56 protein-coding genes and 1 tRNA gene (1 of these 57 cut by a window edge) are annotated in these 57,671 nt (G+C 42.3%); 14 read left to right on the forward strand and 43 right to left on the reverse strand.

What is annotated here, in order from left to right; all coding sequences use genetic code 11:
* Positions 1-11: 11 nt before the first annotated feature.
* The 9 genes from ACSFXN_RS12040 to fadH form a co-directional block, all read right to left on the reverse strand.
* Positions 12-854, reverse strand: coding sequence for an ABC transporter permease (locus ACSFXN_RS12040; protein ID WP_437150349.1), 843 nt, complete (start codon positions 852-854; stop codon positions 12-14).
* Positions 851-1,786 carry an ATP-binding cassette domain-containing protein gene (locus ACSFXN_RS12045; RefSeq protein ID WP_437150350.1) on the reverse strand — a complete coding sequence of 312 codons (936 nt, stop codon included), beginning with the start codon at positions 1,784-1,786 and terminating at the stop codon, positions 851-853. The genes ACSFXN_RS12040 and ACSFXN_RS12045 overlap by 4 nt, the downstream gene beginning before the upstream one ends.
* Positions 1,783-4,140 (reverse strand): hypothetical protein, encoded by a 2,358-nt coding sequence (locus ACSFXN_RS12050; RefSeq protein WP_437150352.1) that lies wholly within the window; start codon positions 4,138-4,140, stop codon positions 1,783-1,785. Before ACSFXN_RS12050 ends, ACSFXN_RS12045 begins: the two co-directional genes overlap by 4 nt.
* A gap of 103 nt (positions 4,141-4,243) precedes the next feature.
* A complete protein-coding gene (locus tag ACSFXN_RS12055) occupies positions 4,244-5,359 on the reverse strand; it encodes an N-acetyldiaminopimelate deacetylase (protein WP_437150353.1) in 1,116 nt (371 codons plus the stop codon).
* A gap of 13 nt (positions 5,360-5,372) precedes the next feature.
* A complete protein-coding gene (gene dapD, locus ACSFXN_RS12060; RefSeq protein ID WP_437150355.1) occupies positions 5,373-6,086 on the reverse strand; it encodes a 2,3,4,5-tetrahydropyridine-2,6-dicarboxylate N-acetyltransferase in 714 nt (237 codons plus the stop codon).
* A gap of 66 nt (positions 6,087-6,152) precedes the next feature.
* A complete protein-coding gene (locus ACSFXN_RS12065; RefSeq protein WP_300989750.1) occupies positions 6,153-7,028 on the reverse strand; it encodes a LysR family transcriptional regulator in 876 nt (291 codons plus the stop codon).
* Positions 7,021-8,457, reverse strand: a complete 1,437-nt coding sequence (locus tag ACSFXN_RS12070) for an MDR family MFS transporter (RefSeq protein ID WP_437150478.1) — start codon at positions 8,455-8,457, stop codon at positions 7,021-7,023. The genes ACSFXN_RS12065 and ACSFXN_RS12070 overlap by 8 nt, the downstream gene beginning before the upstream one ends.
* 290 nt (positions 8,458-8,747) lie before the next feature.
* Positions 8,748-9,191 carry a cyclic-di-AMP-binding protein CbpB gene (gene cbpB / locus ACSFXN_RS12075; RefSeq protein ID WP_300989751.1) on the reverse strand — a complete coding sequence of 148 codons (444 nt, stop codon included), beginning with the start codon at positions 9,189-9,191 and terminating at the stop codon, positions 8,748-8,750.
* 101 nt (positions 9,192-9,292) lie between these two features.
* A complete protein-coding gene (fadH, locus tag ACSFXN_RS12080) occupies positions 9,293-10,060 on the reverse strand; it encodes a 2,4-dienoyl-CoA reductase (protein WP_301854770.1) in 768 nt (255 codons plus the stop codon).
* Between the two features lie 148 nt (positions 10,061-10,208).
* On the opposite strand from fadH, the gene ACSFXN_RS12085 reads away from it, so the two are divergent.
* Positions 10,209-10,670 carry a YkyB family protein gene (locus tag ACSFXN_RS12085; RefSeq protein WP_437150357.1) on the forward strand — a complete coding sequence of 154 codons (462 nt, stop codon included), beginning with the start codon at positions 10,209-10,211 and terminating at the stop codon, positions 10,668-10,670.
* Positions 10,671-10,709: 39 nt separating this feature from the next.
* Here ACSFXN_RS12085 and ACSFXN_RS12090 read toward each other — a convergent pair whose 3' ends face one another.
* Both ACSFXN_RS12090 and ACSFXN_RS12095 read right to left on the reverse strand, forming a co-directional pair.
* On the reverse strand, positions 10,710-11,567 hold the full coding sequence (locus tag ACSFXN_RS12090; RefSeq protein ID WP_437150358.1) for an NAD(P)-dependent oxidoreductase: 858 nt from the start codon (positions 11,565-11,567) through the stop codon (positions 10,710-10,712).
* 342 nt (positions 11,568-11,909) lie between these two features.
* On the reverse strand, positions 11,910-12,098 hold the full coding sequence (locus ACSFXN_RS12095) for a hypothetical protein (protein WP_437150360.1): 189 nt from the start codon (positions 12,096-12,098) through the stop codon (positions 11,910-11,912).
* A gap of 213 nt (positions 12,099-12,311) precedes the next feature.
* Between ACSFXN_RS12095 and ACSFXN_RS12100 the strand changes: the two genes are divergently transcribed.
* On the forward strand, positions 12,312-12,923 hold the full coding sequence (locus tag ACSFXN_RS12100) for a CPBP family intramembrane glutamic endopeptidase (protein WP_437150361.1): 612 nt from the start codon (positions 12,312-12,314) through the stop codon (positions 12,921-12,923).
* An 84-nt stretch (positions 12,924-13,007) separates the two neighbouring features.
* Here the strand turns inward: ACSFXN_RS12100 and ACSFXN_RS12105 are convergent, their stop codons facing one another.
* From ACSFXN_RS12105 to ACSFXN_RS12150, 10 genes are all read right to left on the reverse strand, one after another.
* A complete protein-coding gene (locus tag ACSFXN_RS12105) occupies positions 13,008-13,451 on the reverse strand; it encodes a MarR family winged helix-turn-helix transcriptional regulator (protein ID WP_437150362.1) in 444 nt (147 codons plus the stop codon).
* Positions 13,452-13,543: 92 nt separating this feature from the next.
* Positions 13,544-14,893 (reverse strand): TrkH family potassium uptake protein, encoded by a 1,350-nt coding sequence (locus tag ACSFXN_RS12110; protein ID WP_437150363.1) that lies wholly within the window; start codon positions 14,891-14,893, stop codon positions 13,544-13,546.
* A gap of 121 nt (positions 14,894-15,014) precedes the next feature.
* Positions 15,015-16,253, reverse strand: coding sequence for an anti-sigma-I factor RsgI family protein (locus ACSFXN_RS12115; protein WP_437150479.1), 1,239 nt, complete (start codon positions 16,251-16,253; stop codon positions 15,015-15,017).
* Positions 16,253-17,032: an RNA polymerase sigma-I factor gene (sigI, locus tag ACSFXN_RS12120; protein ID WP_437150364.1), complete on the reverse strand. Its 780-nt coding sequence runs from the start codon at positions 17,030-17,032 to the stop codon at positions 16,253-16,255. Before sigI ends, ACSFXN_RS12115 begins: the two co-directional genes overlap by 1 nt.
* Before the next feature lie 145 nt (positions 17,033-17,177).
* Complete coding sequence (locus tag ACSFXN_RS12125; protein WP_437150365.1) at positions 17,178-17,954, reverse strand: TerC family protein; 777 nt, start codon at positions 17,952-17,954, stop codon at positions 17,178-17,180.
* Positions 17,955-18,171: 217 nt separating this feature from the next.
* Positions 18,172-19,251 (reverse strand): SDR family oxidoreductase, encoded by a 1,080-nt coding sequence (locus ACSFXN_RS12130; protein ID WP_437150366.1) that lies wholly within the window; start codon positions 19,249-19,251, stop codon positions 18,172-18,174.
* Positions 19,252-19,434: 183 nt separating this feature from the next.
* Entirely contained in the window at positions 19,435-22,506 is a 3,072-nt protein-coding gene (locus tag ACSFXN_RS12135; protein WP_437150480.1) for an efflux RND transporter permease subunit, read from the reverse strand.
* A 178-nt stretch (positions 22,507-22,684) separates the two neighbouring features.
* The gene (locus ACSFXN_RS12140; RefSeq protein WP_437150367.1) at positions 22,685-24,253 is read right to left on the reverse strand and encodes a peptide chain release factor 3; all 1,569 of its coding nucleotides are present in this window, start codon (positions 24,251-24,253) and stop codon (positions 22,685-22,687) included.
* 108 nt (positions 24,254-24,361) lie between these two features.
* Positions 24,362-25,822: a UDP-N-acetylmuramoyl-L-alanyl-D-glutamate--2,6-diaminopimelate ligase gene (locus ACSFXN_RS12145; RefSeq protein ID WP_437150368.1), complete on the reverse strand. Its 1,461-nt coding sequence runs from the start codon at positions 25,820-25,822 to the stop codon at positions 24,362-24,364.
* 10 nt (positions 25,823-25,832) lie between these two features.
* Positions 25,833-26,888 (reverse strand): M42 family metallopeptidase, encoded by a 1,056-nt coding sequence (locus ACSFXN_RS12150; RefSeq protein WP_437150370.1) that lies wholly within the window; start codon positions 26,886-26,888, stop codon positions 25,833-25,835.
* Between the two features lie 102 nt (positions 26,889-26,990).
* On the opposite strand from ACSFXN_RS12150, the gene ACSFXN_RS12155 reads away from it, so the two are divergent.
* Positions 26,991-28,562 carry an ATP-binding protein gene (locus ACSFXN_RS12155; protein ID WP_437150372.1) on the forward strand — a complete coding sequence of 524 codons (1,572 nt, stop codon included), beginning with the start codon at positions 26,991-26,993 and terminating at the stop codon, positions 28,560-28,562.
* A gap of 57 nt (positions 28,563-28,619) precedes the next feature.
* On the opposite strand, the gene ACSFXN_RS12160 is transcribed toward ACSFXN_RS12155, so the two are convergent.
* The 6 genes from ACSFXN_RS12160 to ACSFXN_RS12185 form a co-directional block, all read right to left on the reverse strand.
* Entirely contained in the window at positions 28,620-29,225 is a 606-nt protein-coding gene (locus ACSFXN_RS12160) for a PepSY domain-containing protein (protein WP_437150374.1), read from the reverse strand.
* A gap of 110 nt (positions 29,226-29,335) precedes the next feature.
* Entirely contained in the window at positions 29,336-30,040 is a 705-nt protein-coding gene (locus ACSFXN_RS12165; RefSeq protein ID WP_437150376.1) for a PepSY domain-containing protein, read from the reverse strand.
* Complete coding sequence (locus tag ACSFXN_RS12170) at positions 30,040-31,410, reverse strand: sensor histidine kinase (protein WP_437150378.1); 1,371 nt, start codon at positions 31,408-31,410, stop codon at positions 30,040-30,042. Before ACSFXN_RS12170 ends, ACSFXN_RS12165 begins: the two co-directional genes overlap by 1 nt.
* Positions 31,394-32,092 (reverse strand): response regulator transcription factor, encoded by a 699-nt coding sequence (locus ACSFXN_RS12175; protein WP_437150380.1) that lies wholly within the window; start codon positions 32,090-32,092, stop codon positions 31,394-31,396. The genes ACSFXN_RS12170 and ACSFXN_RS12175 overlap by 17 nt, the downstream gene beginning before the upstream one ends.
* Positions 32,093-32,153: 61 nt before the next feature.
* The gene (locus ACSFXN_RS12180) at positions 32,154-33,542 is read right to left on the reverse strand and encodes an aldehyde dehydrogenase (RefSeq protein ID WP_437150382.1); all 1,389 of its coding nucleotides are present in this window, start codon (positions 33,540-33,542) and stop codon (positions 32,154-32,156) included.
* Positions 33,543-33,613: 71 nt separating this feature from the next.
* Positions 33,614-34,534: a Gfo/Idh/MocA family protein gene (locus tag ACSFXN_RS12185; protein ID WP_437150384.1), complete on the reverse strand. Its 921-nt coding sequence runs from the start codon at positions 34,532-34,534 to the stop codon at positions 33,614-33,616.
* Between the two features lie 119 nt (positions 34,535-34,653).
* Here ACSFXN_RS12185 and ACSFXN_RS12190 point away from each other — a divergent pair, with 119 nt between their 5' ends.
* The 4 genes from ACSFXN_RS12190 to ACSFXN_RS12205 all read left to right on the forward strand — a co-directional run bounded on the left by ACSFXN_RS12190 (position 34,654) and on the right by ACSFXN_RS12205 (position 36,401).
* On the forward strand, positions 34,654-34,797 hold the full coding sequence (locus ACSFXN_RS12190; RefSeq protein ID WP_437150386.1) for a hypothetical protein: 144 nt from the start codon (positions 34,654-34,656) through the stop codon (positions 34,795-34,797).
* 215 nt (positions 34,798-35,012) lie between these two features.
* The gene (locus ACSFXN_RS12195) at positions 35,013-35,738 is read left to right on the forward strand and encodes a thermonuclease family protein (protein WP_437150388.1); all 726 of its coding nucleotides are present in this window, start codon (positions 35,013-35,015) and stop codon (positions 35,736-35,738) included.
* Between the two features lie 15 nt (positions 35,739-35,753).
* Positions 35,754-36,275 carry a 2'-5' RNA ligase family protein gene (locus ACSFXN_RS12200; protein WP_437150389.1) on the forward strand — a complete coding sequence of 174 codons (522 nt, stop codon included), beginning with the start codon at positions 35,754-35,756 and terminating at the stop codon, positions 36,273-36,275.
* A 53-nt stretch (positions 36,276-36,328) separates the two neighbouring features.
* A tRNA-Val gene (locus tag ACSFXN_RS12205) sits at positions 36,329-36,401 on the forward strand.
* Between the two features lie 137 nt (positions 36,402-36,538).
* On the opposite strand, the gene ACSFXN_RS12210 is transcribed toward ACSFXN_RS12205, so the two are convergent.
* The 4 genes from ACSFXN_RS12210 to ACSFXN_RS12225 form a co-directional block, all read right to left on the reverse strand.
* Positions 36,539-38,572: a TRAP transporter permease gene (locus ACSFXN_RS12210; protein WP_437150390.1), complete on the reverse strand. Its 2,034-nt coding sequence runs from the start codon at positions 38,570-38,572 to the stop codon at positions 36,539-36,541.
* Complete coding sequence (locus tag ACSFXN_RS12215; RefSeq protein ID WP_437150391.1) at positions 38,562-39,083, reverse strand: DUF1850 domain-containing protein; 522 nt, start codon at positions 39,081-39,083, stop codon at positions 38,562-38,564. Before ACSFXN_RS12215 ends, ACSFXN_RS12210 begins: the two co-directional genes overlap by 11 nt.
* A 77-nt stretch (positions 39,084-39,160) precedes the next feature.
* Positions 39,161-40,150 carry a TAXI family TRAP transporter solute-binding subunit gene (locus ACSFXN_RS12220; protein ID WP_437150392.1) on the reverse strand — a complete coding sequence of 330 codons (990 nt, stop codon included), beginning with the start codon at positions 40,148-40,150 and terminating at the stop codon, positions 39,161-39,163.
* Positions 40,151-40,255: 105 nt separating this feature from the next.
* Positions 40,256-40,840, reverse strand: coding sequence for a phosphatidylglycerophosphatase A family protein (locus tag ACSFXN_RS12225; protein WP_437150393.1), 585 nt, complete (start codon positions 40,838-40,840; stop codon positions 40,256-40,258).
* A gap of 103 nt (positions 40,841-40,943) precedes the next feature.
* Here ACSFXN_RS12225 and ACSFXN_RS12230 point away from each other — a divergent pair, with 103 nt between their 5' ends.
* The 3 genes from ACSFXN_RS12230 (at position 40,944) to ACSFXN_RS12240 (ending at position 42,693) form a co-directional block, all read left to right on the forward strand.
* Positions 40,944-41,666 carry an alpha/beta hydrolase gene (locus ACSFXN_RS12230; protein ID WP_300989780.1) on the forward strand — a complete coding sequence of 241 codons (723 nt, stop codon included), beginning with the start codon at positions 40,944-40,946 and terminating at the stop codon, positions 41,664-41,666.
* A 76-nt stretch (positions 41,667-41,742) separates the two neighbouring features.
* Positions 41,743-42,261 (forward strand): YjcG family protein, encoded by a 519-nt coding sequence (locus tag ACSFXN_RS12235; protein WP_300989781.1) that lies wholly within the window; start codon positions 41,743-41,745, stop codon positions 42,259-42,261.
* Entirely contained in the window at positions 42,262-42,693 is a 432-nt protein-coding gene (locus tag ACSFXN_RS12240) for a GNAT family N-acetyltransferase (protein ID WP_437150394.1), read from the forward strand.
* Positions 42,694-42,740: 47 nt separating this feature from the next.
* Here ACSFXN_RS12240 and fabI read toward each other — a convergent pair whose 3' ends face one another.
* Both fabI and mgtE read right to left on the reverse strand, forming a co-directional pair.
* Positions 42,741-43,511 (reverse strand): enoyl-ACP reductase FabI, encoded by a 771-nt coding sequence (gene fabI, locus ACSFXN_RS12245; RefSeq protein ID WP_437150395.1) that lies wholly within the window; start codon positions 43,509-43,511, stop codon positions 42,741-42,743.
* Positions 43,512-43,592: 81 nt separating this feature from the next.
* On the reverse strand, positions 43,593-44,963 hold the full coding sequence (gene mgtE, locus ACSFXN_RS12250; RefSeq protein ID WP_300989784.1) for a magnesium transporter: 1,371 nt from the start codon (positions 44,961-44,963) through the stop codon (positions 43,593-43,595).
* A gap of 94 nt (positions 44,964-45,057) precedes the next feature.
* Between mgtE and prpE the strand changes: the two genes are divergently transcribed.
* Positions 45,058-45,795 carry a bis(5'-nucleosyl)-tetraphosphatase PrpE gene (gene prpE / locus ACSFXN_RS12255; RefSeq protein ID WP_437150396.1) on the forward strand — a complete coding sequence of 246 codons (738 nt, stop codon included), beginning with the start codon at positions 45,058-45,060 and terminating at the stop codon, positions 45,793-45,795.
* Here the strand turns inward: prpE and ACSFXN_RS12260 are convergent.
* The 4 genes from ACSFXN_RS12260 to ACSFXN_RS12275 are packed head-to-tail and all read right to left on the reverse strand — an operon-like array spanning position 45,780 to position 48,564.
* Entirely contained in the window at positions 45,780-46,676 is an 897-nt protein-coding gene (locus tag ACSFXN_RS12260) for an RluA family pseudouridine synthase (protein ID WP_437150397.1), read from the reverse strand. The two genes, prpE and ACSFXN_RS12260, sit on opposite strands and share 16 nt — an antisense overlap.
* A 2-nt stretch (positions 46,677-46,678) precedes the next feature.
* The gene (locus ACSFXN_RS12265; protein WP_437150398.1) at positions 46,679-47,479 is read right to left on the reverse strand and encodes an NAD kinase; all 801 of its coding nucleotides are present in this window, start codon (positions 47,477-47,479) and stop codon (positions 46,679-46,681) included.
* The gene (locus ACSFXN_RS12270; RefSeq protein WP_300989788.1) at positions 47,476-48,153 is read right to left on the reverse strand and encodes a GTP pyrophosphokinase; all 678 of its coding nucleotides are present in this window, start codon (positions 48,151-48,153) and stop codon (positions 47,476-47,478) included. Before ACSFXN_RS12270 ends, ACSFXN_RS12265 begins: the two co-directional genes overlap by 4 nt.
* A gap of 21 nt (positions 48,154-48,174) precedes the next feature.
* Complete coding sequence (locus ACSFXN_RS12275; RefSeq protein ID WP_437150399.1) at positions 48,175-48,564, reverse strand: hypothetical protein; 390 nt, start codon at positions 48,562-48,564, stop codon at positions 48,175-48,177.
* A gap of 111 nt (positions 48,565-48,675) precedes the next feature.
* Here ACSFXN_RS12275 and ACSFXN_RS12280 point away from each other — a divergent pair, with 111 nt between their 5' ends.
* The 3 genes from ACSFXN_RS12280 to ACSFXN_RS12290 all read left to right on the forward strand — a co-directional run bounded on the left by ACSFXN_RS12280 (position 48,676) and on the right by ACSFXN_RS12290 (position 50,572).
* Complete coding sequence (locus ACSFXN_RS12280) at positions 48,676-49,257, forward strand: CYTH domain-containing protein (RefSeq protein ID WP_437150400.1); 582 nt, start codon at positions 48,676-48,678, stop codon at positions 49,255-49,257.
* Positions 49,258-49,379: 122 nt separating this feature from the next.
* A complete protein-coding gene (locus ACSFXN_RS12285; RefSeq protein ID WP_300989791.1) occupies positions 49,380-49,778 on the forward strand; it encodes a globin in 399 nt (132 codons plus the stop codon).
* On the forward strand, positions 49,775-50,572 hold the full coding sequence (locus tag ACSFXN_RS12290; RefSeq protein WP_437150401.1) for a ClpXP adapter SpxH family protein: 798 nt from the start codon (positions 49,775-49,777) through the stop codon (positions 50,570-50,572). The genes ACSFXN_RS12285 and ACSFXN_RS12290 overlap by 4 nt, the downstream gene beginning before the upstream one ends.
* A gap of 540 nt (positions 50,573-51,112) precedes the next feature.
* Here ACSFXN_RS12290 and pepF read toward each other — a convergent pair.
* The 6 genes from pepF to ACSFXN_RS12320 form a co-directional block, all read right to left on the reverse strand.
* Positions 51,113-52,921 carry an oligoendopeptidase F gene (gene pepF, locus ACSFXN_RS12295; RefSeq protein ID WP_437150402.1) on the reverse strand — a complete coding sequence of 603 codons (1,809 nt, stop codon included), beginning with the start codon at positions 52,919-52,921 and terminating at the stop codon, positions 51,113-51,115.
* Between the two features lie 60 nt (positions 52,922-52,981).
* On the reverse strand, positions 52,982-54,241 hold the full coding sequence (locus ACSFXN_RS12300) for a competence protein CoiA (protein ID WP_437150403.1): 1,260 nt from the start codon (positions 54,239-54,241) through the stop codon (positions 52,982-52,984).
* Positions 54,242-54,268: 27 nt separating this feature from the next.
* Positions 54,269-54,925: an adaptor protein MecA gene (mecA, locus tag ACSFXN_RS12305; protein WP_437150404.1), complete on the reverse strand. Its 657-nt coding sequence runs from the start codon at positions 54,923-54,925 to the stop codon at positions 54,269-54,271.
* Positions 54,926-55,166: 241 nt separating this feature from the next.
* Positions 55,167-55,562 carry a transcriptional regulator SpxA gene (gene spxA, locus ACSFXN_RS12310; protein ID WP_175557103.1) on the reverse strand — a complete coding sequence of 132 codons (396 nt, stop codon included), beginning with the start codon at positions 55,560-55,562 and terminating at the stop codon, positions 55,167-55,169.
* 363 nt (positions 55,563-55,925) lie between these two features.
* Positions 55,926-57,140, reverse strand: a complete 1,215-nt coding sequence (locus ACSFXN_RS12315; protein WP_437150405.1) for a putative glycoside hydrolase — start codon at positions 57,138-57,140, stop codon at positions 55,926-55,928.
* Between the two features lie 99 nt (positions 57,141-57,239).
* Positions 57,240-57,671 carry the end of an ABC transporter ATP-binding protein gene (locus tag ACSFXN_RS12320; RefSeq protein WP_437150406.1) on the reverse strand. The gene runs 525 nt beyond the window's last position, so only the last 432 of its 957 coding nucleotides appear in the window; the start codon falls outside the window, past its right edge — the gene reads right to left on this strand; it ends in the stop codon at positions 57,240-57,242.

Raw genomic sequence — 57,671 nt, forward strand, 5'->3', positions numbered from 1 at the left:
AAAATTCCTCCTTATTTGTATTTATTCATATTGACGCGTAAACGTTTTACTGCCAAAAACAAGGCAAGTGCTGTAAACAGGGAGTAAAACACAATATACCCAACCCATAACGGCAGCTGTATGGCGGTCATAGTTTGGAGTTCCGTTGCATATGCCGGCTGCAGCAAAGTGAACAGCATCACTGCCGGATTAATGCTCGCCCAAAAATAAGTAAACGGTGAAAAAGTAGGCACCGTACTGCCAAATTGAGAAATCTGCATGGAAATAACCATGAAAAATCCGGTTGCTGCAGTCAAGAATAACATTGTACCGTATGTCGCGATCATCGAAACAATGGTTTTCCGGAGCAAAGTGGAATACATCACTCCAATGCTGCCAATTGTCAATAAAGTTAAAAAGTAGAACAGAAAGATGATGGCAAGCTGGCTTGGCGAAACACCTCCATACAGAAATACCAGACTATAGATGGGCAGTCCGGAAACGATCATCAACAGCAGGAAAGCGATCGACGAAGACATTTTCCCGAAGATAATCTGAAAAGAAGTCTGAGCCGTCGTCAGCAAAATGTTCAAAGTCTGTTTTTCCCGTTCCGTGCTGATTGCACCAGCGGTCAGCCCAGGCGTGATAAACAAAATCAGCCCCAGCTGTATATATGTCATCATAGTGAATAGCATAAAACTTTCATCCGGGCGGAAAAACCCGCTGCCTGTCAACGTCGTTGTTAAGAAGATAAAGCCGAAAACAAAAACGCTCATGGCGACCAAGTAAAACAAGATGCCGGTAAAACTTTTCAGATTGCGGAACCGCAATTTGATTTCCTTGATCAATACCGGATTGGCTAGGAGTGTTTTCATGGTGTTTCGGCTCCTTTCGTAATCGCCATAAAGACATCTTCCAAATCAGTTTCTTCTTCTGCAAATGATAAAATTGGCAGTTGCTGCATGATGGCTTTATGCAATAAAACCATCTGGTCTTCTTCGCTGCCCCGGTATAAAAATTCAATCAGATTTTTTTCCGGCTTTTCGGCAATCTGAGAAACGAACGGATCGTTCTCGAAAAACTTCACAATCGGTGCTGTTTCTCCAGCCACTTTAATGCGCAGCACTTTTTCGCTTTGCAGCTGCGCTTGAATTTCACTGACCGAACCCTGGGCAATCAGTTTGCCCGCATCAATCACGCCAATGCTGTCGCACATTTCTGATAGCTCCGGCAAGATATGAGAGGATATGAGAATGGTTTTGCCCATCGATTTCAGTTCCTTTAAAATCTCCCGCATCTCTACTCGGGCGCGCGGATCCAGTCCTGAAGCCGGTTCATCCAGTATGAGCACTGTCGGGTCATGGATCAATGCCCGTGCAAGGCACAACCGCTGTTTCATCCCTCGTGACAGCAAATCTACGTATTCATAGCGTTTCTGGCTAAGATTGACAAGTTCCAGTAATTGTGGAATGAGCTGTTCCCGCTCTTTCGGTTTCAATCCATAGCTGGCGCCGTAAAAATCCAAATATTCATTTGCTTTTAGCTGGTCGTAAACACCAAAAAAATCAGGCATATAACCAATTTGTTTTCTTACTTCATGGGCATTCTTGGTGATGCTTAAGCCGTTGATAAATGCATCGCCTGCGGTCGGCTGCAGCAGCGTCGCCAAAATTGAAAACGTGGTTGATTTACCGGCACCGTTGGCCCCTACAAAACCGAACACCGTGCCATCTTCCACTGTCAGGTTCAAATCCTGCAAGGCATAAAAAGAGCCGTATTTTTTTGTTAATCCGATGGTTTCAATCATGGAGCCACCACACCTTTCAGCTTGATTTTCGGCAAGGTCACTTCGGGCTGGCTGTTTCCAGCATTGGTTTCCACCATGAATTTGATCCTTCCTTCCGGAGAAATATAATCACCGACTGCTTTTTTGACGGCTTGCTGATTGCTGACAATTTCTTCCGGTTTCCCCGTTTTCACATTGTAAATGGACACATTAAGGTTTTGTTTGGCGGTAGTGACCACCAGCTCTTGCCATGTGGTTTTTTTCAGATCCACAGCATCTGTGACCTGGTAAGTCACTTCATATTTGCCGTTGTCCATATAGTAAAGATAAGGGTCTGGAGAAACATTTTCAAAATAAGAAGAGCCGTTTACTCCATTCACTTTCAAGCTGAATGTATCCGCATTTAAACTGATTTCGCCTTTCAAGTTCATGTCCGGCTTAAATGGCTGCGCAATCAAATGGACAGCGGAAACGGAAGCCCGCTGATCTTCCAACATGATGGGAACAATCGCATCGTTCGTATAGGCAATCACATAAGGAGAACTTTCACTGCTTTCTAACTGATTATAGGACACTGATAAAATAGTTTGTTTTCTTGCCTTTTTTAATTCCTCTTTATTGGCGATAGGCTGATAACCATAAGATGATCCAATTGGCGAAGCCGCTGCCAGGATATCCGACTGGACTGGCTGGTTGACTTTCAGCCGCTCTCCCGGATTTAAATCGCCTAATGCCATTAGACGGGTCCCGGTCCAGATTGAGACATCTTCGATGGCAAACGGGAAATTGTTTTGAATGGTGCCTGTAATGGTTTGGTCTTCGACGGCCAGATCGATCGCAAAGTTTCCAGTGTTTTCGATATACGATTCCCCAAGAACCGATCCGACAGACCAATAGCGCATATCCCGCATCGTCAAATTGTTTTTTGTTGCCTGCTGCTCTAAAATTGCGGATTGCTGAGGCGAACTTCCACTGATTTGAGAGTCCAGCCTGTAAGTCATCGTTGTGCTTAAAGGAGCAGCAAAACGGTAGTCCCCTCCCCGGTTTGACAATAAAGTATTCATGTAATAGCCATTCAATCCGCTGTCTTGGTCCACTTCAAAAAAGCCGGTTTGCTGAACTTGAGGATTTGCTATGCGATCTTTCGCGCCTATTGCGAATAAGCCGATTGAAGTAACTAAAGCAGCAGCCGGAATAATAACCCAAGCGTACTCACGTTTATCTCTTTTTTTCAAGATCATATACAGAACAGGAATGATTAAAATAATATAAATAAACACGATTCCCATGATCAAGGTTTTAGATACCGCAAAACTTTCAAACAGCTCGTTTACTTCACCCACTTCAAAAGACATGATTTCCTTGATTGATTCGCCTTGGTTCATCATATTAGCTCCAGAGACGAGCGGGAAAAAGCTGGCTGCAAGATTTACATAGCCTTTTTGAGATGTGACTGTTTCATCTCCCAAAGAAAAACTTGTTTGCGTGATGGTTCCGGCACCGACGAGCTGTCGGGCAGCAAGCACTTGCCCTTTCTGCTCAATGAGAGGGTCGGCCCCATCTTTAGCAGAAGCTTCAAAGACGGGGATTGGCGCTTCCAATGATGGAATTGCCGCTTCATTCGGCGCACCGAGTTCCAATGGCAAAAACTCACTGAGATTTCCCATAGCAGCAGAAATATTTTCTGTGGATCCTACTACTACATGGCCTCCTTGCTGTATCCATTGCAATACAGCTTGCTGCACCGCTTCCGGCAAATCGCCATAAGAAAATTCATCCACCAGCAAATAATCGACCGTCTCCCACGCCAGCGCTTCTGTCGGCAATGAAAATTGGTTCATCTGGTTCAAGTGGAATACTTGCGTCGACTCACTGCCCGCCGGAGAAATTTGATCCAATTGCAAAAGCCGATCTGAGTTATTGGTCAATGTAGCGATGAACAATGAAGAAGGTGAAAAGAATCCAGGACTTAAGGTTTTAGAGCCTTTAAAGTTAATCGATTTGCCATCTTCCCATCCTCCTTCATATAAAAAGATAGTTTGTATAGAAGGTCCACCCATCGACATCATGTCGGACAAACCCGGCACTGCAACTTGGATGGTCTTTGTTTCGCCCGCGGCTAACTCAACCGGGACCGATAAGCCGGCGCCAAGGCTATAGGTTTCGCTGTAACTTAAGACAAGGTCTCCGGAAAAATCAGAACCGCCGTTGCTTAAGGTAAATTGAACAGGCAATCCCTTATCGTATTTCACTTTGTTTTGTAGCCCCGCATCTGCTTTAATGGTCATTTCGGGTGCTGCCAGCGATGTCAGCGGAAGAAAAAATAAAAAAAGGACACAAGCGAATATGCTGAGTGACACCAATCGTTTAAACATTACGAACCCCCTATTCTTGTCTCTACTAAGTAGTACGTTGAACGGATAAAATAGTTCCTTCCGCATACAAAAAAAGAGCAGGCAGCCCGGGGCTGTCTGCTCTTTATCGTGTACGGAAAAAATCATGTATAAATTCCGGCATGATTTCAAGAATCGCCTCATCGGGATTCAATTTGGAATGGTGCAAACCGAACGGAGAATCGACGCCGGCCCAAAACATCACACCAGGCAGTTCTTCGGTAAAATAACCGAAGTCTTCTCCTGTCATTGCTGCTTCACTCCGGACGGCATGAACTCCAGCATACTTATCAGCGAACCGCAGAAATGCTTCTGCCAGCTCTTCGTCATTGTTGACCTCTAAATAACTGGAGCCGTAATCAATTGACACCCGGCAATTATAGCCTTCTTCAATCGCACGGCAAATCGCTTCAATGCGTTTTTTTACTCGAAGCATCGATTCGAGATTCAAAGTACGGATGGTGCCTTCAAGTCGCGCATGTTCCGCAATGATATTCTGGACGGTCCCAGCGCTCAATTTACCGACAGTCAATACGGCAGAATCCATCGGATTGACATTGCGGCTGACAATGGTCTGCAGCTGCATTAAAAGAGAGGCGGCCGCCACTGCCATATCTTCTGTTAAATGAGGAAAAGCGGCATGCCCGCCTTTGCCATGCAAGTCGATATACAGTTCAGAAGTATTCGCAAACAGCAAACCGGGTTTCGTGGCAACTGTTCCTACCGGATGCTCCGGTGCAATATGCAGCGCATAAATCTGATGCGGCAAAAATGCCGGTTGGTCGTTTTTCAGCCATTCCCGAAATGGCAGTGCTCCACCAGGACCTTCTTCAGCCGGCTGGAACAAAATCACTGCATCATCGGCAATAGGTTCTTCTATCAACCGGTTCAATAAGCCGAGTGCGATCGTCATATGGATGTCGTGCCCGCAGGCGTGCATATACCCTGGATGAGCCGACTGGAACGGCAAGCCTGTTTCTTCTGTGATCGGCAATCCGTCAATATCCGTGCGCCAACCGATTATTTTGGTTGGCGCCGTACCCCGAACCTTTACAGCGAGCCCAGTTTTCCATTCAACGACTTCCAAGCGGTCCTGAGAAAGCGTATCAATATGGGCTTTCAAATAAGTTTGCGTCTTCCATTCCTGAAAACCGATTTCTGGAATCTCATGCAAGTCTCTTCTGATTTTTAGTAAATCCATCGCCAAAACCCGCTTACAGCTGGCGAAGTTCTTGTTTGATTTCTGTTTTCGCCCGTGTTTTTTCGTCCATTAATTTCAAGACGCGCGCCGGAGTTCCACCCACTACCGAGTTTTCAGGAACATCTTCGATCACGATTGCACCTGCTGCAACCACTGCGCCTTTTCCTATACGAACGCCTTCCAGTACAACCGCGTTAGCACCGATCATGACGTCGTCTTCGACGATTACCGGAGTTGCAGATGCAGGCTCAATTACACCCGCAAGTACGGCTCCTGCGCCGATATGGCAGTTCTTTCCGACAGTGGCACGGCCACCCATAACAACACCCATATCGATCATTGTACCGTCTCCGATAACAGCGCCGATATTGATGACTGCTCCCATCATGATGACACAATTATTGCCGATTTCTACGTTTTCACGGATAAAAGCGCCAGGTTCGATCCGGCTATTGATATTTTTCATATCCAATAGCGGAATTGCTGAATTTCTGCGGTCGTTCTCCACCACTGAATCTTCAATTAACGATGCGTTCGCTTCCAAAGCTTTTTGCACTTCAGCCCATTCGCCGAATACAGTTGCATTATTTCCTTCTCCAAATACTTTTGAGCCTTTGCCGAAATCCAGTGAAGCGACGTCTTGGCCTTTTACATAAACTTTTACCGGCGTCGACTTTGTTGCATTTTGTATGTACGAGATAATTTCATTTGCATCCATCTGCTTCATTAATAAAAACCTCTTTCTATAAGTTATGCTGTAATTATAGCGGATATAGTATAAAAATTCAGCACTTTAGCTTAATAAAGCGGCATGTTTTTTGACAATATCGACAAAAGCCTCTACTTGACGCAATTGAAACGAAGATTCGTAGCCGATTAGCCATGTATCCCGGGTTAGCTCCAGCTCCTCCGCACTGTTTGTGAGCGGCATCTTGTGGATGTTTTCAATACCGGTTAATGTAATTGATGGCAAAATGGCGTAGCCGATGCCGTTGATGGCCATTTGCTTACAGGTCTCAATTTGATCTACAGTAATCTGCCGTTTCGGGTTTGATGGAAAATGGCGCTGCCACCATTGCTGAATTTCTTCGTAATAATTGGAATCACTTTTAAATTGGATAAATGGGCGTTCCGTCTTTTCCACTTGGTCCAATGATTGGATTTCCTTGTCCACCAAATATAAGGTGTCCCGGAACAAATGCATCTTTGGCCCTTTCCAGTCGGTATGTCCTCTTACAATCCCGATATGGGCTTCTCCTTCATACAATGCCCGGGCAATTTCCGAACTCCACCCTGTAATCAAATGGATTTTCGCTTCAGGATAAAGCGTAACAAAATCTTTCAGCACTTTCGGAAGCCAGTTTTGGCCAATAATTGTTGCACAGGCAATTTTCAGCGTACCATGGACTTTTGACGTCAATGTATGCAGCACTTCAAAAACGTCTTCTTTCCGCTGAATCGTTTCTTTGCAATAATCGATGACTAATTCACCCGCTGGTGTGGGAGTCAGCCCTTTTTGGGAACGGATGAATAATTGCTGCCCCCATTCTTTTTCAATTGATTGCAGACGCTGGGACAATGCCGGCTGCGATAAGAAAAGGCGTTCGGCAGCTTTTCGCATATTTCCTTCTTCTGCCAGCACTTTGATGATCAATTCTTCATTAGCCACGGTCACTCAACCCCTTTTTTCTCGGCAAGCCGAAAATTAGAACAAAACTGATCAAAGCAAAGACAGCAGTTAATCCGTATACATTTTGCAGCGCTTGTGAAAGGCCTTCCTGCAAAAAATGGAGCACTTCGACAGGGAGCGCTTCCCGGCTGTCTTTAGTCAGCATCCCATTGACCGAATTCAAGGTATAATCCTGCTCGTTGTCTTGAAAATAATTCAGCAATGTAGAATTCAGCAAGCTGCCGAGCAATGCCACTCCGATTGTACTGCCAAGATTGCGCATAAACATATTGGAGGCCGTCGCCGTACCGCGCTGTTCATAGGAAACTGCAGCTTGGATGGAAACAATAAAAGCTGTGGAAGTTAGACCCATGCCGACTCCAATCATGAAACTGGACATCGCCGCCCACATCGGGCCAAATTCAGGACGCATCAGCACAAACAGCACCGAGCCGATCACCAGGAAAATCCCTCCTGCGAGTGAAGTTCTGAAATAACCGATTTTAATCAGCAGCTGGCCCGAGAAAAAGGCGGCAATTGGCCAGCCGATCGACATTGCCGTCAATGTGAAACCGGCTATTGTCGCCGGCTGTTCCATAACGCCTGTCACATAAGTCGGCAAATAGCTCGAGACAGAGATTAAAATCATCCCGGTGAATAAAGAAACCAGATTCGCATATAAGATGGATTTGTTTTTCCAGATGTCAAAAGGCATCATTGGATCTTTCGCTTTTCTTTCAACAAGAACAAAAACGGCAAAAACAGCCACGGCACCTAGTGACAGCGTATAAGAAGACAGCGAGTTCCAGGCAAAACCGACTCCGCCCTCCACCAGCCAGTACAGGAAGCTTGTAAGAGACACCGTCAGCAGAAAAGCTCCCATATAATCGATGGATGGTTTTGCTTTTTTCTTTGGCTCAACCAGAAAAATCAAAACGCCTGCAAGTGCCAGGATGCCCAGAGGGATATTCACCCAAAAAACATATTCCCAGCCGATTGTGGCAACCAAAACTCCACCGATTGCCGGACCGGTTACAGCAGAGATTCCCCAAACACTGGACAAATAACCTTGTATTTTCCCACGCTCTTCAGCCGTATAGATATCTCCTACAATTGTGGTGGCAATCGGCATAACTGCCCCTGCCCCGATGCCCTGGATAAAACGATAGAAAATCAGCTGTTCCATAGAGCCGGCTAACCCGCATAATAAAGATCCTATTAAGAATAAAATAATACCGAATGCAAAAATGGGTTTGCGGCCAAAAATATCCGACAGCTTTCCGTATAACAGCACCGTGACCGTACTCATCAACAGGTAAGCGGAAAATACCCAGCTGTATTTTGAAAACCCTCCGAGGTCCGCCGAAATGCTTGGCATAGCTGTTGAAACGATCGTCGCTTCCACGGCACCGATGAACATAGCCAGCATGACTGAGGCCAGCACCAGAGGTCTGTTTGTTTTTTTCAATTCCTCACCTGCTTTCGATTGACAGAAAAAAGGCCTCGCAATGAGACCTTTTTTAATGTTTAAATTGTATCCATTCTTAATGAATAGTGAAAGACATCAACTGCTTGAAATAATATAAGTCGGACAATTAATGAATTTTTTACACTCCGCTTCAGACGCTTTGGGCAGGACTTCCGCAGTAAGCCGAGAAGAACACTCGTCTCATAACTCCGCCTCTCCTCCATCTGCGCTGAATAAGTTTTATTGATGCATCATTTTTTCAACTGGTAAATTTGTTTTTTTAATTGTTTAAGTATGACGCGTCGAGTAAGTATACCCATGAACATTCCTTCGTCATCAATGACACATAAGAAATTCTGATCAATTAATAAATCCAGGGCTCTTTGAAACCGTTCCGAAATATGGATCAATGGAAAATCTGTCTGCATGATATCTTCTACACGTATTTCCGGCAAGCGTTCATATTCAATGTGCTCTAACCCAAGAATGGCATCCGTGATCCGCTGAGCATTAATCAGACCGCAAAAATGGTATTTTGAATCCAAAACGGGAATTGCAGCATAACCTGTCTTTGTTAATACGAGAAGTGCATGTTCAGCACTGTTGTTCACTTGGACATGTGCTACTTTTTCAGATGAAATAATATACTCTTCAATGGGGGTATCGAGAAAATCTCGGCTGGGTAATGAAATCATATACTCTACTCCTTTTGCATCATAAACGAGTCATCCTGTCTTCGGTTACATCATAACATAACCCGTTTAACGAAACTATTTAATTGTATTTCCAAAACTCCTCAAAATGGAAATTTGTTTAACCACTGCCCGCCATCGAGAGTTACAATTTCACCATTCATATAAGACGCTTTATCTGACATCATAAATGCTGCCAGTTCAGCCACTTCTTCCGGTTTTCCTAAACGGCCTAGCGGAATCGATTCAAGCGTCCGTTTCGCCGCTTTTTCAGATTCCCATAATTTTTCTGCCCCGCCAGTCCGCTCAATAGGTCCTGGTGCAATTCCATTTACCCGTATGCCGTATTGAGTGCCCCATTCTACCGCTAACGTCCGGGTTAAAGACATGACGCCTGCTTTTGCAGCTGCCGAGTGTGCCACCCCTGCTCCAGCATTCCAGGCATACGTCGCTAGCATGTTGATGATGCTGCCTTTGATGTTATGCTCAATCCAGTAATTGCCTACAGCATGCGAACAGAAAAAAGTGCCATTCAATACGATATCAATAACAGATCTCCAGCCATTCGGCGATAATTTTTCTGCATGAACGATAAAATTTCCAGCTGCATTATTGACAAGCCCATCGATTCGCCCAAATTTGTCATGCGCAAATTTCACCATAGCTTTTGCGTGTTCCGGTTCCCGGACATCCATTTGGAAAACTTCCACCGAGCCATGCTGTGCTGCAATTGTAAGAACCGCTGCATTCAGCTTTTCCATATCCCGGCCCGTGATGACCACATTAGCTCCTTCAGAAGCAAACTTCTCAGCCATGTGAAGCCCCATCCCGCTGGAGCCTCCAGTAACAATAATTGTCTTATCTTTTAACATATCCAATTCCCCTTTCAAAAAATATTCCCCCATCCTCTATCATTAAAAATCTGTTAAAACCCAACCCCTTCAGTATACACTGAAGGTATTTTTTGATATGATTAATAGGTATTGTCCATAAAAATCTGCTATAGAAAGGAATGAGTCCATGCCAAATAAAAAAAATGACACGGATATTGCCCAAGCTATTTTCACAGTCAATAGACATGCGAAAACTGCTCCTGACAACCAATATTTATATGCGTTGAAAAAAGAAGCCCTTTTATTGATGATCACACAAAACCGTGCTCAAAAAATCGGCCTTCACTTCAGTAAAAACCCCCAGAAAAGCCAACAACAATCTTCAGTCCTCGTAAAATGCGAAAGTTATTATTTTCACATGTTGCCGAAAAAAGAAGACTTTGAACAGCTTGAGCATTTAGGCCAGTTAGATGAAACCTATCGCAATCCGCCAAGCAGGATGAATCTAAAAATGGCAAAAGAAATTTTAAGCGAATTTACTGGACTCCAGCCTCAAAAAAAAGAAACAACTGCTTCTCCTTTTGAAAAGTCCTATAAGCCGCGTCAAGTGGATCGTTTTTACTCACCTAAAAAATCATATTTTGATTGATGTTATTAACCGGGGACCTTTACAGGCCTCCGGTTTTTGTCATTCAAAATGCTTGATCAATGCCTGGGTGCCGTTTTCGCTATACCCCTCATCTGCCAGTTTTTCATACATGCTGAGCGATAGACGCAAGCCTGGCAAATCCAATCCCATCAGTTCTGCTTCTTCTGCCGCAATTTTCATATCCTTTATAAAATGCTTGATGTAAAAGCCCGGCGCAAAATCTTCTGCAATCATACGAGGTGCAAGATTGGATAATGACCAAGAACCTGCGGCGCCGGATGAGATGGATTTTAGTACTTGTTCCGGATCGAGTCCTGCTTTTTTTGCATACACGAGTGATTCACAGACTCCAATCATATTGGAGGCGATATTGATTTGGTTGCACATCTTGGTATGCTGGCCCGAACCGGCTGGCCCTTGATAAACAATATTTTCTCCCATCAATTCGAGGAGGGGCAAAACTTCCTGGAATGCTTCTTCGTCTCCTCCCACCATAATTGACAACGTACCTTTTTGCGCACCGAGATCTCCGCCGGATACAGGAGCATCCAAAGCTTTTATGTCTTTTTGCTTTGCTTCTTCAAAAATGCGTTTAGCGAGATTTGGTTGGGAAGTTGTTAAATCAATCAACACTGTGTTTTGTTGAGCATGTTTCAAGATCCCTTGCTCTCCGAAATATATTTCTTCTACATCTGACGGATAGCCGACCATCGTAAAAAGCGCTTCTGCTACTTCAGCAACTTGTTTGGGGGATTCCACTAAACTTGCGCCTGCAGCAACCAGATTTTCAGCTTTTTTAGCTGTACGTGTATATATGGTCACTTCATGCCCCGCTTTCAGCAAATGTTTCACCAAACTATTGCCCATGACTCCTGTGCCTATAAATCCTAGTTTCATATGTAATCACTCCTTTTTCTCTGTCTTCAGTTTAGCAAAATTTTTCTGTTAATTCACTGAAATTTAGAAAATCTTCATTTACTGGAAATTATTATAGCCTTTCTGCTGCTTCAAATGCTGTAATTCCATTTTCAACGTTCAGGGAAAAAGAAGGTAAAAGGCAAAAAAAAGAAGCCGATCCGCTATTCGGACCGACCACAAAAGGGGGAAATGAGAATGTTGCTGTGTTCAAATATATTATGCCCTTCTTTTCGGGGACTTAAACATAATCTTTAAAATAATTTCCGTTTATTTTTTCTGCCAGGTGAAAAAGGCTTGCTTCAGTTACTGGTTCAACTTTGCTTATTTGGATGGCTCTTCAGTATATGTATAAATTGTAAGGCCGTGGTGAAAAGCTGCTCCCCGGAAATGCTTAAAATCCTCCCGCTTAAGTAGGTTCTCGCGGAATTCCAAAAAATCTTCTTTCTCAATCTGTAAGGAAGAAATTTCTCCCTGCTTTAATTGTTCAAGTAATTCATCATAGTTTGCCATACAATATTCTCCTTTATCCTTCTTTTCACTTTGCCGCTTCTGTTATAATATATGAGGTACAGAAGCTGATTATCTAAGCTGTACTAGATTTTTTTGCCACGCTCTTTTTCAGCCGATAATTAATAGTATACAACATCGAAAGAAGTTGGACATCTTTGCCCCGCCGTTCTGGTTCCATAGAAGATCGGCTTTTATTATTTAGGAGGATTACCTATGTTAAATCTTTACAAAAAACATCAACTGATACTGCTAATTCCTATAGCATTTGCTCTATATAGTTTAGCCTTTCAAGACACCGCTATTTTTTGGTATATGTACACATTTGCGATACTGGTGCTGATGTCGTTTGCCATCATGTCAATTAAAATCTTCGATGAAATGGTGACATGGAAATCATTGATTTACGGGCTTGGTTATGGAACACTCATTTATGCGATTATTGCAGGCGGCTTTCAATTTTTCAAGTTGCTTCCGTTTAATTTTGAAGCTTCTACTTCTTCCTTCTTATCAACATTTGCACCTACATCAATTTGGCATTTCCTGCTTCTTATGTTCGTTATCGTGCCCGGAGAAGAAATTTTCTGGAGAGGATTCGTCCAACAAAAATTGAAACAGTATTTCCCAATGTCTTATTCAGTCTTGATTTCATCGTTATTATTCGGGCTGGCGCTAGGCTTTGGTGGGTTTGTGCCAGGGATGCTGGCCGGGATTGTCACGGGATTAATTTTAGGTTCTTTATATGAGTGGAAAAAAAGTATGCCATTGTTGATTATTGCCCACTTGGTTATGCTCGTACTGCTTTTTTTAGTTATGCCGCTGTCTTGAAAATTGCTATGTCAGATCCACAAATTAAAGCGCAATAATAAGAAATCGAAAAAAGCCATCCCGCCGGATGGCTTTTTTCATAGCTTAATAGGATAAGTCTTTAATCGATAAACCCAGTTTTTTCATCAACTCAATTGCTTCGTCTTTTTCTTCGCTCGATAAGGCCGTTGTTAACTCATGCAGGTTTTTTTCATGTTCCGGAAAAATTTCGCTCATGAATGCCTTTCCTTCTTCCGAAATTTCGGCGTAAGTAACGCGGCGATCGGTTGGGCAATTGACTCGAGTAATATATCCGCGCTTTTCCAATTTATCAATTACGTAAGTAATGGAGCCGCTTGCCAGCAAAATCTTCCCGCCTATTTTTTGCAAGGGCTGCTTTCCTTTATGATACAGCAATTCCAAAACAGCAAATTCGGTAGGATTAACTCCATGTGCTTGAAAAAACTGATTAGTCTGTTCCGATATGGCTTTATGTGCCCGCGATAAAACAATAAAAAGTTTTAAAGACTGCTTTACATCTTCGTTCATAAGATCCACTCATTTCCAATTTAAAAATCTCTTAAAATAATTATAGTCGTTTTGTAGGAAAAAAGCACGGTTATTAAGCTATTATTCCATGATTAGCCAATTATAACTCGCTCTTTCGGATAATGGAATTTGGTCGGATCGGTTTTCCCGCCAATCGTAAACAGGAAGGAAATAAGTCCAACCCTTCCAATAAACATCAACGCCATAATAACTACCTTTCCAAAACTGGATAAATCGTCTGTTATCCCGAGGGACATCCCACACGTTCCAAACGCTGATGTGATTTCGAAAATGATTTCTACAGCAGAGGCATGTGGTTCTGAGATGATTAAAGCCATAGTGGTGACAAGTACCATGAAGCAAGCCAAAATGATGACGGCATATGACCGAAACACATCGATTAGCTCAATTTCCCGTTTGAATATCTGAATGCTGTTCTTTCCTCTTGCGAAATTGATCAAAAAAAGCACCGCGATGGCAAAAGTAGTTGTCCGGATCCCTCCTCCAACTGAACTTGGAGAGGCCCCGATAAACATCAGTGCACTCATAAAAATATTGGTTGCTTCACTGAACTCTGTAATATCCATTGTCGTAAGCCCTCCGGAACGGGAGGATACGGAATGGAACATTGCAGCAAATAATGTCTCGTGCCAATTATAGCCTTTGAACGCATTCAGCGATTCAAAGGCCAGTAAAACAAGGGTTCCCACCACCAATAAAATTCCGAAGGTCGAAGTCGTAATTTTAGTGAACAAAGAAAATCGGAAGTTTTTATTTCTATTCGACAGGAATTCTTTCACTTCTATTAAAACTGGAAAACCGATGGCCCCTAAAATGATCAGGATCATATTGATGATTTGCACAAAATAATCATTGAAAAAAGGAGTTAAAGATTCTCCTGTAATATCAAATCCTCCGTTTGTGGTTGCACTGACCGAAGCGAAAATCCCTTGTAATAAAGCCTCAGTAAAAGTATCGAAATATTGGGTGAAATATAAAGTGAAAATAATAGCTCCCACTAGTTCAATCATCAAAAGGATTTTTATGATTTCACGAATCAGTTTAACAACTCCCGACATATTAAACTGATTGTGGTCAACCATGATTAATTGCCGTTCCCGTAAACCAATGCGCTTACCGACTAGCAACCAGAAAAAAGTGCCTAGCGACATGATTCCAATTCCACCGAGCTGCAAGATAAACATGATCATTATTATGCCGAAAACAGAATACGTTTCTACAATATTGACAACGGTCAAGCCAGTCACACTTACAGCACTTACTGCAGTAAATAAGCTGTCGATTCTTGACATTTCCACTCCAGGCCGATGGACCCCCGGTAAGCGAAGCAGCAAAAAGGAAAAAGCAATCGCTACGAAATAATACGAAACGATTGCCTGGGCAGGTGTAAGATTCCGGATTTTTTGAAATGAACTGTTCATGAGGTTAATTCCTTTCTGCCTTTTATTCTCTCCTTATTCTATGAAAAGAAAGATAAAAAAGAAAGAGGCAAAAACGCTCTCCTCTACTTATTTACAACAAAAAAGAGTAGAATAAACTTTTCTACTCTCTTTCCTCTTTTCCAGTTTTCGATTGTGAAGAAGCTTTTTTCTCTTTTAAAGGGAAATCGTCTTTTTTATCCTCTTTTTTAAATTCCTTGTTTTTTTCCTTTTCTGCTTTCGGTGTTTTTTCTTTTTTCATTTGGCCGGTTGCTTTCTTGTCTTGCGCACTTCGATTCTTTTGCTCTTGTTGAGGTTTGTTTTTCTTCTCTTGCTTTGGCACCGTTTTTTTCTCGCTTTTCTCTGGAAAAACTGTTTCTTTCTTCTCTTTCGTTTTTGGCATTTTTTTCTTTTCCTGCCCCAGAGCCTTTTCTTTCTTTTGTTGGCCAGGTGCATTGTCACTTTTTGGGGGATCAGGAGTCATTTTCTTTTCTTGTTCAGAAGGCTTCAAGTTCTTTTGTTGTCCTGATATTGCTTTTTTCTTTTGAGGTTTTGGCGATGTTTCTTTTACTTTTTCGTTAGGTGCACTTTCATTCTTGGGTGTGCTGTCTAGTTCCGTTTCTTTTTTTTCTTGTCCAGCCGGTATTTTGCTCTGAGGTTTAACATTGGAGTTTTCATCATTGTTGGCTTTTGTTTTTTCTGCTGGCACTTGTTGTTCTTCAACATGTACAGGAATAAATTTTTCGACTTTCTGGCCAACTGGTACGCTTTCTTTAATCGATTGCCGCCATTGACTGCGAGTCGCTTTTTTCAAATGGACTTCAATATTATCCTCCAATAGGTTGCTGGTCGCCGCCATGACAATCTTTTCAACAGGCAATTCTGGATTTTTACCTTTACTGCCATCAACAGTTGTAATCGTCACTTCTTCGGTCGCATCATTTAATGACATGGAAATAACCCGTACTAAGATTTCATCCAACGAATGATTTTCCCACTCCCCGAGTTGATCGATCAAATCCGATCCATCGGCATTTAAACTGCGGAGTGAAATAACGTCAAAATCTTCGTCCACTCCAATTTCCATTGCTGGATTAACTTCAACTTGGATATAAGCAAAAGCTTCTTCAGCTGGAAGAAGCACCGATAAAAATAAGAATAGGACAGCAACTGCAGCTATAATTGGCACCCATATCGGCTTCCAGTGCGCTTTTGCTTTCTTGGAATGCGGGTAAAAATGCCCTTCTTCCCCTACCCCAGCGGCAGGGTCAACCGGATTGCCCATGATAAACTGTCCGTTCTTCACCATATAAATAGAGCGGCTTCCTTTAGATTCCACGCATATCCCTTTTTGCATAATCATCAAAGTAACCGCTCCTTCAAATAGTCTTTTAAGTAATGTAAGTCGCTGTTGAGCAAAAGAATGATAGCGATTATGTATTTCCGGTTTCGCTCAATCGTTTTTCTTGAAACCCGGACCATTTTTTCAATTTCTTTGATCGGCAACTTTTTCTTATTTCGCAAGTATTCCATATACTCTTCTGTCTCGGTCACAAGCTGGGCAATTTGTACAGCAGACTTGCGGGCGTCTTCATGTGAGGGCGAGACTTTAACCAATATCTGATAACTTAAATTAAATTCTGAAAGCATCACTTCGTACTGAGCTATCTCTTCACGCCTGATTTGGGTTTGCTGCTCTATACTAAAACGATTAAGGGCAGCGGAATCTTCAATCCATTTAAGCGTTTCTTCTTCGCCACTAGCTGAAATTGTAAAATTGGAGCTAAATTCAGAACGCCGGTTTTCTTTCCGGATAAAATCAATCATTCTTCTTCTTATTACCATATGGGCAAATGTTAAGAACGAAGCGTTTTTTCCTAATTCAAACCCTACTATTGCTTCATGAAAAGCGGAAAGGGCAATGCTGTATTCGTCATCATGATCATCGATGAACCGTTTGCATACTTGCGCTGCCGTTTTTTTCATAAAAGGGGTATAAGCAGAGAGTAAATTAGTTAACGCTTCATCATTTCCCTTTTGCGCAAGCAAAGCTAATTCTTCTGCTGTTGCTTTTTCACTTCGTCCGAATAAACCTGTTAATATAGCTATCAGCATGCTGTTCACCTCTTTTCTTTCTGACACCACTTTTGATTGTAACGGCAGAATTTGTAAAAGAAAAGGGCATTTAAGTGGTACTTTTTAATTATTCGACAGTTTGAATTGCTTTATGTCGGTAGCCTATTTATTTCTTCCCATACAAAAAGCCTCCCTAAGGAGGCTTTTTGTATTACGCGTTTTCTTCTTTGTTCTTTTTGATTCCAGTCAGGACGCCAACAACGACAATTCCGATCAATACTGTCCAGAACACGATTGTCCAAGGCGTTGAGTGAGGGAAATCATGCGGCAAAATTCCAAGATTCTCGTGTGACAAAGTCATAACGAGCAATTTAACCCCTACCCATCCGACAATAACAAATGCGGCAGTTTCCAATTGAGGGTACTTCTCAAGGACTTGAACAAATTTATGGGCTGCAAATCGCATAATGATAACTCCGATCAGACCACCTGCTAACATAACAACGAATTGTCCAGCGTTGATTCCGCCAATTTCGCTTACGCCGAACATGTCCAAATGCGGCAATGTTACAGCAAGCGCTACGGCAGCAAGCATAGAGTCGATTGCAAAGGCAATATCCGCTAACTCGACTTTTAATACCGTCATCCAGAAACCAGATCCTTGTTTAGGCGCTTTATCAACGTCAAGGGCATGATCACTTTCGCCTTTTCGCTGATCATAGATATTTTTAATCGCGATGAACAATAAGTAAGCCGCTCCCAGCGCTTGAATCTGCCATATATCAACAAGCAGTGTAATCATGAATAACGCTGCAAAACGGAATACAAAGGCACCTACTAATCCATAAAATAAAGCTTTTTTCTGCTGATCTTTTGGTAAATGTTTGACCATAACGGCCATAACAACTGCGTTATCCGCAGCCAATAGTCCTTCAAGTCCTACCAGTACAAGCAAGACCCAGGCATACTCTAATAATATTGCTTCCATTCTTTCTCCTCCTAGATTTTGCCAGTAAAAAAGACCCTTGCCTAAAAAAAGGCAAAGGTCTCGCTAAGCAAATAAATTCACTATCATAACCGATGGTTACTAACCATGTATTGACGATTATGAAATAGGTTTCCCCATAGCTACTCCCCTCTGACTGAAAGTCAAAGTGTATGAAGTTGTGAAATTATTATACCATAATTTTTTGGCTTGTAAAAGATTAGCGGATGGCAATATGGTAATTCTTGTCCTTTTTATGGAGTTGATAGAACTCAACCATCGAAGGCATCGTTGCTAAAAAGTCCGTGCACTGTATGCCACTCCCTCTTAACAGCCGTTGTGCTTTGCTTGCATCAAATGAAGCATTCCATGTTAAATAATCGAGCGTCTCCACTTCCACACCCAATATTTTACGTATAGGTGAAACTGCCAAAGACAGTTTCGCCAATTTATAAGGCAATCGGGCTTTCGGCATTTTTCCAGTCATTTCAAAAACCATTCTGCGATATACTTCTTCAACTGGGTGAGGATTTGGATCGGTCAAATGGACAGTTTCCCCTTCGGCCTGTGGCAAAGAACTCAAATAAATGGATGCATCAATGATATAGTCAATGGGCACAACATTGATAAAAGCTTTAGACCGTCCTACATAAGGGACAAAAGGAAGCCGGCTGGCCCGATCGATTAAATTCAGAAAAAAGTACGGACCATCAAACTTCACTGTTTCTCCAGTCACTGAATGGCCTCTCACGATTCCTGGACGGATAATCGTTAGTGGAACTTCTTTTTTAAATTCTTCGACAAGCAGTTCAGCTTCGAATTTTGTTTCTTCGTAAAAATTCTTGAATTTTTCCGGGCGAATTAATTCATTTTCATAAAGAATGCCTTCTCTTGCTCCGGCAACATAAGCGGTACTGAAATACATATAGCGTTCAACGTTCGGCAAAGTGCGTATAAAGTCGTTTACTCTTAAAGTGCCTTCTACATTAACTTTCCAAGCGAGTTCGCGGGGAACTGCCAAATCATAAATAGCAGCCAAATGCCAAAAAACCACTTTTTTAGACTTTAAATATGCCCTCGCTTGCCGATTTAAAGCTAAATCCTGCTTTGTAATATCCCCTTCAATAATATGTAGCGGTTGGCATCCTGTTTCCTGCTGAATAAGTGCTGCTTGCTGCTCAGCTTTTTTCCGTTCGGCTGGAAGGACAATAACCGTTACGCTGATATCTTCACCAACAGACTTGCGGATAAGCTGGCTCGCTATAAATCCAGGAAAACCGGTAAAAACGATTTCTTTCATGACATCCACCCCTCTCCTTCCATTATACATAATATTCCAACTTCTATCTTTAGAATAGTGCATTTTCAATAAAAAAATGCACTTCCATTGCTCCGTTAAGGGAAGCATGAAAGTGCAAAGTAAAAAAACACTCGATCAGTGGGATTTTAACCATTTGTGCCGGCTTTAAAAGCGGAAAAAAGTTTAAGCCCTTGCTTTCTTTCCATTCATATTTCTTGTTTCACGATCAAACAAACTATAAACAATGGGCACAATATACAGCGATAAGAAAGTAGAACTGATCATGCCTCCAATAACGACAACTCCCATTGGCTGGTTGATTTCAGTTCCTTCCCCCAGCCCTAATGCTAATGGGATCAAACCAAGTATCGTCGTTAATGCTGTCATTAATATTGGTCGCACCCGGTCACGGACTGAAGTTATAATTGCATCATACGAACCCATGCCTGCAGCTTTTCGCTGGTTGATGTAATCGACAAGGACAATTCCGTTATTAACTACAATCCCTACAAGCACCAGTATCCCGATTACTGCTGTAATGCTGATGGGGGTTTGTGTAACGAACAACGCGATCGAGACCCCAATAACCATTAATGGCACAGTGAACATGATAACGAATGGATACTTGAATGATTCAAATTGCGCCGCCATAACGATATAAACTAGAACCACCGCTAATGCGACCGCCAATAGCATATCATCAATGGCATTATCAAATAATTCCCGGTCACCGCCGAAAGTTATTTGCGTATCTTTATCTAAATTCAGCTCTTCAAGCACTTTATCTACCTCGTCGGACATGCCTCCAAGCGTTACATCCGATTTGTGCTGCAAGGTGAAAGCAACACTATCTGCTTGATCAACTCGTTTAATGTCCACAGGGCCTTCTGAAACTTCTATATCCGCTAGTTCTTCCAGATTAACGAATTGTCCAGCCGGAGTCCTTAATTTTAAAGCTTCAAGTTTCTCCTCGCTGTCTCTGAACTGTTCACTCAGTTTGACAAAAACACTGAGCACTTTATCGTTTTCAGTAATAACTTGAGTAGCAAAAACACCGCGAGTCAAATTGTTTACTGTCTGGGCAATTTGGGCAGGTGCAAATCCTAGTTCAGTTGCAGCCTGTTTATTAATTTGCATTTGAATCTCTTCAATTGTTTCATCCCGGTCATTTGTTAACTCCGTTACTTCCGGAAGATCCCGAAGCGCCGTACTGATATCTGTGACAGCATCGTCAAGCCTTTCCTTATCTGTATCCGTCACGGTAAAGCTTAAAGTATTGGGAGAAGAACCGGCGGCCGTCTGCAAATTGAAATTGACTTCGGCCCGGTCGCCAATTGTTTCAAGAACATGCGGCTGGACCTGGTCCACAAATTCAAAAACTGAACGTTCCCGCTCATCCAATGGAACCAATTTTACATATAATTCTGCGGTATTGGTTTCAGTTGTGCCTTGTGCCTGGCCTTGCTGCGTGCTTCCAACCAAGCTGACGAAAACCTCTACGTCTTCTTCTTTTTTCAATTCTTCTTCTATCATATTCACGACTTCATCTGTAGCTGCTAATGATGATCCATAATCCAAGCCTACAGAAACTGTAACAAAGCCTTCATCAGTAGCCGGAAGGAATTCTGTTCCAACCTGGTAAACACCGAATATTCCTACCCCTAAAAAAACTAAAGCTGTCAACAGCACAATCATTCGATGAGCCAGTGCCCAAGCAACCGAACGTTGGAAACTTTCGAGCCTTTTCGAACGTTTCGATTCGGCTGCAGTATCATCTTTTGGTTTTCCCAACATTCTCGAAGCAAGCATTGGCACGACGGTTAACGCTACAGCAAGACTGGCAAATAAACTGAAAGAGATGGTGACCGCAAATTCAAAGAAAATCTGTCCAATCAGCCCTGTAATAAATGCCACTGGAACAAATACTGCAATTGTAGTTAATGTAGAAGCAGTGATGGCCCCTGCCACTTCTTTCGTTCCTTCTGATGCTGCCTTGCGCGGTGTTTTCCCCATACCTAAATGCCGCTCGATATTTTCAATCACGACAATGGCATTATCTACCAGCATTCCGATTCCCAAGGCCAACGCACCTAAAGTCATAATATTTAACGCAAAATCAGCAAAATACATTAAAACAAAAGTAACGATAACTGAATAGGGGATCGCAATGCCAATAATGATTGGGCTCTTTATGCCCCGTAGAAAGAAGAACAGCACCGCCATGGCAAATAAGCCACCGAAAATGAGGGTCTGTCCAATATTGCCGACTGCCAAACGGACATAATCTCCTTGGTCAAACAAGACATCAGCTTCAACGCCTTCGAAACGCTCTTCTGCCAGTAATTCATCAAGTTTAGCTTTAAAAGCTTGTGATACGTCAGCTGTGTTCGCTTTTGACTCCTGCAAAGCGGAAAGCAAGACCGCTGGCTCTTCATTGGCTCTTGTTTCACTATTTGTCTCTTGTTCGCCGACTGCCACTTCCGCTACATCACCAATTGTCACATTTTCTCCATTCAGCGGATTCACAGTTATGACCAGATTACGGATTTCGTCTGCACTGGTTAAAGTACTGACTACGCGGGTGGTTAGATGGCGGCCATTTTCTGTATCGATCGGCTCCCCAGGCATAGAGATATTATTCGCCTGGATGGCTTGAACAATATCAGATTGCTGTAAACCTCTTTCTTCAAGCTCTTCCTGGTTTAAGGATATTTGTATTTCTTCCACTAGAGATCCTGATATATTAACACTCGCTACCCCTTCTGTTTGAAGCAGCTCCGTTTCCAGTTCTTCTGCTAGCACGCGAACATCTTCACCTGATTCTGCAGCTCTAACCGCTAGTTGAATAACTGGAAATTGTGAAGGATCAAATTTAAAAAATTGCGGTTGGTTTGAATCATCTGGAATGATGGTCTGGTCAATCCGCTGCATAATATCCGTTTGGACATCATTCATATCCGTCGACCAGTCAAATTCAAGCAAGATAAAATTCGATCCTTCTTCAGACGATGACTGGAGGGATTCAAGTCCTGGCAAAGTGGACAAGCTCGCTTCGAGAGGCCTTGTCACTTTTTCGCTCACTTCAGTCGGGCTTGCCCCTGGATAACTTGTTACGACTACGCCTATGGGCGGATTTAATTCCGGAATAAGGGTGATGGGGATTTTAAAAAAAGATACTGCACCAAGAATAATAATTAAAAACATGATGACAATAGTAAAGACCGGACGCTTTATCGAAAAATCGCTTAATTTCATCAATTTCATACCCTTTCTCTATTCCGCTTTGACAACTGAATCCATTTTTTAAAGTTGCTCTTGGCTTCGTCCTTATATCATAAAAAAAAATATGGGGAACCGCAAATTTAAATCGCGTCATTTACTAAAGATTGAAATTGTTTTGTCCAAAAAAAGAACCTGCATAAGCAGGCCCTTTTTATAATAAGCTATATAATTTAATTTCAGGATTTTTATCCTGAAACCAGCGAGTGGCAAATTCATTTTCAAATAAGAAGACATAGTTATCATAGCGGTCTTTAACAAGCATTGAACGGCCGCTGGACATGGATTCTTTGACCTTTTCTTCGTTTTCAATCCACCGGGCAATCTTGGAGCCTATCGGTTCCATTCGTACGTCGACATTATATTCGTTTTTCATCCGATGTTCGAACACTTCAAACTGAAGTTGTCCGACAGCACCCAAAATGACTTCTTCCAGATGAAGCGTTTTGTAATACTGAATGGCGCCTTCTTGCACGAGCTGAAGGATACCTTTATGAAAATGCTTTTGCTTCATAACGTTTTTGGCTGTCACTTTAACGAATAGTTCCGGCGTAAACTGTGGAAGATTTTCGAAATGGAATTTACTTCCACTCGTAATTGTGTCTCCGATTTGATAATTCCCGACATCATGAAGGCCGATTATATCACCCGCAACTGCTTCGCTGACAGTTTCCCGGTCATCTGCTAAAAATTGAGTGGTTTGGCTCAATTTAATAGACTTGCCCGTTCGAGCCAGCGTTACGTTCATGCCGCGTTCAAATTTACCTGAGACAATGCGGACAAATGCAATGCGGTCACGGTGAGCTGGATTCATATTGGCTTGGATTTTAAAAATAAACCCCGAGAATGGCATGTCGACCGGATCAATTTCTTCTTTTTCCTGAGTCTCGCGTGATTGGGGCGGCGGAGCAAACTGCAAATATGTTTCGAGGAAAGTTTCAACACCGAAGTTTGCGAGCGCACTGCCGAAAAATACAGGAGTAAGCTCTCCTTTTCTCACTTGCTCAATTGAGAAATCATTGCCAGCTTCGTTTAACAATTCGATATCATCCATCGCCTGCGTATAATAAGATGTTTTCATCATCTCATGTTCTTCAGCCAGTTGACCGTCTTCATCCAATGCGAGGAATTGTCTGCTTCCTGTACGGAAAGGCTCGACCCGTTTATTAAACCGGTCATAAATCCCTAAAAATTCTTTTCCCATTCCAATTGGCCAGTTCATGGCGTAGGACTGAATGCCGAGAACTTCTTCTAATTCTTCCATTAGTTCAAGCGGCTCTTTTCCTTGGCGGTCCATTTTGTTAATGAAGGTAAAAATCGGAATGCCGCGCATTTTACAGACTTTAAACAGTTTGACGGTCTGGGCTTCAATCCCTTTAGCCACATCGATGATCATAACAGCGCTGTCCACTGCCATTAACGTCCGGTAAGTGTCTTCACTGAAATCTTGGTGTCCGGGTGTGTCCAGAATGTTGACGCGGTGTCCGTCGTAATCGAATTGCATGACAGAGGACGTAACGGAAATTCCTCTTTGCTTCTCGATTTCCATCCAGTCGGAAGTCGCAAACTTACCGCTTTTCTTGCCTTTTACTGTTCCAGCGTCGCGAATTGCTCCTCCAAATAACAGCAATTTTTCTGTCAATGTCGTTTTCCCTGCATCCGGGTGGGAAATGATCGCAAAGGTTCTTCTATTTTGAATTTCATTTTTTAATTGGGTTGACATTCTTATACTCTCCTTTAATTCTACTCTGTTTATATTAGAGAAGGGAGCTGAAAAAGACAAGGAATTTAAACGCTCTCCTCAAAAAAAGAAGCCGGATAGGGCTTCTTTTCAACAGAATTTTTCCAATGTTTCTTTAATCGCGATTTCTTTGTCGCTATGCGGATACTTGGTGGAACCGATAATTTGGTAATCTTCGTGGCCTTTTCCTGCCAAAATGATGATATCTCCTGGTTCTGCTTGAGCAACTGCATGTTTTACTGCTTCTCCGCGGTCGCCAATACAAGCAAAATTGTCATGGGCCATACCGGTCTGCAGGTCATTCAAAATACTGTCGTATTCCTCGTAGCGCGGGTCATCTGTTGTCAAAACCACATAATCGGCAACCGACGCTTTTTCAGCCATGATCGGACGTTTCGTTTTATCCCGGTTGCCGCCTGTGCCCACTAGGAAAATGATGCGGTTTGTCTTAAAATCAGCAACCGCGTCGATGGCTTTTTCAATGGCATCAGGGGTATGGGCATAGTCAATGAAAATGGAAATGGGAGCATCCAATTCAACTTTTTGCATCCGCCCTTCAACCGGCGCAATTCTTGACAATGCAGCAAGCACATCCTCAAGGGGAAAACCTTCTGCATATAATGCAGTAATCGCTGCTAAAGCATTTGATACGTTGAAATGGCCCAGCAGTTTCATCGACACGGCAAACTCACCTTCTGGACAAGTCAATGTGAATGTTGTTCCCTGGTTATCCATGTGTATGCCTGCAGCTTTGAACTGGGCATCTTCTTTAATTCCGTACGTATACACAGGATGCGGTGTCATATCGGCATACTGCTTTGACCAGGAATCGTCTGCGTTTAAAACAGCTTGCTTTTTCTCTTGCAAATTTTGTCCGAGCTGCGAAAATAACAAGCCTTTAGCATGTCCGTATTCTTCCATTGTGCCATGGAAATCCAAATGGTCATGCGTTAAATTGGTAAAAATCGCCGTATTGAATTCCACTCCAGCCAACCTGCCTAAAATCAATCCATGAGAAGACACTTCCATGGTCATATGTGAACATCCGGTTTCTTTAGCTTGCGCAATCATTCTTTGAGTAGTCAGCGCATCGCTCGTCGTATTGGAAGATTGGTGCAAGTCCCCGTTCAAGTTAAAACCGATGGTTCCGGTAAGAGCCGACGATTTGCCAAGCTCCATTAACATTGAGTGCAGCATTCCAGAAACGCTTGTTTTTCCATTCGTGCCTGTCACGCCAATCATTTGCAAATCCTTTGATGGGAAGCCATAAAATTTTGCAGCAAGCAATCCGAGTACGCGGTCAGTATCTTCTACTACGAGGATTGCGGTGTTTTCAATTTCCAGCGGCTGTTCTGAAACGATCAGTACAGCTCCTTGTACGGCAGCTTGCGCCGCAAAATCGTGTCCATCCACCGTATATCCTTTGATGCAAATAAATAAAGATCCTTTTCTGACTTCACGTGAATCCATTGTGATGTGTTCAATGGTTTCGGGCAAAGTGCCGATTAATCTATTAAAAGGAACATTTTCGATTAATTGTTGTGTGTTCATGAAAATCCTCCTACTCTGTAACTAGCGGTGACAATACATATGCTTCAAGCAATGCTGCCGCAGCTTTCAGTGAATCGATATGGGTGCGTTCATAGGAATGAGAAGCTTCAATTCCCGGTCCGAACAAAGCGTGTTTGACGTCGAGCCCTGCTCCGACTGCTGCAGAAGCATCTGAACTATAATATGGATAAATATCCACCTTATACTCAATATTATTCTTTTTTGCTAAATCTATCAAATGGTGCGTTAAGCCGTAATGATATGGGCCGCTTGAATCTTTTGCGCAGATAGATACGGTATATTCATCCGAAGCCTGGCCGTCTCCGATTGCTCCCATATCAACGGCTATGTATTCCGCTGTTTGCGGCGGAATATTAGAGTTGCCTCCATAACCGATTTCTTCATTATTAGATATGTAAAAATGTGTGGTATGCGGCAACTCTTCGTTTGACGCATTCAATTTTTTTACCAATTGCAGCAATAATGCCGTACTGGCTTTATCATCAAGGTGACGTGATTTGACAAACCCTGACTCCGTTGCAGCAAAACGTGGATCGAATGATACAAAATCCCCCACTTCTACTCCGAGCGTACGGACTTCCTCACTGGAAAATGCTTTTTCATCCAGACGGACTTCCATGTTATTATCGTCACGGTCAGCTGTTCCCGCATCTTTATAAACATGAACAGCTGTCTGGTGCATTAAAATTGTGCCCGTTATCGTTGTTCCATCCCTTTTATGTATCAGGCAGTTCTCGCCTTCAATTGCGTTAAATTTAAAGCCGCCCACAAGAGATAATTTCAAACGGCCACTTGGTTTGATTTCTTTCACCATTGCTCCGAGAGTATCTACATGAGCTGTCAATAACTTGTGCTGATCTTGGTTTTTGCCTTGAATGGTCGCTATTACGGCGCCTTTTTTAGTTGTAGTGTAGCCAACATTCCATTCGTCTAAGTGTATTTTAATGGAGTTCATGACTTCCATTGTGTAGCCTGATGGACTGGGAATTCCCACCAGTTCTTTTAATAGTCCAAGTGCTTCTTGTTTATTCCATTCAAATGACATAGATAACGCCTCCCTGATTTAATAATCATAACAAAATGAAGCATGTTCTGACAGGGCATTATATAGTAATATTGTAACTAGACCCCTAGATTGAGGTGAATCATGGATCGTTCTACGAACAATCAAAATAGAAATAAGCTCTTTATTCATATATTCGGCAGTGCCAGTATCTTACATTTGCTGCTCCCGGTAGCAGTGAATTTTCATACAGCCCTTTATTCTCCTATATTCGGAATAATCTCTTATATCATTCTGCTGATTTTACAATATAAAAAAATCAATGAACGCATCATTCAAATACTCGTTCTTCTTCTAATGAATTTCTATGTATTCGTTTTAAATTTTGAATCATTGTCAGCCATTACGGTCATTTATTTTGTTATCCCTATTGTTGCTTCCGCTTTATATTATGATACATTGCCGATTATCTTCCTTGGCGTTTTAACTGCCATTGAAACACTTTTGCTGGCTTTAGTATTTGATGAATTAAGTGCTAGAGCTTCGCTTTCCTATATTCACTTGTCGCTGTTTGTTTTTATCATGGTTGTTCTTATCTTGACCATACTCCATTCCATCTATTTCAGCCGCATCTGGTCCCAGTTGGAACAAAAAAACGAGTCGATGGAAAAGGCCTTGATTTCAAAAGACGGCTATCTTCAATTATTTTTTGAGACGGCTAAAGATGCAATTGCCGTTTTCGACACAAATAATAAAATTATCGCCATTAATCCGGCTTTTGAAGAATTGTACGGCTGGACCTCAGAGGAATGCATCGGACAGAGCCTCAATCTCGTCCCACCTGAAAGAGTAGAAGAAGCAAACAACCGTACTTTTCAAGTCCAGCAAGGTGAAAGTTTTTCCTTATTAGAAACGGTCGATGTAAAAAAAGACGGAAGCCTCTTCCATGCGCAAATCACTTTATCACCAATCACTGACGAAGTTGGAAATGTTGTAGCCACTTCTGTCATTTCCCGTGACATCTCTTACCAAAAAGAAGCAGAGAAGTTGATAGTCCAAGCGGAAAAATTGAAATTGGCCGGCGAAATTGCCGCAGGCGTAGCACACGAGATTCGCAATCCAATGACTGTTATTTCCGGATTTGTACAGATGATGCAGGAAGATCCCAACTATCCATATAAAGACTACACCAAATTGATTCACTCTGAGTTAGAGCGCATCAACCTCATAATTGGGGAATTTCTGGTTTTGGCGAAACCACAGGCTTCTGCGCCCAAAAAAATCAGTTTGCGCCAAACAATGGACGATCTTACCGTTTTATTCGGTCCAGAGTTGAATTCGCATGGGATTCTCCTGACTAGCCAATGGCAAAAAGACGACTTTTTTATCCTTGGGGAAGATCATCGCCTTAAACAGGTACTGATCAATCTTCTGAAAAATTCAATCGAAGCAATTGGCCACCATGGGCAAATCATCATTTCAATAGAAAATTTTGATGATGGCTTTGTTTCTCTGCGGTTGAGGGATAACGGAAGCGGCATCTCTCGTGAAGTTCTGTCGAAAATCTTCGAGCCTTTTTACACGACTAAATCTGAAGGTACCGGCTTGGGCTTAATTATTTCACATAAAATAATCCGGGAACTTGGCGGAAGCCTTGAAATCGAAAGTGAAGAAGGTATAGGGACAACTGCCACTGTTCTATTGCCGAAAGCATAAAAAAGGAGCCAAAAGGCTCCTTTTTTATGCTTTCATTTTGCTTCAACGCTTTTCAGCTTAATCATCGTCGTTGTTATCATCGTCGTCATCCGTTTCCTGTTTGATGATTGAACCGTCTTTGGCGTTGACTGTCACTTCATGTTCAGTTGACCCATTTTCAATCTCAAATTCGTATTGGACTACACCATCATCGTTGTCCAATTTCATGTCTTTAACTTTTCCATTGGCAACAGCAAGCGCTGCCGCTGTCGCTTCTTCAGAACTGATCAAACCTTCAGTTGAAACGATATCATCTGAATCATCATCATCGTTATCTTCTCTTTCACGTTTTTGTTCCAGTACTTCACCAGTGTTGGCATCAAATTTCAAATCGTATTCAAAGCCTTCATGTGCAACATCCACTTCGTAAACCGATCTGTTGCTTTCTCTCTCCAATTCAATATCCGTGATGGTACCATTAGCGATTTCCAACGCTTTGGCAGATGCCTCTTCGAATGTCAGCTTTGGTGCCTGCTGACTTGCTTGCTGGTTGCTGCTTTGAACATTGGAATTATTTGAATTGGTTTCTGTGTTTCCAGCTGGATTTGAATCTGTATTGGCTAGTACAATACCTCCGAATGTTAATGCTCCTGCAATTACTGGGATGTAAACGAATCTTTTCATGTTAATTTCTCCTCCTCATTTGTTATATCTTTACTATAGCCCCCGCTTCTGAGAAGACGATGAGGGGTTTATGAGAATTTGATGAGAAATTCATTAAGAATTCTACTGGTTTAATCATCCCATTCCACGGTCAAAGTTTCACCGCGGATTGCATGGATTTGGACAGTTACTTCCTGTTCGGTTTCTTCGTTTTCAATTTCCACTAAATAATAGCCGCCATCTTCGGTTTCCACAAATTCGACTTCCTGCACTTCTCCGTCAAGCGTCTGTTTCGCAATAGCGATTGCTTCATCTTTTAAAATCACCGGGTTCGGTTTAGGCTCTGGAGCTGGTTTGTTGTCTGCTTCAACGGACGAGTTTGTTGTGATTTTTCGAACTTCGCCTGTCTTGGAAGCTACGAGCACTGTTGCTATATTTTCACCATCTTTTATTTTCACTTCATATTCACGCTTATCTTTTGAGTAAGTGACTTCTTCCAAGGTCCCATCAACTTCTTTTAACGCAGCCGCTGCTGCCTGTTCTTTTGTCAGTTCAACTGGCTGTTCCTTTTTCTCAACGAGTTTCATCGACTCCACTTGGCCTGTCTCTTTGTTGACGATCGCGGTATAAAGGCCATCTGCTTTATCAAAGTCTACTGCAAAACTGTCTTTGGATTCGGATGTCCCGACTACCTCTCCCCCGTACATTTCCAGTACCGATTGCTCTGCTTCTGCAGCACTGATGCTTTCAGTACCGATGAATGGGTTCAAGAGATAGGCGATGACAATAACACCAAGCAAGATGGTTCCTGCTGCCATAAGCATCCATTTTCTCATCATAATCCCTCCTGGCTTGATTGTACCGCGCCAACATTAAAATCTGATGAGAAAATAATTGAAACAGTCGTCCCCATCTGCTCAATGCTTTCGATTTCCAATTCGATGCCTAGCGAATCCGCTAATTGCCTTGCGAACGATAACCCAAGGCCCGAGCCCCCAGTTTCGCGGCTTCGCGCCTTATCCACCCGGTAGAAGCGCTCAAAGATAAATGGCAGCGATTCTTTCGGGATTCCGATGCCGTAGTCCCGGATTTGAATAAGGGTGCGCCCTTCATTTTTAGCCACCACTTCAATCCGATCGCTGCTGTATTTACGTGCATTGTCAAGCAGTATATATAACAGCTGCTTGAGCTTCGCAAGATCCGTCGTTACAAATATATCCGGTTCGCGTACTTGCAAGAGATACTCCCGGTTATACGAAGTCGTCAGAGCCGCAGTTGTTTGCTCAAGCACTTCCACGACATTTACTTTCGAATATTCAAGCTGCGACTCACTTTGCCGCGCAATATGCAATAATTGCTCGATTAAAGCTTTCATACGGTCCGTTTCGTTCCGGATGGCGGTAAGCCCTTCGTCGGCAATTTTTTCATCGTCCATTCCCTGCCGCTGCAGCAATTTTGCGTAACTTCCAATCACCGTCAAAGGCGTCTTCAATTCATGGGATGCGTTCGATACAAACTCTTCCTGCTTTGTGTAGTTTTCTTCTAGAAGAGCCATCATTTCGTTGAATGTCTGGCCCATTTGGCCGATTTCGTCATTTGTTTCTTCAGTAATCTGCAATTTCTCGAATTTGCCATTGCGCTGAATGCGTGTCATCGTGTTGGTTAAATCCGTAATTGGCTTCGTAATGATCTTGCCAAGAACGATGCTCGAAATCACGACCGGAATCATGGCAAGCACCGTCACCGTGATCAGAACAAGACGCAGCGTCTGGAGATTCCCTGTTACTTCCCGCATCGACTGGGCAATCGTCAAATTTGCCACTTCCCCGTCCGTCCAAATGACCGGCGTTGTCACATAAGCGAAAAGTTCACCTTCGACTTGTATGGTACCTGAAGCTTCCGGCAGATCTGCAGGAAGCTCAATAGTAACAGAGGGATCTTGAATTGTTCGAGTCAGTTTCTCTCCATTCCGGTTGACTTGGATCGAACCATTAACTGGCACGTACCCCCGAAGCACCGTCGTGGGATCTTCTGCCGAAGTTTTGTTCAACTCCGCCACTACCACACTGGCTTCCGTACGCAGCTGGCTAACTTCCGATGAATACGTCAAACGACTGAACGAAAAATAAATTACTGTCATGAGCACCAGCAAAATGACCAGCATCAGCAAAGTCGTCCAAACATGGATTTTATTTTTCAGTTTCATTCATATGCTCCTTCAAGACATAGCCTACGCCCCGAACGGTTTGAATATAAGTGGAAGCTTCCCCAGCGTCAACTTTTTTCCGCAAATAACGGATATATACATCAATGACATTCGTATCTCCGTAATAATCATAGCCCCATACTGCATTCAGCACTTGCTCACGGCTAAATACTTGTCGCGGATGCTGGATTAAATACAGCAGCAAATCAAATTCGCGCGGCGTCAGTTCAATCGCCCGCCCATTTCTCGATACATCCCGCGTCGTTTCATTCAGTTCCAGATCTTCAAAACGGTGCACTTCGGAATGGCCGTTTCCTGTGGATAATCGCAGGCAAGCACGAATGCGTGCCAGCAGCTCTTCAATTTCGAATGGTTTCGTCACATAGTCATTGGCCCCTAAATCGAGACCGGCCACTTTGTCTTTAACGTCATTTTTTGCTGTCAGCAAAATGACCGGCACCGCGGAATCTGAAGAACGAATGCGCTTCAGCACATCCAAACCATGGATTTCTGGGAGCATTAAATCAAGCAAAATCAAATCCCAGTCATTTTCCCGGAATTGAATGAGTCCTTCCGACCCTGTATAGGCAACTCCTGTTTTATATCCTTCGTATGTAAGTTCAAGTTCCAATACACGTGCAATATTCTTTTCATCTTCTACTATCAGAATGCGTTCTGCCATTTCCGTCACCTCTTACTAGTTATTCTAGCAAACCTAAAGAAAAAAGCGACCCGCAGGCCGCTTATTTCAGTACAGTTCTGACTAACTTGACTCTTTTTCCATATGGCGGAAAGAGAATATTGGTCGACAATTTTGTGGATTTTTTCAATATTGATTTGGCATGCGTGAATGTCTCAAAACTAGCCTTGCCGTGATAAGAATTTATGCCTGATGTACCGATACCGCCAAACGGCAGATATGGGCTGCCGACATGGGAAACAGTGTCATTGATGCAGCCGCCGCCGAAAGGCAGCTCTTCCAGGAAAAAGTTGATGGCGCGTTCATTTTCCGAGAACATATATGCTGACAACGGCTTTGGCATTTTTCGGATTTGGCGCAATAGTGCCGGAAGATCGCTATAGGTAATGACCGGAAGAATCGGGCCAAACAATTCATCTTCCATGGAAGGGCTAGTCCATTGGATGTTATCAAGAACAACCGGTTCAATATATCGCTCATCCCGGTCCATCTTGCCGCCTGATACAATATGGGCTGATTCCTTCTCAATAATTGCCGCCAATCGGTCAAAATGCTGAAGCGAGACAATACGGCTATAATCCGGGCTTTGTTGTGCATTTTTGCCATAAAAGCTTCGAATTGTCTTGAGCAGTTTTTTCATAAATTCATCTTTTACAGACTCGTGGACACAGACATAATCCGGGGCAACGCAAGTCTGGCCATTATTCATTAGTTTTCCCCATGCAATTCGTTTTGCCGCTAAGTCGAGATTCGCGGTTTGGTCGACAATTGCTGGACTTTTCCCTCCCAGTTCCAACGTAATGGGAGTCAGCCGTTCAGAAGCTGCTTTCATAATGACTTTTCCGACATTAACACTGCCGGTAAAGAATATATAATCGAACGGCGCATGGATTAGCGCGGTCACTTCTTCACGTTCGCCTTCTACTACTTGTATGTAATAGGAAGGAAACGTTTCTTCTATTAGCTGGCGGACTACTCGCGTGACGTTTGGGGTGGTCTCCGACGGTTTAACTACAGCGCAGTTGCCCCCAATAATGGCGCCGATCAACGGTTCCATAATCAATTGGAACGGATAATTGAACGGACCGATGATCAATACAGAGCCATAAGGTTCCCGCAGCACAAAACTTTTTGCAGGCTGAAAGTGCAGCGGTGTCTTCACTTGTTCGGGTTCCATCCATTCACCCAGATTCTTCGTCATAAAACCGATGCTGTCGAGAACGAATCCTACTTCAGTTGTATATGCCTCAAATTCGCTTTTGCCCAAATCCTTTTTCAATGCTTGCGTAATATCTTTCTCATATTTTGCAATGGCTTGCTTTAGCCGTTGTAGCTGAGCTTTTCGGAAACTGGCACCTCTTGTAGCACCGGTATAAAAGAATGCTTGCTGTTCTTCAATAATCTTTTCGACGCTTGCGGATGTAACTTCCATTATTCAATCCCCCTCTATTATTAAATGTTCGTTTTTAGTTCTTTACCCTCTATCAGTCCTGGCAATCAATTTTATTGAAGCAAATGATCAATATGCCGCTGCACGACCAATCCCTCTTCAAAAGTGACCAGAAAAGTTGACTGGGAACGCATGGCATCAAATAAAGTCGGCACTTCCACAAAACCTGTGATTTGTTTCCGCTCTTCGTATTTTCGCTCCTCATAAAGATTCGACCAATTCTCAAGCGTCAACACGCCTTCTTCACCGTAAACTTTAAATTGCAGCAGCTCTTTTTGTCCGATCCCACTGAGCCCGGAAATTAAAAATGGAATATTGCCGGCAGTCAATCCATGGGCTACAATGCCAGTTTCGCATTTATCCTCTTGTTCCGGATAACTGATATGATGCGAGGCAATCTTCAGTTCCCCGAATACGCGGTTCAGCAGCTGCAGATAATGAGGAAATACTTCACGAACAAAGCCCCCTTGGCTTCTTGAAGCAATCCATGGATTTTGCTGCCAAGCCCGCGGCCAGTCCGGGAAAAAAGTATGCAATTCAATTCGCGTTATTTTACCGATATTGCCGGTGCGGATTCGCTTGACCATGTCATGGACAGCTGGAGAGTACATTAAAGGAAAATGCATGGCAGTCCGGACACGGCTTTTTTCAACAGCCGCTACCATCTCTTCGCCGTCTGCCACATTGTGCGCCAATGGCTTTTCGCTTAACACATGTATTCCGGCACCCGCAGCACGTTTGGCTATTTCCGAATGTGACGCTGGAGGTGTGCCGATATACAGCCAATCAATATTAGAATGAAGGATTGTTTCGAACGATTCCGCGATTGGGACTCCATATGTTTTATTCAGATATTGAAGACGTTCCTGCTGCACATCATATACACCTTTGATATCTATTTTGCCGTCTTGCTGTATTTCCTTAATGATGCGTTCACCTACAATGCCAGCTCCAATAATGCCGATTGAAATCATTTTCTCCCTCTTTTCCGCAAGGCCTAAAGGCTTATTTTATTTCTTTCTGTTTATTAGTGTAACCTTTAGGGGTATAGAATAGTCAAACAATTACAATATGAGTTGAGGAGGAAATTACGATGGATAAACAAGCAAACTGGTGGGAACCAATTTTTTCCGGAGAACTTGAAGTGGGATTAAACAAAGACAAATTAGACAATATGGAACAAGAGTCATTCTTATATTTTGATGAATCTCAAATTGACATGGAGTCACACGCTTAATTGGCGCACTTACTAATTGAATACAGTCGCTGCAGTACATAAAAACGCCTTGTTCAATGTTCAATTGAAAAGGCGTTTTGTCATGTCCAGATTCTATTTCTCAATGCTTTTCCAAAAATCTAATGTTTCCTTTGTGTTAACCGCAGTTTAGCAAATTTTTGATTGCAAGCCGAACTTCAAGTAAATATAATGAAAAAATGGAAGCAGGGATTAATGTGAAAAATATAATCGGATTGTTAACAGCGCTATTATTATTGCTTTCCGGCTGTGCGTTATTGGATTCTACCGACACATCTGGAACAACGGACCGCATTGACGTTGAAGTCACTTCTGTCATCGACGGTGATACCATCAAAATCATGTACGAAGGCAAAGAAGAAACGGTTCGCTATCTGCTGATTGATACGCCGGAAACAAACCATCCACGGCTCGGAGAACAGCCGCTTGGCAGCGAAGCCACAGTGGAAAACAAACGGCTTATTGAATCGGGTGATGTATCGGTTGAGTTTGATGTAGGAGATCGATTTGATGACTACGGACGGCTGCTCGCTTATGTTTATGTAAATGGAGAAAGTGTGCAAGAGCAGATGCTTAAATCAGGGTTTGCCCGTGTTGCTTACGTTTATCCACCAAATACGCGTTATGTTGAGGAATTTGAGGAAGCGGAACAAATCGCCCAAGAAGCCGGCATCGGTATTTGGGAATTTGAAAATTATTCGACGGACCGCGGCTTTAATGCAGATGCCTACGGAGATGTAAGCCGACAAAGTCCTCAAGATTCTGTCGACGGCGAATGCCAGATTAAAGGAAACATTAACCGCAGCGGTGATAAAATCTATCATCTGCCTGGAGAAGGTTCATACGAACAAACAAATCCCGAAGAATGGTTCTGTACAGAACAAGAAGCGCGGGATGCTGGGTTCAGAAGCACAGGAAGTTAAATGAGGAGGCCTTTTATGCAAGTCATCGTTTTACGGCTCGATTATCATGCATCCAATATCTTGGAACAGCTCCAGCAGCAGGCGCAAACCGCCAGCTTAAAACAGGAAGTGGCGTTGCCTCCGCATATTACGCTGCAGTCATTCAACCAGACCAATCCAATTGAGTTGAAGAAAGCAGTTGAAACATGGGCTGGACAAACAAAGCAGCTCTCTTTGCCATTTGCATCTCTCGGATTTTTCAAGCAGCAAGGATGTTTCTACGCATCACCTGTTTATACAAAACCATTAGCATATCTGCATGAAACATTAAATCTTTCAACGCATGAATTCACTGGGCAAAAGAAGTATTACAAACCTGAACACTGGGTGCCTCATTCCACCATCATCAACAATATCTCCCCTCCTTTTTGGGGACCAATGTTTGCGCGGCTTTCAATGGATTTCGAACCATTCGAAGGCAAAGCAATCGCCATCGAATGCTGGTCATTGATCCATGGAAAAGCACAAACTGAATGGAGTATTTTTCTTTCTGAGTAGGCTATTGACTTTTTTCCAGGGCACGATATAATTATATTTGTCCTGGAAATTGAGATTCCTTAGCTCAGCTGGGAGAGCGCTACCTTGACAGGGTAGAGGTCGCTGGTTCGAGCCCAGTAGGAATCATTGGGTGCCAAACCCACAGCAAACTTTAGGAACAAAGGTTGCTTAGAAAAAGCCGTTGCCTTCGGGCAGCGGCTTTTTATTTTTATAAAATAAAATCCCGTCGAGAAGCCTCATGCTTCTCAACGGGATTTTTTCAGCTATGCTACAGAGGTATGCGAGACTTTCTTTTCCCGCGACATCCATTGGATAACAAACAAGATAATAAACACTACTGCGCCTATATAAGAATACAGTCCTTCCGGATAAATCAACGCTAAACCAGTAACTAAAGCAATAATTCGCTCAATCCAATTGAGTTTCCGATACCAATATCCAATCAGTCCAGCGCCTACTGCTATCATCCCGGCAAATGCCGTAAGGACTACCCAAGTCAGTTCTGGCCAGGTCGTATCAATCATTAACAGCGTTGGAGACAAAACAAACATATACGGAATAATAAAGGCAGCGGCCGCCAATTTAGCAGAAATTATGCCAGTCCGAATCGGTTCTCCACCGGAAATGCCAGATGCTGCGAATGCAGCTAGTGCAACCGGCGGCGTAATATCGGCGATAATCCCAAAATAGAATACGAAGAGATGGGCAGAAATAGCGACAACCATCGGTACGGCAGCTCCTGCCGGTTCGTCAAGCATTAATAAGGTAATAATGGCAGGGGCAGCAATTGTGGACGTGATTACATAGTTTGCTGTTGTCGGCGAACCCATTCCGAGAACAATTGCAGCGAGCATAGTAAAGAATAAAGTCAATAAGATGCTGCCTCCTGATGCTGAAATCAGCCCGTTTGCCAAGCTTAATCCCAAACCTGTCTTCACCACTACTCCTACGATAATGCCCGCTGCAGCTGTGGCAGCACCTACAGCAAGAGCCGTTCGCGCGCCGTCCACTAAAGCATGGACCATGTCCTTAAAACTTAAGCGTGTTTCTTTATTGATGGCACTGACTAAGATCGTAGCAAGAATACCATACAATGCAGCGTGCATGGTCGGAACTCCAATCATCAAGAAGACAATTATAATTAAAATTGGAAGCAAAAGATGTATTTTCTTCAATACCTCTTTACGGTCAGGCATTTCTTCTTTCGAAAGGCCACGAAGGCCTACCCGCTTCGCTTCAAAATGCGTCATGATCCAAACGCCTGAAAAATACAGAATTGCAGGAATAGCAGCAGCTTTAGCAATATCCCAGTAACTGATGCCCCCGATAAATTCCACCATTAAGAAAGCAGCTGCTCCCATAATAGGCGGCATAATCTGGCCACCTGTGGAAGACGTTGCTTCCACGGCCCCTGCGAATTCTTTGTTATAGCCAAGCTTTTTCATCATTGGAATTGTGTATGCCCCAGACGTTACAACGTTGGCCACAGAGCTTCCTGAAATGGTTCCTTGCAGAGCGCTGGAGAAAATCGCAACTTTTGCTGGTCCTCCGATTAAATGGCCGGCAAGCGAAACGGATAAATCATTAAAATATTCTCCGACTCCCGTCTTCACTAAAAAAGCCCCGAACAATAAATAAACAAAAATGAACGTTGCCGAAACCGCTAGAGGTGTCCCTAGAATTCCATCAGTTGTATAAAACATCAACTGGATGACGGATTCCAAATCCTGTCCCCGGTGCCTTAAAAACCCAGGGAAATAAGGGCCGAAAAAGGTATATGATAAAAAAATTGAAGAAATAATTGTGATTGGCAACCCGACAGCCCTCCGTGTGGCCTCAAGAGTCAAAAGGATAGCAAGTATGCCGACAAACAAATCCAAATCTGTCACTCGGCCGATCCGGAACACCAAATCATCATACATTAACGGCCAATAAGCTCCAACTACGATTGACAGCAAAGATAAAATATAATCATAAAAAGGTACTTTGCGCCGATCTCCTTTTTTCTTAAAGGCAGGAAACAAAAGAAAGATTAACGACAAGGCAAAGCCTAAGTGAATCGACCGCTGTAAATATGCTGTAAACTGCCCGTTGATGGCGGTATAGAGCTGAAACAATGAAAATGCCAATAACCCATAAAATACAATATGTTTAGCAATCCCCATTAAATCGCGTGTATTTGATTCAGGATCGTACTTTTGCAAAATTTCTTTTTGTTTTTCTTCAGAAATATAGGTTTCCTCTTCCGGAGGCAGTTTCAATTTCTCTTTCTCTTCTGGGGGCAGCTCATGGCTCATCGATGTTCACTCCTCTTAATTGTTGGATAAGAGATAAACGCTTGACTTGAAATGTGTAAGATTGGCCGCGTTTTAGGATTTTCTTTAAATCGTACTCCTGACCATTACTCAAAAAAGAAAGGCCAGCATCCACATCGCCAATAAAAATTCTGAAATCAGGCACTTCTCTTTTCATGCCGGCAATAGTATATTTTCCGTCTTTTTCGACAAAGGTTTCCCCTTCTCCTGCATTAGAAGGCATCCCAATATTAAAATCTTCATATTCCAGTTGGACTATTCTCAAGCGATTATCCGGAAGCACTTGATAACTTTCCAGCACCTCCGATAAATGGACGGAATGAGTATACTTGATCTGAAAATTCGTATCTTTAACAGGCAAACGTAAAGCAATATGCCCGGTTTCATTGTCAATAAAGACGTAATTTTTGTTAACAGGAACGATTGCAGCTGTACAGAATAATATAAGGACCATTAATACTAGAAGAAATAGCTGCACCGGTTTTGGTTCCATTGCATATGCTCGCTCCTCTTACGAAAAAATAAATAACGACGATAAAGCTTTCGCTTTATCGTCACTTAGTCAAAATATTATTTGTTCACTTCATCAAAATACTTTTGTGCACCAGGATGTACATCGATTCCGATGCCTTCCAGAGCAGTTTCCGCTTTAATGAACTCTGCTTTTGCATGTTGAATCTGATCAGTGTTTTCATAAATCGCTTTTGTGATGTCATAAACAAGATCTTCAGAAAGCTCATCTTGTACTACCAGCATCGCCAGCACAGAAACAGTCGGAACATCTTCTGTTAACCCGTATGTTCCTGATTTAATTGTATCGTTCGTATAATAAGGATATTTTTCAATCAATTCCTTAGCCTTGTCTTCTGCCACAGGGACGATTCTAACATCGGCCGTCGCACTTAAACTTTCAACAGCTCCTGTAGGAGTTCCAGCGGTAATGAATGCAGCATCAATTTGCCCGGCTTGCAAACTTTCCTGGGATTCAGCAAAATCCAGGTTTTGTGCTTCAACATCTTCCATCGTCATCCCATGAATCTCAAGCAACTGTTCCGCATTGATATACGTCCCGGATCCAGGAGCACCGACCGAAACTTTTTTTCCTTTCAAATCTTCAAAGGCAGCAATACCGGCATTTGCAGTAGTCACCAATTGAACCGTTTCGGGATAAAGAGCGCCAATTGCAGATACCGTATCGATTACTTCACCTTCAAACATATTTGTTCCTTCCGCTGCGTAATAGGCCGTGTCGGTTTGGACAAAAGCAATCTGGGCTCCGCCATCAGCGAGGGCAGTCATATTGGCAGCAGAAGCCTGTGAAGACTCAGCAGTCGTATCAATGCCCGTTTCATTTTCAATGATTGTTGCCATTGCTCCACCTAATGGATAATAAGTGCCTGTCGTACCGCCTGTTAAGATGCTAAGAAATTCAGGATTGGCTGAACCACCGCCATCTCCCCCTTCCCCGCTGTCAGTTGCCGTTTCTCCTCCGCACCCTGCCAAAAAAACCGATCCTGCCAATGCCACTGCAGCGAAAAATCCGAATTTTTTGTTTGCCATAAAATGAATTCCCCCTTTTTTAGAATATTTCAAATTCATCATAACATGTCTTTAGACTTGTTTACCATCTGAATTTTCCAAAAATTATAAGGAGAATTGACTCTTTTACTTTTCAGCACCTTCTACATGTTTTTCCGGTGCTGTATCTTCTGGCGCAACATCTTCAAATGTCATTCCTTTTTCCTCTAAATCTCTGGTGCGGTGAGCTATACGCGCAGATGCGCAAGCCGCTACACTGGCCACTAGATCATCAAGGAAAGTATGGACATTGCCGCCTATTTTCGTATCCAATTTACGGATAATCCCTACTTTATTTTTATCTAGGTGTCCAAAAGTAGTAACGGCAATACTGCCGTATGTTAACACTGCGCCAAGTCCGATCATTTCATCGACTCCAAACAACCCTTCATCCGAACCGACAATCTGCTGAAGCGGGCGTGATAATTTCCCTTGTTCTGCAAGTTCATCCAATTCAATTCCTACTAGCAATGCATGCTGCATTTCGCGTTTTCTAAGTACACTTTCCACCGACTCGATGCAATGGTCGATTGTCAAGCCTTCGTTATAAGGCAATTGCATTTCCAATACAATTTTTGCGATTTCTTCGCTACTTACACCTCGGCGCTCCAGAGCATCAAGAGTCGCTTTTGTTATTTCTTCCGAATGTATCCGGAATTTCCCTCCATCCATAGGTCATATCCCCTTCCATAATATCTTTAACTTTCCTGCCTATTATACCTCTACCGGTGAATATGTTACAATTTTCGTACAGAAAGCACTAGGAGGTCTATCAATGAATAGAGGAACAGTACAGGATTTATCCATTTATAGCAAAGAACTTCAGGAAGACATGCAGCTTCTAATTTACCTTCCTGCTAATTTTTCACCATTATATAAATATACTTTGATCATTGCCTCTGACGGCAAAGATTATTTCCAGTTGGGCCGTGCGCCGCGTATTGCGGACGAGCTATTGGATAATAATGAAATCGAAAACATCATTTTTGTCGGCGTTCCTTATAAAAGTGTAAAAGACCGCAGCAGCAAGTATGAACCTGCCGGTGAAAAACATGGCGCATACTTACGCTTTCTAGCACACGAACTCGTGCCTTATTTAGATGAAAACTACCCGACTTACCAAGTGGGAATGGGGCGTGCATTGATCGGAGACTCATTGGCCGCAACTGTATCACTCAGCGCCGCTTTGAAATATCCAAATATATTTGGCCGTGTGATTTTGCAGTCACCGAAAGTGAGCGATGAATTGATGGAAACTGTGGAGGCCTTTAATCCAGCAAATGCTTTTACTGTTTACCACGTAATTGGAAAAGGAGAAACGGCTGTAAAATTAATGTCCGGAGAAACGGCTGATTTTCTGGAACCTAATAGAAAATTAAACAATTTACTGAAAAATAAAGGGTTTTCCATCTTTTACGAAGAATTTGAAGGAGACCATACATGGAAGCATTGGCAACCTGATTTAAAAAGGGCCTTGCTGCAGAATTTCGGTTTATAATTCTCAATTCACGGCTTTCATGTTTTTTTGGTATAATGAATATTGAAATATTTACTATAGACTAGGAGGGCTTTTTATGAAATTCGGTGTTGTTGCATTCCCATCTAAAAAACTTCAGGACGTTGCAAACTCATACCGCAAACGTTATGATCCTCATTACGAATTGATTACACCGCATATGACGCTGAAAGATGCGTTTGAAGTTGAGGAAACCCAGATCAAAGACATGGTAAAAAATTTGGCTGAAATTGTGAAACGCCATAAACCGTTTCAGCTTCACGCAACACGCGTCAGCACTTTCTCACCTTTAACGAATACACTTTATTTCAAAATCGAGCCAAATCCTGAAATCTTGTCTCTTCATGAAGACTTGCATAAGGATTTCTATGGCAACCAACCGAAATATTCATATGTGCCGCATGTAACGATTGCACAAAAAATGTCAGACTCAGAACACGCGGATATTTTTGGGCAATTGAAAATGGTCGGGATCAACCATGAAGAAACAATTGACCGGATTCATTTGCTCTATCAATTAGAAGATGGTTCATGGACCGTTTACGATACTTTCCGATTACCAGGAGATGACCAGTAAGTGATTAAAGTAAAAATTGCAGAAAAACCTATTGAAAAAGAGCAAGCTTATGATGTTAGAAGAAAAGTGTTCGTCGAAGAACAAGGAATACCGTTGCACATCGAATTAGATGAGTTCGATGATTCAGCCGTTCATTTTGTCGCCTATGAACTGGAGCAGCCCATTGCGGCCGCCCGTATACGTGAACTCGAAATGGGTATAGGCAAAATTGAGCGCGTCTGTGTTCTTCCAGAATACCGCGGCCAACATGTCGGCCTATTGATGATGAACGAAATGGAGCAATATGCACAAAAAGCCGGATTATTCACTTTAAAATTAAATGCCCAATCCTATGCTGTTCCTTTCTACGAAAAACTGGACTACTCCGTAAATTCTCCAGAATTCCTGGATGCCGGTGTACCTCACCGGGCAATGGAGAAAAAGATCATATAAAAAAGCAGGACTCACAAAGAGTCCTGCTTTTTTATATGGTACTAGTATTAAAGAATGTGATAACCGCTATCTACGTGGATGGTCTCGCCTGTAATCCCACGGGACATATCGCTAAACAAGAATGCAGCCGTATCTCCTACTTCTTCTGGAGTAGTATTGCGGCGAAGCGGTGCTTTTTCTTCAATTTCGTGAAGAATCGTGTTGAAACCGCTGATGCCTTTTGCTGATAATGTACGGATTGGCCCAGAGGAAATCGCATTTACACGGATTCCGTGTTTACCGAGGTCAGCCGCTAAATAGCGCACCGACATTTCAAGTGAAGCTTTAGCCACTCCCATGACATTATAGTTAGGCATTACACGCTCGCCGCCGATATACGTCAATGCGACAATGCTTCCTCCTTCTGTCATTAGAGGCTTGGCGTATTTTGCTATGACTGTCAATGAATACGAGCTGATATTTTGCGCCAGTAAGAAGCCGTCGCGTGATGTATCATAGAAGTTTCCTGCCAGTTCTTCTGTCTTTGCAAAAGCGATGCAATGAGCAAGGCCATGGATAGTGCCTACTTCCTCTTTGATGGACGCGAAGCAGTTTTCTATGCTTTCATCGCTTGTTACATCACAAGGCAAAATCAATTCGTGGTTGCCGTCCAATGTAGCCACCAAATCGCGTACCGGCTTTTCAAAACGTTCGCCGGCATATGTAAAAATCAAGCGTGCACCGGATTGATCCAGTGATTGTGCAATTCCCCAAGCAATACTGCGTTTATTGGCTACGCCCATGATGACGTAAGTTTTTCCTGCTAAAGATATTGACATTCAAAATTCCTCCTATACCTATTATTATTACCTGGTACTAATAATACTCCATAAAAAAGAAAAGTGCAATTCGCACTTTTCTTAAAGGCTACCTAAAAAAGTTGTTGCAAGCCCCAGATAAATAAGGATTGAAATAATGTCATTCAATGTAGTGATAAAAGGGCCGGAAGCTACTGCAGGGTCAATATTCAAATGATGGATCAGCAGAGGAATAAACGAGCCTGCCAAAGTGGCGACAAAAATAGATCCCATCACCGCTGTGCCAACGAGCAGACCAATCAGCAGCTCTCCTTTCCAAAAATAAACCAGCCCAACGACCACAATGCCGCACACTACTCCCGTTATCAATCCGGTGCCAGCTTCTCTGAACAACAATTTCATTTTGCTTTCTTCTTCGATATCGCCGGTGGCAATTCCCCGGACTGCAACAGCGAGCGCTTGAGTGCCGCTGTTTCCAGCCATTCCGGCGATTAAAGGGATAAAGACGGCTAATAGCGCAACCTGATCAAGAGTCGCTTCAAACATCCCCATCAAATTTGCGGTCAACATACCGAGAAATGTCAGTAAAATCAGCCATGGCAGCCGCTTTTTTGCTGCCGTAAGCGGTCCCTTGTCAAACGTATCCATATCTGATACAGCCGCCAATTTTGAGTAGTCATCCGATGCTTCTTCATCCAAAACGTCAATAATGTCATCAACTGTAATAATACCAAGCAAATGATTCTGAAAATCTACCACCGGCATTGCCAGAAAGTCATAATCCTTGATTATCCGTGCCACTTCTTCCTGATCTTCCCCTACTGATACACTGACTACTCGCTCATTCATAATCGATTTAATCAATATATCTTCATCTGAAATAATCAAATCACGTAAAGTAACAATCCCTGAAAGCCGTTTATCTTCATCGACTACAAAAACATAATATATAGTCTCTGCATTGTGTGCTGCATTCCGAAGAATATTCATCGCCGAACGGACAGTGGAGTTTTCAGGAATGGATACGAACTCCGTGGTCATGATAGAGCCGGCTGTGTATTCTTCATAATGCAGCAAATCCTTGATTTGCCGTGCAGAGTCTTTGTCCATGATTGTTAAGTAAGTAGCAACCTGCTCTTTATTCAGTTTATTGAGAATGTCTACGGCATCATCTGTATACATAGCAGAAAGCAGATCAGATGCGTAATGGACATTCATTTCTCTGAATAAATCCTCGTATTCATCATCATCCAATTCAATGGCTTCAAAAGTATTAGCCATTTCTTTAGGAGAGAGATACTGATACAGTTGTTGGCGGATTTCATGCTCAGCTTTCGCAAAAAATGTCGCTTGGTCATATGGATGTTGTGCAAGAAATTCTTCCCGGAAACTTTCTACGTCTCCACGTTCCAACAATTCGAGCAATAACTCCTCGTTCAATTCTTGGTCGAGCACCACTTTTTCTTCCATCATGTAAACTCCCTCCTTTCGAACTTTTAAGGTCTTGTAATTCCAATCTATACGTTACACTATGTATAGAGATAATCAAGATTTAAGAGGTGATTTTGTGAAATATGACATCATCGGCGATATTCATGGCTGTTTTGATGAGTTGCTTGAACTGCTTGCTAAACTCGGTTATAAAAAAGAGCAAGAAGTCTACATACATCCCGAAGGGCGCCAACTTGTTTTTGTTGGCGACGCTATGGACCGCGGCCCCAAATCACTTGAAGTGCTGCAGTTATTATTCAAAATGCAGGACCGGGGCATTCTCTTCTATTCCCCTGGAAACCATTGCAACAAACTTTATCGCTATTTTAAAGGCAATAATGTGCAAGTGAATAACGGTCTGGAAACGACAATCGCTGAATGGAGAGCGCTTCCTAAAAAAGAGCAGCAGGAATTCAGAACACGTTACCGCCGCTTTTATGAAAAGCTTCCCATTTACCAGGAACTAGGAGAAGAATTGATTGTTGCCCATGCTGGGATTAAAGCAGATATGATCGGCAAGCCGCTAAGCAGAAATATTGCCGTTTTCGTTTTATATGGCGATATTACAGGAAGGTTCGATGTTGACGGCCGGCCAATCAGAAAAAATTGGGCCAAATCCTATAATGGCTCCAAGTGGATTGTTTATGGACATACACCTACTGAACAGCCCTATCTAATCCATCAAACTGCCAATATTGACACAGGCTGCGTATTTGGAGGAGCACTAACAGCATTCCGCTTTCCGGAAAAGCAGCTTGTTTCGGTCGCTTCCCATCAGCCTTACCAGCCCGATCGTTTTCACCGCTTCACATGAATCATTTCATCCATGTCTTTGTTCAATGGCGAAGTGAAAAACAACTCTTCTCCTGACACAGGATGAATCAGTTCCAGTGATTTGCAGTGTAAAGCCTGGCGCGGAATATCGTCCCTTTTTCCCCCATACAAATCGTCGCCCAAGAGTGGATGGCCGATATGGGAAAGATGGACCCGGATTTGATGGGTTCTTCCTGTATTCAGTTGAAGCTGAACATAGGAAAACGCGTCAAATTCCTGCAGGACTTCAACTTCTGTTTCTGCAAATTGGCCATCTTTGCGCACTTCTCTTTCAATGATGCTGCTGTCTTTCCGGCCAATCGGCTCGGTGATTTTAAATTTCTTTTCCCCAAACTTGCCGTGCACCAATGCATCGTACCGCCGTACCATCGTCTTTCCTTGTTGCTGCATAGAAAGCATATGGTGAATATGGCGGTTTTTTGCTATGCAGACAAGTCCCGAAGTATCACGGTCAAGACGAGTCGCAATATGGAGTGTCGCAGGGATCTCATTTTCCTTAAAGTGCATCGCTACAATATTGGCAAGGCTTCCGCTGGGGTGTTCACGCGAAGGAATCGTATTTTGAAGCGGAGGTTTATCTACAATCAGCAACGCTTGATCTTCGTAGACAATATTTAAAGGCCCAGTCTCCGCAGTAAGCCCTTCCCCCAATTCTTCGTTCGGAAAAATAACGGTCACAGCATCATCTTTTTTCAAGACATGCCGGACCGTTACTTCATAGCCATTCACTAAAATTTGGCCGCCGCTGTATTTGACAGAGGCCAAGGTCCTTTTGGAAATCCCCCAGCCGGTCAAAGCTTCCCGTAAAACACCCGGTTCTTTTGCGCTATACGTTAACTGAAATGGCTTGAATTGTTTCACATTTAAACCTCACTATCGATGAAAGAATCATGGACCCTTTTCCAAAAAGGATGGTTCCGAAACCGGGCAAAACGAACTTTTTCTTTTGCCACTCTATACTCAATCGATTTTACATCTTTGTGGAGCAGCTGCAAGTGATCGACAGTGACCATAAAGTCTACGGCTTTCACTGGACGAAGAGCACACCGGTGATGCGATGGCAGGACAAGTGGTGAACCGACAGTCCGGAAAACCCGGTTATTGATTGAGGCCATCTCTGTCAGTTGCATAGCTTGCAAAGACGGATGGATAATCGCTCCGCCCAGCGCTTTATTGTACGCAGTGCTGCCCGATGGCGTAGACATGCACAAACCATCTCCTCTAAAAGTTTCGAAATGGCTTTCATTTAAAAATACATCCATGACAAGTGTGACATCAGGCGATTTAACTGTTGACTCATTCAATGCCAAATAAACTGCAGGAACTTCTTTATTCCGGTAATGTATGCTTGTCTCCAGTAAAGGATACTCAATTACCTCGTATTCTTTTTTCGCAATGGAAAGCACCAGTTTTTCAATTTCAATCGGTTTCCAATCTGCATAAAATCCGAGGTGGCCAGTATGGATCCCTACAAAAGCAACGGATGACAACTGGTCCCGATACTTATGGAATGCGTGAAGAAAAGTGCCATCTCCACCAATGGACAATACGACATCGGGTGACTGTTCGTCCCATTCTAAGCCAAAATCCTGCAAATAATCACGCGCGGTACCCATTAATTCATTTGAAAGTTCATCACTTCTGGATTGTATAAAAAATTTCATCGCGGCGTTGTGCCCCCTTCCCGTTCATTTGGAAAATGCGTACTTGGCGACTCTTTAAATTCACTGAAGTAAGCTTGAGCTTCTTGAATTTCATCCCTTATTTGCGACATTTCCTCATCAAGCTGAAAAGCAGCCTCCGCGGCCCGTTGAAGCCGCTTTTTTATTTCTGCCGGGAAAACCCCTTTATATTTATAGTTAAGTGAATGTTCAATTGATGCCCAGAAGTTCATGGCCAAGGTGCGGATTTGAATTTCTGCCAGTATCAGCTTTTCTCCTTTAATCGTTTGCACGGGATATTCAACGATCACATGGTATGATCGGTAACCGCTTTGCTTTTCATGAGAAATATAATCTTTCTCTTCGACAATCCGCAAATCATTGCGCTGCCGGAGCAGCGCTACAACGGTTTCAATGTCTCCAACAAATTGGCACATCATACGAAGACCTGCAATATCCTGGAGCTGATGGGCAAGTTCGTCTGAAGGCTCGAACGGAATTCCTTTTTCAAGTGTTTTATCATAGATGCTTGCTAAAGGTTTCACTCTTCCGGTCACAAACTCAATCGGAGAATTTGAATTATCTGTTTCAAACTGCTGACGCATTCCTTTAAATTTAATTTTCAGTTCATCTACTGCTTGCTTATAAGGCGCTAGAAAGCGATCCCATTGACCCATATCGTGTCCCCCTTACTTCTCTTACGCTCGTGAAGCAAGTGCCTCATGAAAAGCTTCTTCTACGGCCATGCGGAACTCTGATCCGTAATTATCGTTACCTTCTATATTCTCTATCAGCATCCACAATTCCTCGTGAAAGGCATCCAGCGGCATAATTTGTTCTCCCCATTGGAGCAATGGAACATCCGTTCTTTGCAAGGCATTCGCTAAACTTGCCCAAGTATGTTCTTTAAATTGAACATAAATATATTCAGTTCCAGTATCCACTAAATAGACAAAAGCACATTCATCACTGTCCGTGATCATTTTCCCAGCGGCTTCCACCGCTTCAAACGGCTCAATGGCCTCAATTTTGAATTGAACATGTTTTTCTGTAATCAATCCTTCTTTAACTTCGACTAATTTACGCATTAAAAGTACTTCCCTTCTGCCTGTTATATAGCCATATTTTAACACAGCTCTGCCATTCGTTGCAGTTTGCTGAAGATTATCCGATAATAAAAATAATAGAGAGGTGTTTTCATGACAAAAGAACTTGAAATTGAATTTAAAAACATGCTGACCCGAGAAGAATATAAACAACTTCTCCTGCATTTCCATTTAAATCCGGATGACGCAAAAACCCAGGAAAATTATTATTTTGACACAGCGGATTTTAAACTGAAAGAAGCTAAATGCGCTCTTCGCATAAGAAAAAAGCTAAAAAGTTTTGAATGCACATTAAAAATTCCGGCTCCTGAAGGGAATTTCGAAATTACCGATCCGTTAAACGCATTGCAAGCTGGAGCTATAATAAGTAGTCAGTCATTCGAAGCTGCTGAAGTATATGCCGCTCTTCAGGAATTGCAAGTAGAGCCGTCTCAGTTAAAAATGATCGGTAAATTAACGACTCACAGGATTGAACTCGACTATAAAGACGGCTTGTTGGTTCTTGATCACTCAGAATATCAGAATACCGCAGACTATGAAGTGGAATTTGAAGTGCAAGATGCTAAACTAGGGCAACAGCAATTTTTAGAATTCTTGCAGCTTCAGAAAATTCCGGTCCGTCCGGCGGATAAAAAAATAGCCCGATTTATGAAAGCGGCTAAATCTGGAATCTAATGAAAAAGGTAACTTCTTTAGATGTAATTTCTTTCTTTACCATGCCATTCAGTCGATTTGTTTGAGAAATTCTTGCTCCGTTGTTAAAATGAATTTACAGCTATAGCAAAGGAGACACAATAATGACTGGAAAACCAATAATTCCGTACGAAGAAATTGGTGCGGAACGCTTGTCACAGTTAATCGATGCATTTTACGCACGAGTGGCCAAGCATCCAAAGCTGCAGCCTATATTCCCTGAGGATCTGACTGAAACCGCTAGAAAGCAAAAACAATTTATGACTCAATATTTAGGTGGACCCAATATATATTCTGAAGAACATGGACATCCACGGCTTAGAGCACGGCATCATCCTTTTCCAATAACCCCTGATCGTGCACAAGCTTGGCTGGAATGCATGAGTGAAGCAATGGATGAGGTTGGATTGGAAGGGAAATTCCGAGAAGTCTTTTTCCAACGGCTTGTTTTGACGGCTCATCATATGGTAAATGAGCAAGATAGCGAGGAGGAGTTAGAATGAACAATCTGGACCTGGCTCAAGAGACAGAAATGCCTGAAAAAACACTGAAGCCAATGGAACTGTATGTTTTTTTTGACCCTTTAAATCCAGAATGCTGGGAACTGCAAGGAATTATTCGCAAGCTTCAAATCGAATACGGACATTATTTTTCCATGCGTTTTGTGTTAAGCACTAAATTGTACAATTTAAACAAAATAAGCAAGACAGTCAACATTGATACCAATAGCCTTTCGCATCCTGTTCTTGCATCAGTCGCCGTCAAAGCAGCTGAACTGCAAGGAAAGCGTGCAGGCAATCGTTTCCTGCATAAAATGCAAGAATACCTGATGCTTAGGACCAAAGACGTTTCTTCTTATAGCATTCTCTTAGAAATAGCAGAAGAATCCGAATTGGATCACGAAGAATTCCAACGGGATTTTCATTCTGTTCATACCGCAAAAGCTTTCCAATGTGATTTGCATATCACCCGTGAAATGGAAATTGACGAAGTGCCGAGCATTGTATTTTTCAATGAATGCATAGAAGATGAAGGCGTTAAAGTATCAGGACTATATTCTTATGATGTATACGAAACAATTTTGCAGGAAATGCTGGGAGAAGAGCGGTTAAATCGCCAATCGCCACCATCATTGAATGAATTATTCTTAAAATATTCTACTCTGGCAACCAGAGAAATTGCCTCTATATATAATATTTCTGACCAAACAGCCGAGCGTGAATTGAAAAAGCAAGTGCTTCAGCAAAAACTGGAACGCATCAATTTGCCTGATCAAACTTTATGGACTTTAAAATAGCCTTTCGCTAACGCGAAAGGCTGTTTTTTTATATAGTTATAAATTCACTTTTCTTATTAGCGGCGACTGCGCTTTTCTTTGTCTGGCTGCAGCGTCCTACGCCCGTCGGAGCTGAACAGGCGCTTCCGCTTTTCTTTGTCCAGCTGCAATGGCCAGATTCTCGGGTCATAAGTCAACCCAGCTGCGTGGCAAAGAGCGCCACTTCTCTGGTTCGCCTTATGCCTGTCGAACCTTAACGGCCATTTCCGCTTTTCTTTATAAAACAGCGAAAGGCGCCTTCCACGTCCGGAAGGCGCCTTTCCATATTACACAAAGGGGATGGGAGAAATGTTCACGCTCAAACAAAGGGGTGTATGTTTGTATGTGATTTATTTCACAACCTAACTTTATCACGAAATAATAGTTAATGCAATAATTCACAAAGAGTTTCACAAATTTGTCATATTAGCAAAGCGATTAAACCCAAATCCACCATTGTTTACTATATTAATAAAATAAAGAAGAAGCTACTATGCAATAAAGCAGCTTCTTCTTTATAGTTTATTTCTTCAAAAGCAGTGTTTCCAATTCATTTAATTTCTCTCCAAATACTTTGCATGCTTCTGCTACAGGTTCGGGAGAAGTCATATCCACACCTGCTTTCTTAAGCACTTCAATTGGATAATCAGAGCTTCCCGCTTTCAGGAATTCATTGATGTAACGGTCAACAGCAGACTGCCCTTCTTCTAAAATCCCTTTGCTTAAAGCAGTTGCCGCACTTAAGCCCGTTGCATATTGGAACACATAATAATTATAGTAGAAGTGTGGAATCCGAGCCCATTCCATTCCAATTTCTTCATCTACTGCTACCTCTTCGCCGAAATATTTTTTATTCAATTCATAATACACTTCGGTTAAGCGATCCGCAGTCAGCGCTTCTCCATTTTGATCCATTTGATGGATCAAATGTTCGAACTCAGCAAACATCGTCTGGCGGAAAACTGTTCCCCGGAAACCGTCCAGCCAATGGTTCAATAAGTAAATGCGTTCCTGGTCGTCTTCTGTCGTCTTCACCATATATTCATTCAGCAATGCTTCATTTGTCGTCGAAGCCACTTCAGCCACAAAAATTGAATAATCTCCGTAAACATAAGGTTGAGAAGATCGAGTGTAATAACTGTGGACGCTATGGCCAAACTCATGCGCTAATGTAAATAAATTGTCAACGTTATCCTGCCAATTCATTAGAATATATGGATTTGTGCCGTATGCTCCCGAAGAGTAAGCTCCACTGCGCTTGCCTTTGTTCTCTTTGACATCCACCCATCGGTTGGCGATGCCTTGTTCAACAATCCCTACATATTCCTCTCCTAAAGCTCCGAGGCCGGAGAGCATCGTTTCTGTCGCTTTTTCGTAAGGGATTTCCATCTTTACTTCTTTTACCAGTGGTGTGTACATATCCCACATATGGACTTGATCCAGTCCGAGCACTTCTTTGCGGAGCGCAGCATAGCGGTGAAGCAAGTGAAGGTTATTGTTTACTGTTTCCACTAAGTTATCGTAAACACTTTCTGGAATATGGTCATCCGACAAGGCTGCCTGCCGTGCCGATTCGTATTTTCGGATTCGGGCATTGACATTATCGCGTTTTATATTTCCGGATAAAGTTGAAGCGAACGTATTGCGGAACTTCCCATAAGTGGCATATACCGCTTTGAATGCATCTTCCCTTACACGACGGTCTGTGCTTTCAAGAAAACGGCTGTAGTTGCCGTGCGTAATCTGAACCATTTCACCGTCTTCGTTTTTGATTTCCGGAAACTCCAAATCGGCGTTATTCAGCATGCCGAACGTATCAGAAGAAGAACTGACAACTTCAGACAACTGCGCTAGCAATGCTTCCTGTTCTGTTGGCAGAACGTGCGGGCGGACGCTATTCAACTCTTCCAATGCATGCTTATAAAGCTGCAATCCTTCATGCTCTTCGATATAGCTATTAAGCATGGGTTCTTCCAAACTGAGAATTTCAGGTGTTAGAAAAGACAAGCCCGTCGACACTTTCGCATATAGCGACTTCATCCGGCTATCCATTGCCTGATAAGTAGAGTTAGTGGTGTCTTGGTCATAGCGCATGTGTGAATACGTATATAGTTTCTGCAGTCGCTGCAATAATTCATCTTTATAGACCAGCACCCCGTAAAGCGCATCTGCACTTTCTTGAAGTTTGCCTTGATAAGAACCGGCTTTCTCCGCCAACTCTGTTACTTTTGTAAACTCCTGCTCCCAAACTTCATTAGATGCAAATATTTCTTCCAGTTTCCATGTCATTTCTGTAGGAATTTCTTCTCTTAATAATAATTTATCTGCCAATGTATTTCCTCCTTTGCCCTACTCTTTCGGGAGTCGAACTACGTTTTATTTTCTCAATTTTCATACGCTTTTGCAATAGCTATCATACAAAAGCTCTAAAAGAACCTCTTCACTGTCTTCTTGTTTTTTCATGCAGGAATCAATCTTCAAATATTGTTCGAGTAGCTCCAGTGCATCTTTAAATATTGCTTCATCTGACATCTTTATTCGATTTGAATTGAGCAGCTCTTTCATTGTTATACCCTTTCCAGCTGCCTGTAACGCTTGCATCTGCCAAAGTACAGCAGGCATTTCTATAAGATGATTTCCTATTAAAGGAATCCCTAAAGTCAAAGGCAGAGCATTAGCGTCCAGTTGAAGTTCATAAGACAAACGCCAGAAAGGATTTCGGAATCGATTTTTGGCAAATTGCTGATTACGGACAAAGCGCTGCTTCTCTTCAAAAGCCAATAAATAGATGTTGAAAAACTCTGCTTTGGTTAATCTTTTCGCAATAGCAAAAGGAAAGGTCTGTTTTTCTGCCGGCAATGATTTTACTTTGGCAATCCATCGGTTTCCGCTGCTGTAAAACAAACTGGAATAATAATAAAATCGATTGTTTGCCGGATTAAACGCAATAACAAATCGATTGTTCTTATTGCGTTGAAGCATTGCTTGCTCAAAAGACTTGAATTTGATTATTTGAATGCCTTCATGAAGTGGATTTTTTACAGAGAAAAGCCATAAAGGCATAATTCCCAAAGATTTATATCCTGCCGACCGCAGCTCAATTTGCTGCACCGGAATCGGGCTGCATTGAAACTCAATTGCCAGGTTATGATCTATCAGCAAATCGGCGCGCTGTTTGATTTCAGGAAGATATTTTTCGAGTTCCGTATGGTGGTTTTTCTGTGAGAAAAATTGATGGAGCATGTATTTGCCGTGTAAATGCATGGGGGATTCGGGTTCACTGAATGAAGAACATTCAGAAAGGGATCGATGGGCAAAATGGGGGATTTTAATATTGCCGACTTTTAGCAGCAATTGCTCACTGCAACTGGGACAAAAAAATTGCTCTTTCCCTCTCAATACAAGCAGTTCTTGACGGCTAATAAGTGGATTCAAATAAAATAAACGGCCATCTGATGCTTTGGCTACTAATATAGCATTCACTCTCCTTTTGTTGATTGTAGGAAAGATTCGTGGCTTAATCAATAGAATATTCAAATTATTCAAACCCCCATAAGAAACACTGCAGAAATCATTTTGAAGCCGTGGGTATAGCTGATCTGCAGCATCACTGCAACTCATGAAAAGTTGGGGAAACAGATAAAAAACCATACAAAAAAGACCTCCGACATGGAGGCCTTAACCGAAATAATGTAATACATTTGATAATGCATCTTCTTTAAATATTTGTTTGCCGTACTCTTCCAGACGATGAATCGTAATTGGTGAAATCTGCAAGTATTCTGTAAAGATACTGATATTGTCTTTTACATCGCTTTCCGAGTGTAAAATTTCATCAAAGCTAACATATAGATAATATTTGTTTTCAAAATGGTAAAGCGCCGATTCAATAGGCACGTACATTAAACGGCGAGCTATAGGAAGCAATTCATCAACTTCAGAGAAAACGAAAGTATACTCTAATTTCTTCAAATCCGGCTCATCAAAAATCGGTTCGAATTCATCAAACTCCGTAGCAGTTGAATCATCACTGCCAAACATTTTACGGCGTTCTTCTATATCATCAGGCAAATCAATTTTTTGCCCATCTTTTGTAAGTTGAGCACGAGTAACTGTCACTTCGAGTCCTTTATCCATTGCCTGGACTTGGATCCAAAGCGGCCCTTCCATGACAAAATCGGCTTCTTCGTTAACTTCATCCATCATTTCCCAAAAAAGCTCTTCACTTTTGTCTCTGTTAAACCAAATTTCATCACGGCTAAAGCCACGTTCTTCAACATCGAGATAGGAAATGTAAAATTTAACTGTATTATCATTGATTCTTTCTATCTCCATTTTACACCTCTCCTTTCGAAATGGACTAAGAGGATCGTCCTTCTATACCGTGCTGTGGTACTGCCTTAATTATATCCTGTTTCACAATGGATGAGAAAGTATATGCCTAACGCCTGCATCAGCATCAAGTACCTTAGAGTTTAGTGCATTATACTGATTTATGCAACTATTTAAGAATATAGAAAAGCTGCCCAAGATCCATTATGAATTGTCATAAAGACCGGACAGCTTAAAACCTTTTTTAGTTCACCATACGCTGTGCTTCAAGCAACTGATATGCTCGAACTTTGCGAGGAAGGAAGCGACGGATTTCGTCTTCATTATATCCAACCTGTAAGCGTTTTTCATCCATAATAATCGGACGGCGAAGCAAACCAGGATATTCTTGAATTAATTCATATAGGCGCTGTAGAGGTAAGCTTTCTACATCAACATTTAATTTTTGGAAAATTTTCGAACGAGTTGAAATAATTTCATCTGTGCCATCTTCTGTCATTCGCAAGATTTCTTTAATCTCACTGATTGTTAAAGGCTCAGAGAAAATATTGCGTTCTGTATATGGAATTTCATGTTCTTCCAACCACGCTTTTGCTTTGCGGCAAGAGGTGCAGCTTGGAGAAGTAAATAATGTTACCATCATAGTAGAGCACTTCCTTTCGGATTCGGGTTACTTCAAGTAATTATCAAATTAGAATCACTATAATGTAGAAGCTTTACATTCATTATACAATATTAGCTTTCAGTTGAATATAGTTTCTGCTGAAATTTATAATAAAAGCTTCATAATTGTCACATTTTAGCTATAAAATCCTATGGCGCTTTTATTTTTTTGTATAATTATTTTTACCCCTATACAAGGCTTTTAAACCCTCTTCACAAACTTTTTTATTCTCAATTACAATTTCTTTTTGAAAATCATTTTTCTTCTTTACATTATATAATACGTTTAAAAACCGAAATAGTTGCAGAAAAACCCCCATCCTTAGATGGGGGTTTTTCATTATTCTATAGGTGTGTAGTCTACTCCGGGTGAGTAAGTGTTTCCGGCGTTCCATAATAAGAATTCATCGATTCCATTTTCATTCAAAGCTTTAATCTGTGCCTCAACTTCATCTTTGCCATACTTCTGATAGTTCCCTGCTCCCAGGTAAGAGGCTGTAAAGTCTTGCAGCCATGGCCGTGAAACTGGCGGGCTTTTAAGTTCTGCTAATTTATTATTTTCCACTTTGGCGTACTCTGTTACCAGTTTATAAGGTTCCAAGTCAGGTTTCGCTATGCCAAAATAAGAAGTCCAATGACTTGGATAAATCATTGAAGAAATCACATCAACATTTTCGGAAATTTTAGAGAAGTTCTGTCCAATGCCAGGCGCTTCCGGCAATGTTGCTGCATATCCAAAAATATCAACAGATACTTGGACTCCATAGGGCTTTAATTGCTCCCTCGCATAGGCTACAAAGTCTGTCACCGCTTCAACTCTTCTTTGCACTGGGTCAAGGTCGGAATCAGCATATTCGCCCATCGAGTATTTCAGTGTATCGGCCCTATTTTCAAATCCTTCAGGGAACCGTACATAGTCAAATTGAATTTCTTTAAATCCCAATTTGGCTGCTTCAATTGCAATTTGGACATTATGGTCCCAAACTTCTTTTAAGAATGGATTAACGAAAGATTCGCCACGGCCATTTTTCCAAACTTGATCTCCGTCTACAAATGATAACTCTGGCCGTTTATTTGCTAAAACAGAGTCTTTAAAAACGACGACTCGGGCTATTGGATATATTTGTTTTTCTTCCAGTCTTTCAAGCACTGCCCTTGGATCTTTAATATACGGCTGCCCTATCCCTAATGCAGCTAAAGGAGTGCCTTCTTGTGGCATATAAGTCAAATAGCCGAAGTCTTCCTTAATATCAATTACCATAGCATTCAAATCAGTTGTATCAACCATATTCACCAATTTCTCAAAACGGTCACCACCTGCTGAATGCGCTGTCACAAAAATCCCTCTGACTGCATCCGGATATTCAAATGCCAGACCTGAATCGAAAGCGAAAAGTTTTGAAGCGGTAAGCATTTCCGTATCAATGCCAATTGCATTGTATGTACGTGAAGCAAAATCGGGTGCCAGTGATTCGTCTTCCGAAGCTAAAACTGGTGTTGCTGCTAATGTGCTTAGCAATAATGCACATATTGCCGTCCATTGTTTCATTTTCATTCAGCCACACACCTCCCTTTCTCATCTTTCTTTATTTTAACATTTTTCTCAAAATTTTAAAGAAAAAAGCGATGCCTAAAAGGCATCGCTTTTTCATTTTCATTTCACTGATACTGCAGGCTTTTCAGGTATGGAAGCTTTTAATGCTTCAAACTCACGAACTGAACATTGTACGAAATGCCCTGGAGTGATTTCTCTCATCTGCACATCTTCACCTTCTGTGTAGTTATGCATAGCAGGGTCATAGGACTTCCGTATACGATTGCGTTCGTAATTCGGATCCGGAAGTGGAATGGCTGACAATAAAGACTGGGTATATGGGTGCATCGGATTGTTATAAAGATCTTCCGCAGGCGCTAATTCCACAAGCTTCCCAAAATACATAACGCCAATCCGGTCAGAAATGTATTTTACCATGGACAAATCGTGCGCGATAAACAAATAAGTCAATCCTTTTTCTTCCTGCAATTCTTTCAATAAATTGACTACCTGTGCCTGAATTGAAACATCAAGCGCAGAAATTGGTTCATC

Origin of the sequence: Planococcus sp. 1R117A (genome assembly GCF_051417975.1) — a bacterium.
GTDB classification, from domain to species: Bacteria; Bacillota; Bacilli; order Bacillales_A; family Planococcaceae; genus Planococcus; species Planococcus shenhongbingii.

Excerpts from the sequence above, each read along its gene's own strand:
- ACSFXN_RS12265 (WP_437150398.1), bottom strand. The coding sequence starts at position 47,479 with ATGAAATTTTTTATACAATCCAGAAGTGATGAACTTTCAAATGAATTA.
- ACSFXN_RS12175 (WP_437150380.1), bottom strand. The coding sequence starts at position 32,092 with ATGGCAGAACGCATTCTGATAGTAGAAGATGAAAAGAATATTGCACGT.
- ACSFXN_RS12130 (WP_437150366.1), bottom strand. The coding sequence starts at position 19,251 with ATGAAAGAAATCGTTTTTACCGGTTTTCCTGGATTTATAGCGAGCCAG.
- ACSFXN_RS12145 (WP_437150368.1), bottom strand. The coding sequence starts at position 25,822 with ATGAACACACAACAATTAATCGAAAATGTTCCTTTTAATAGATTAATC.
- ACSFXN_RS12090 (WP_437150358.1), bottom strand. The coding sequence starts at position 11,567 with ATGAAACTAGGATTTATAGGCACAGGAGTCATGGGCAATAGTTTGGTG.
- ACSFXN_RS12300 (WP_437150403.1), bottom strand. The coding sequence starts at position 54,241 with ATGGTTTTTTATCTGTTTCCCCAACTTTTCATGAGTTGCAGTGATGCT.
- ACSFXN_RS12275 (WP_437150399.1), bottom strand. The coding sequence starts at position 48,564 with ATGCGTAAATTAGTCGAAGTTAAAGAAGGATTGATTACAGAAAAACAT.
- ACSFXN_RS12170 (WP_437150378.1), bottom strand. The coding sequence starts at position 31,410 with ATGAAACTGAAAAATAAAATCCATGTTTGGACGACTTTGCTGATGCTG.
- ACSFXN_RS12180 (WP_437150382.1), bottom strand. The coding sequence starts at position 33,542 with ATGGAAGTTACATCCGCAAGCGTCGAAAAGATTATTGAAGAACAGCAA.
- ACSFXN_RS12230 (WP_300989780.1), top strand. The coding sequence starts at position 40,944 with ATGAATAGAGGAACAGTACAGGATTTATCCATTTATAGCAAAGAACTT.
- ACSFXN_RS12155 (WP_437150372.1), top strand. The coding sequence starts at position 26,991 with ATGGATCGTTCTACGAACAATCAAAATAGAAATAAGCTCTTTATTCAT.
- ACSFXN_RS12225 (WP_437150393.1), bottom strand. The coding sequence starts at position 40,840 with ATGGATGGAGGGAAATTCCGGATACATTCGGAAGAAATAACAAAAGCG.
- ACSFXN_RS12115 (WP_437150479.1), bottom strand. The coding sequence starts at position 16,253 with ATGATTATGCAAAAAGGGATATGCGTGGAATCTAAAGGAAGCCGCTCT.
- ACSFXN_RS12050 (WP_437150352.1), bottom strand. The coding sequence starts at position 4,140 with ATGTTTAAACGATTGGTGTCACTCAGCATATTCGCTTGTGTCCTTTTT.
- ACSFXN_RS12045 (WP_437150350.1), bottom strand. The coding sequence starts at position 1,786 with ATGATTGAAACCATCGGATTAACAAAAAAATACGGCTCTTTTTATGCC.
- ACSFXN_RS12100 (WP_437150361.1), top strand. The coding sequence starts at position 12,312 with ATGTTAAATCTTTACAAAAAACATCAACTGATACTGCTAATTCCTATA.
- ACSFXN_RS12200 (WP_437150389.1), top strand. The coding sequence starts at position 35,754 with ATGCAAGTCATCGTTTTACGGCTCGATTATCATGCATCCAATATCTTG.
- ACSFXN_RS12095 (WP_437150360.1), bottom strand. The coding sequence starts at position 12,098 with ATGGCAAACTATGATGAATTACTTGAACAATTAAAGCAGGGAGAAATT.
- ACSFXN_RS12160 (WP_437150374.1), bottom strand. The coding sequence starts at position 29,225 with ATGAAAAGATTCGTTTACATCCCAGTAATTGCAGGAGCATTAACATTC.
- ACSFXN_RS12285 (WP_300989791.1), top strand. The coding sequence starts at position 49,380 with ATGACTGGAAAACCAATAATTCCGTACGAAGAAATTGGTGCGGAACGC.
- ACSFXN_RS12220 (WP_437150392.1), bottom strand. The coding sequence starts at position 40,150 with ATGGCAAACAAAAAATTCGGATTTTTCGCTGCAGTGGCATTGGCAGGA.
- ACSFXN_RS12150 (WP_437150370.1), bottom strand. The coding sequence starts at position 26,888 with ATGTCATTTGAATGGAATAAACAAGAAGCACTTGGACTATTAAAAGAA.
- ACSFXN_RS12070 (WP_437150478.1), bottom strand. The coding sequence starts at position 8,457 with ATGCTGGCTATGTTCATCGGTGCCGTGGAAGCGACGATCGTTTCAACA.
- cbpB (WP_300989751.1), bottom strand. The coding sequence starts at position 9,191 with ATGATTTCATTACCCAGCCGAGATTTTCTCGATACCCCCATTGAAGAG.
- ACSFXN_RS12280 (WP_437150400.1), top strand. The coding sequence starts at position 48,676 with ATGACAAAAGAACTTGAAATTGAATTTAAAAACATGCTGACCCGAGAA.
- ACSFXN_RS12235 (WP_300989781.1), top strand. The coding sequence starts at position 41,743 with ATGAAATTCGGTGTTGTTGCATTCCCATCTAAAAAACTTCAGGACGTT.
- ACSFXN_RS12140 (WP_437150367.1), bottom strand. The coding sequence starts at position 24,253 with ATGTCAACCCAATTAAAAAATGAAATTCAAAATAGAAGAACCTTTGCG.
- ACSFXN_RS12040 (WP_437150349.1), bottom strand. The coding sequence starts at position 854 with ATGAAAACACTCCTAGCCAATCCGGTATTGATCAAGGAAATCAAATTG.
- spxA (WP_175557103.1), bottom strand. The coding sequence starts at position 55,562 with ATGGTAACATTATTTACTTCTCCAAGCTGCACCTCTTGCCGCAAAGCA.
- ACSFXN_RS12110 (WP_437150363.1), bottom strand. The coding sequence starts at position 14,893 with ATGAACAGTTCATTTCAAAAAATCCGGAATCTTACACCTGCCCAGGCA.
- fabI (WP_437150395.1), bottom strand. The coding sequence starts at position 43,511 with ATGTCAATATCTTTAGCAGGAAAAACTTACGTCATCATGGGCGTAGCC.
- ACSFXN_RS12210 (WP_437150390.1), bottom strand. The coding sequence starts at position 38,572 with ATGAGCCATGAGCTGCCCCCAGAAGAGAAAGAGAAATTGAAACTGCCT.
- ACSFXN_RS12270 (WP_300989788.1), bottom strand. The coding sequence starts at position 48,153 with ATGGGTCAATGGGATCGCTTTCTAGCGCCTTATAAGCAAGCAGTAGAT.
- ACSFXN_RS12290 (WP_437150401.1), top strand. The coding sequence starts at position 49,775 with ATGAACAATCTGGACCTGGCTCAAGAGACAGAAATGCCTGAAAAAACA.
- mecA (WP_437150404.1), bottom strand. The coding sequence starts at position 54,925 with ATGGAGATAGAAAGAATCAATGATAATACAGTTAAATTTTACATTTCC.
- ACSFXN_RS12185 (WP_437150384.1), bottom strand. The coding sequence starts at position 34,534 with ATGATTTCAATCGGCATTATTGGAGCTGGCATTGTAGGTGAACGCATC.
- fadH (WP_301854770.1), bottom strand. The coding sequence starts at position 10,060 with ATGTTAAAAGATAAGACAATTATTGTTACTGGAGGCTCCAGCGGGATG.
- mgtE (WP_300989784.1), bottom strand. The coding sequence starts at position 44,963 with ATGATGGAAGAAAAAGTGGTGCTCGACCAAGAATTGAACGAGGAGTTA.
- ACSFXN_RS12055 (WP_437150353.1), bottom strand. The coding sequence starts at position 5,359 with ATGGATTTACTAAAAATCAGAAGAGACTTGCATGAGATTCCAGAAATC.
- ACSFXN_RS12125 (WP_437150365.1), bottom strand. The coding sequence starts at position 17,954 with ATGGAAGCAATATTATTAGAGTATGCCTGGGTCTTGCTTGTACTGGTA.
- dapD (WP_437150355.1), bottom strand. The coding sequence starts at position 6,086 with ATGAAGCAGATGGATGCAAATGAAATTATCTCGTACATACAAAATGCA.
- ACSFXN_RS12165 (WP_437150376.1), bottom strand. The coding sequence starts at position 30,040 with ATGAGAAAATGGATGCTTATGGCAGCAGGAACCATCTTGCTTGGTGTT.
- ACSFXN_RS12215 (WP_437150391.1), bottom strand. The coding sequence starts at position 39,083 with ATGGAACCAAAACCGGTGCAGCTATTTCTTCTAGTATTAATGGTCCTT.
- ACSFXN_RS12315 (WP_437150405.1), bottom strand. The coding sequence starts at position 57,140 with ATGAAAATGAAACAATGGACGGCAATATGTGCATTATTGCTAAGCACA.
- ACSFXN_RS12105 (WP_437150362.1), bottom strand. The coding sequence starts at position 13,451 with ATGAACGAAGATGTAAAGCAGTCTTTAAAACTTTTTATTGTTTTATCG.
- ACSFXN_RS12085 (WP_437150357.1), top strand. The coding sequence starts at position 10,209 with ATGCCAAATAAAAAAAATGACACGGATATTGCCCAAGCTATTTTCACA.
- ACSFXN_RS12135 (WP_437150480.1), bottom strand. The coding sequence starts at position 22,506 with ATGAAATTAAGCGATTTTTCGATAAAGCGTCCGGTCTTTACTATTGTC.
- ACSFXN_RS12190 (WP_437150386.1), top strand. The coding sequence starts at position 34,654 with ATGGATAAACAAGCAAACTGGTGGGAACCAATTTTTTCCGGAGAACTT.